The sequence below is a fragment of the Acinetobacter sp. GQ146 genome (assembly GCF_059758585.1).
In genome coordinates, this window is sequence record NZ_JCAXDV010000004.1 from 1 (window position 1) to 57,671 (window position 57,671).

General features: G+C 42.1%; 52 protein-coding genes, 4 tRNA genes and 1 riboswitch (1 of these 57 running past the window's edge). Of the genes, 21 read left to right on the forward strand and 35 right to left on the reverse strand.

Features of this window, described 5'->3' with window-relative positions; all coding sequences use genetic code 11:
* Positions 1-125: 125 nt before the first annotated feature.
* The 8 genes from AC6CHI_RS07995 to secA form a co-directional block, all read right to left on the reverse strand.
* A tRNA-Pro gene (locus AC6CHI_RS07995) sits at positions 126-202 on the reverse strand.
* 4 nt (positions 203-206) lie between these two features.
* Positions 207-282 (reverse strand) — tRNA-His (locus AC6CHI_RS08000).
* Positions 283-315: 33 nt separating this feature from the next.
* Positions 316-392 (reverse strand) — tRNA-Arg (locus AC6CHI_RS08005).
* A gap of 46 nt (positions 393-438) precedes the next feature.
* Positions 439-515, reverse strand: a tRNA-Pro gene (locus AC6CHI_RS08010).
* 154 nt (positions 516-669) lie between these two features.
* Positions 670-1,737, reverse strand: a complete 1,068-nt coding sequence (nadA, locus tag AC6CHI_RS08015; RefSeq protein WP_498120565.1) for a quinolinate synthase NadA — start codon at positions 1,735-1,737, stop codon at positions 670-672.
* Positions 1,738-1,886: 149 nt separating this feature from the next.
* Complete coding sequence (gene argJ, locus AC6CHI_RS08020; protein WP_498120567.1) at positions 1,887-3,107, reverse strand: bifunctional glutamate N-acetyltransferase/amino-acid acetyltransferase ArgJ; 1,221 nt, start codon at positions 3,105-3,107, stop codon at positions 1,887-1,889.
* A 220-nt stretch (positions 3,108-3,327) separates the two neighbouring features.
* The gene (locus AC6CHI_RS08025) at positions 3,328-3,684 is read right to left on the reverse strand and encodes a hypothetical protein (protein WP_498120569.1); all 357 of its coding nucleotides are present in this window, start codon (positions 3,682-3,684) and stop codon (positions 3,328-3,330) included.
* A 176-nt stretch (positions 3,685-3,860) separates the two neighbouring features.
* Positions 3,861-6,593, reverse strand: coding sequence for a preprotein translocase subunit SecA (gene secA / locus AC6CHI_RS08030; protein WP_498120571.1), 2,733 nt, complete (start codon positions 6,591-6,593; stop codon positions 3,861-3,863).
* A gap of 335 nt (positions 6,594-6,928) precedes the next feature.
* Here secA and AC6CHI_RS08035 point away from each other — a divergent pair, with 335 nt between their 5' ends.
* From AC6CHI_RS08035 to AC6CHI_RS08045, 3 genes are all read left to right on the forward strand, one after another.
* The gene (locus AC6CHI_RS08035) at positions 6,929-7,570 is read left to right on the forward strand and encodes a peroxiredoxin (RefSeq protein ID WP_498120573.1); all 642 of its coding nucleotides are present in this window, start codon (positions 6,929-6,931) and stop codon (positions 7,568-7,570) included.
* Between the two features lie 140 nt (positions 7,571-7,710).
* The gene (locus AC6CHI_RS08040) at positions 7,711-8,529 is read left to right on the forward strand and encodes an MBL fold metallo-hydrolase (protein ID WP_498120575.1); all 819 of its coding nucleotides are present in this window, start codon (positions 7,711-7,713) and stop codon (positions 8,527-8,529) included.
* Positions 8,526-9,110 (forward strand): dual specificity protein phosphatase family protein, encoded by a 585-nt coding sequence (locus AC6CHI_RS08045; RefSeq protein WP_498120577.1) that lies wholly within the window; start codon positions 8,526-8,528, stop codon positions 9,108-9,110. Before AC6CHI_RS08040 ends, AC6CHI_RS08045 begins: the two co-directional genes overlap by 4 nt.
* Before the next feature lie 20 nt (positions 9,111-9,130).
* Here AC6CHI_RS08045 and AC6CHI_RS08050 read toward each other — a convergent pair whose 3' ends face one another.
* From AC6CHI_RS08050 to trpA, 4 genes are read right to left on the reverse strand one after another with little or no spacing between them, the layout of a single operon-like run.
* Complete coding sequence (locus AC6CHI_RS08050) at positions 9,131-10,159, reverse strand: SPOR domain-containing protein (RefSeq protein WP_498120579.1); 1,029 nt, start codon at positions 10,157-10,159, stop codon at positions 9,131-9,133.
* Positions 10,150-11,436 (reverse strand): bifunctional tetrahydrofolate synthase/dihydrofolate synthase, encoded by a 1,287-nt coding sequence (gene folC, locus AC6CHI_RS08055; protein ID WP_498120581.1) that lies wholly within the window; start codon positions 11,434-11,436, stop codon positions 10,150-10,152. Before folC ends, AC6CHI_RS08050 begins: the two co-directional genes overlap by 10 nt.
* Positions 11,433-12,329 carry an acetyl-CoA carboxylase, carboxyltransferase subunit beta gene (gene accD / locus AC6CHI_RS08060; protein ID WP_458893445.1) on the reverse strand — a complete coding sequence of 299 codons (897 nt, stop codon included), beginning with the start codon at positions 12,327-12,329 and terminating at the stop codon, positions 11,433-11,435. The genes folC and accD overlap by 4 nt, the downstream gene beginning before the upstream one ends.
* Positions 12,326-13,129 carry a tryptophan synthase subunit alpha gene (gene trpA, locus AC6CHI_RS08065; protein ID WP_498120582.1) on the reverse strand — a complete coding sequence of 268 codons (804 nt, stop codon included), beginning with the start codon at positions 13,127-13,129 and terminating at the stop codon, positions 12,326-12,328. The genes accD and trpA overlap by 4 nt, the downstream gene beginning before the upstream one ends.
* Before the next feature lie 362 nt (positions 13,130-13,491).
* On the opposite strand from trpA, the gene AC6CHI_RS08070 reads away from it, so the two are divergent.
* Entirely contained in the window at positions 13,492-14,829 is a 1,338-nt protein-coding gene (locus AC6CHI_RS08070) for a Na+/H+ antiporter NhaC family protein (RefSeq protein ID WP_498120583.1), read from the forward strand.
* A gap of 45 nt (positions 14,830-14,874) precedes the next feature.
* On the opposite strand, the gene AC6CHI_RS08075 is transcribed toward AC6CHI_RS08070, so the two are convergent.
* A complete protein-coding gene (locus AC6CHI_RS08075) occupies positions 14,875-15,909 on the reverse strand; it encodes an AraC family transcriptional regulator ligand-binding domain-containing protein (RefSeq protein ID WP_498120585.1) in 1,035 nt (344 codons plus the stop codon).
* A 137-nt stretch (positions 15,910-16,046) separates the two neighbouring features.
* Between AC6CHI_RS08075 and AC6CHI_RS08080 the strand changes: the two genes are divergently transcribed.
* On the forward strand, positions 16,047-16,931 hold the full coding sequence (locus tag AC6CHI_RS08080) for a metal-dependent hydrolase (protein WP_498120587.1): 885 nt from the start codon (positions 16,047-16,049) through the stop codon (positions 16,929-16,931).
* A 67-nt stretch (positions 16,932-16,998) separates the two neighbouring features.
* On the opposite strand, the gene AC6CHI_RS08085 is transcribed toward AC6CHI_RS08080, so the two are convergent.
* The 4 genes from AC6CHI_RS08085 to AC6CHI_RS08100 form a co-directional block, all read right to left on the reverse strand.
* Positions 16,999-17,991, reverse strand: coding sequence for a DUF2804 domain-containing protein (locus tag AC6CHI_RS08085; RefSeq protein WP_498120589.1), 993 nt, complete (start codon positions 17,989-17,991; stop codon positions 16,999-17,001).
* Between the two features lie 157 nt (positions 17,992-18,148).
* Positions 18,149-18,664, reverse strand: coding sequence for a DUF1543 domain-containing protein (locus AC6CHI_RS08090; protein WP_498120590.1), 516 nt, complete (start codon positions 18,662-18,664; stop codon positions 18,149-18,151).
* Positions 18,665-18,919: 255 nt separating this feature from the next.
* Positions 18,920-20,149: a tryptophan synthase subunit beta gene (gene trpB, locus AC6CHI_RS08095; protein ID WP_498120592.1), complete on the reverse strand. Its 1,230-nt coding sequence runs from the start codon at positions 20,147-20,149 to the stop codon at positions 18,920-18,922.
* The gene (locus tag AC6CHI_RS08100; RefSeq protein WP_498120594.1) at positions 20,133-20,774 is read right to left on the reverse strand and encodes a phosphoribosylanthranilate isomerase; all 642 of its coding nucleotides are present in this window, start codon (positions 20,772-20,774) and stop codon (positions 20,133-20,135) included. Before AC6CHI_RS08100 ends, trpB begins: the two co-directional genes overlap by 17 nt.
* Before the next feature lie 144 nt (positions 20,775-20,918).
* A riboswitch (cobalamin riboswitch) is annotated at positions 20,919-21,123 on the forward strand.
* 34 nt (positions 21,124-21,157) lie between these two features.
* Here AC6CHI_RS08100 and AC6CHI_RS08105 point away from each other — a divergent pair.
* The 5 genes from AC6CHI_RS08105 to AC6CHI_RS08125 all read left to right on the forward strand — a co-directional run bounded on the left by AC6CHI_RS08105 (position 21,158) and on the right by AC6CHI_RS08125 (position 27,614).
* Positions 21,158-22,999 carry a TonB-dependent receptor plug domain-containing protein gene (locus AC6CHI_RS08105; protein ID WP_498120596.1) on the forward strand — a complete coding sequence of 614 codons (1,842 nt, stop codon included), beginning with the start codon at positions 21,158-21,160 and terminating at the stop codon, positions 22,997-22,999.
* A 95-nt stretch (positions 23,000-23,094) separates the two neighbouring features.
* On the forward strand, positions 23,095-23,673 hold the full coding sequence (locus AC6CHI_RS08110) for a cob(I)yrinic acid a,c-diamide adenosyltransferase (RefSeq protein WP_498120598.1): 579 nt from the start codon (positions 23,095-23,097) through the stop codon (positions 23,671-23,673).
* Positions 23,674-23,888: 215 nt separating this feature from the next.
* Positions 23,889-24,608, forward strand: a complete 720-nt coding sequence (locus AC6CHI_RS08115) for a glycerophosphodiester phosphodiesterase (RefSeq protein WP_498120600.1) — start codon at positions 23,889-23,891, stop codon at positions 24,606-24,608.
* Positions 24,609-24,900: 292 nt separating this feature from the next.
* Positions 24,901-26,067, forward strand: coding sequence for an acyl-CoA desaturase (locus tag AC6CHI_RS08120; protein WP_498120602.1), 1,167 nt, complete (start codon positions 24,901-24,903; stop codon positions 26,065-26,067).
* A gap of 101 nt (positions 26,068-26,168) precedes the next feature.
* The gene (locus AC6CHI_RS08125) at positions 26,169-27,614 is read left to right on the forward strand and encodes a protein adenylyltransferase SelO (protein WP_498120604.1); all 1,446 of its coding nucleotides are present in this window, start codon (positions 26,169-26,171) and stop codon (positions 27,612-27,614) included.
* 88 nt (positions 27,615-27,702) lie between these two features.
* Here AC6CHI_RS08125 and AC6CHI_RS08130 read toward each other — a convergent pair whose 3' ends face one another.
* Together AC6CHI_RS08130 and baeS are read right to left on the reverse strand one after the other, a co-directional pair.
* On the reverse strand, positions 27,703-28,389 hold the full coding sequence (locus AC6CHI_RS08130; RefSeq protein WP_458893428.1) for a response regulator: 687 nt from the start codon (positions 28,387-28,389) through the stop codon (positions 27,703-27,705).
* 11 nt (positions 28,390-28,400) lie between these two features.
* Entirely contained in the window at positions 28,401-30,056 is a 1,656-nt protein-coding gene (gene baeS, locus AC6CHI_RS08135) for a sensor histidine kinase efflux regulator BaeS (protein ID WP_498120921.1), read from the reverse strand.
* 134 nt (positions 30,057-30,190) lie between these two features.
* On the opposite strand from baeS, the gene AC6CHI_RS08140 reads away from it, so the two are divergent.
* The 3 genes from AC6CHI_RS08140 to AC6CHI_RS08150 all read left to right on the forward strand — a co-directional run bounded on the left by AC6CHI_RS08140 (position 30,191) and on the right by AC6CHI_RS08150 (position 34,868).
* Positions 30,191-30,799: a hypothetical protein gene (locus AC6CHI_RS08140; protein WP_498120606.1), complete on the forward strand. Its 609-nt coding sequence runs from the start codon at positions 30,191-30,193 to the stop codon at positions 30,797-30,799.
* Between the two features lie 308 nt (positions 30,800-31,107).
* Positions 31,108-32,910: an acyl-CoA dehydrogenase C-terminal domain-containing protein gene (locus AC6CHI_RS08145; RefSeq protein WP_498120608.1), complete on the forward strand. Its 1,803-nt coding sequence runs from the start codon at positions 31,108-31,110 to the stop codon at positions 32,908-32,910.
* A gap of 176 nt (positions 32,911-33,086) precedes the next feature.
* Positions 33,087-34,868 carry an acyl-CoA dehydrogenase C-terminal domain-containing protein gene (locus tag AC6CHI_RS08150; protein ID WP_498120610.1) on the forward strand — a complete coding sequence of 594 codons (1,782 nt, stop codon included), beginning with the start codon at positions 33,087-33,089 and terminating at the stop codon, positions 34,866-34,868.
* A gap of 58 nt (positions 34,869-34,926) precedes the next feature.
* On the opposite strand, the gene AC6CHI_RS08155 is transcribed toward AC6CHI_RS08150, so the two are convergent.
* The 5 genes from AC6CHI_RS08155 to AC6CHI_RS08175 all read right to left on the reverse strand — a co-directional run bounded on the left by AC6CHI_RS08155 (position 34,927) and on the right by AC6CHI_RS08175 (position 38,562).
* Positions 34,927-35,979: a pilus assembly PilX family protein gene (locus tag AC6CHI_RS08155; RefSeq protein ID WP_498120612.1), complete on the reverse strand. Its 1,053-nt coding sequence runs from the start codon at positions 35,977-35,979 to the stop codon at positions 34,927-34,929.
* A gap of 118 nt (positions 35,980-36,097) precedes the next feature.
* Positions 36,098-37,174, reverse strand: coding sequence for a PilW family protein (locus AC6CHI_RS08160; protein WP_498120614.1), 1,077 nt, complete (start codon positions 37,172-37,174; stop codon positions 36,098-36,100).
* An 18-nt stretch (positions 37,175-37,192) separates the two neighbouring features.
* Positions 37,193-37,693 carry a type IV pilus modification PilV family protein gene (locus tag AC6CHI_RS08165; protein WP_498120616.1) on the reverse strand — a complete coding sequence of 167 codons (501 nt, stop codon included), beginning with the start codon at positions 37,691-37,693 and terminating at the stop codon, positions 37,193-37,195.
* A gap of 3 nt (positions 37,694-37,696) precedes the next feature.
* Positions 37,697-38,170, reverse strand: coding sequence for a GspH/FimT family pseudopilin (locus AC6CHI_RS08170; protein WP_498120618.1), 474 nt, complete (start codon positions 38,168-38,170; stop codon positions 37,697-37,699).
* Positions 38,167-38,562: a type IV pilin protein gene (locus tag AC6CHI_RS08175; protein ID WP_498120620.1), complete on the reverse strand. Its 396-nt coding sequence runs from the start codon at positions 38,560-38,562 to the stop codon at positions 38,167-38,169. The genes AC6CHI_RS08170 and AC6CHI_RS08175 overlap by 4 nt, the downstream gene beginning before the upstream one ends.
* Before the next feature lie 398 nt (positions 38,563-38,960).
* Here AC6CHI_RS08175 and AC6CHI_RS08180 point away from each other — a divergent pair, with 398 nt between their 5' ends.
* Positions 38,961-39,458, forward strand: coding sequence for a phosphate-starvation-inducible protein PsiE (locus AC6CHI_RS08180; protein WP_498120622.1), 498 nt, complete (start codon positions 38,961-38,963; stop codon positions 39,456-39,458).
* Positions 39,459-39,505: 47 nt separating this feature from the next.
* On the opposite strand, the gene AC6CHI_RS08185 is transcribed toward AC6CHI_RS08180, so the two are convergent.
* The gene (locus AC6CHI_RS08185; protein WP_458893418.1) at positions 39,506-39,946 is read right to left on the reverse strand and encodes an RcnB family protein; all 441 of its coding nucleotides are present in this window, start codon (positions 39,944-39,946) and stop codon (positions 39,506-39,508) included.
* A gap of 143 nt (positions 39,947-40,089) precedes the next feature.
* On the opposite strand from AC6CHI_RS08185, the gene AC6CHI_RS08190 reads away from it, so the two are divergent.
* On the forward strand, positions 40,090-40,542 hold the full coding sequence (locus AC6CHI_RS08190; protein WP_498120624.1) for an SAM domain-containing protein: 453 nt from the start codon (positions 40,090-40,092) through the stop codon (positions 40,540-40,542).
* A gap of 82 nt (positions 40,543-40,624) precedes the next feature.
* Here the strand turns inward: AC6CHI_RS08190 and AC6CHI_RS08195 are convergent, their stop codons facing one another.
* The gene (locus tag AC6CHI_RS08195; RefSeq protein WP_498120626.1) at positions 40,625-42,088 is read right to left on the reverse strand and encodes a phospholipase D family protein; all 1,464 of its coding nucleotides are present in this window, start codon (positions 42,086-42,088) and stop codon (positions 40,625-40,627) included.
* A 105-nt stretch (positions 42,089-42,193) separates the two neighbouring features.
* Complete coding sequence (gene znuD / locus AC6CHI_RS08200) at positions 42,194-44,272, reverse strand: zinc piracy TonB-dependent receptor ZnuD (RefSeq protein WP_498120628.1); 2,079 nt, start codon at positions 44,270-44,272, stop codon at positions 42,194-42,196.
* Between the two features lie 157 nt (positions 44,273-44,429).
* On the opposite strand from znuD, the gene AC6CHI_RS08205 reads away from it, so the two are divergent.
* From AC6CHI_RS08205 to AC6CHI_RS08230, 6 genes are all read left to right on the forward strand, one after another.
* Positions 44,430-45,206, forward strand: coding sequence for a DUF4184 family protein (locus tag AC6CHI_RS08205; protein ID WP_498120923.1), 777 nt, complete (start codon positions 44,430-44,432; stop codon positions 45,204-45,206).
* 148 nt (positions 45,207-45,354) lie between these two features.
* A complete protein-coding gene (gene aspS, locus AC6CHI_RS08210) occupies positions 45,355-47,142 on the forward strand; it encodes an aspartate--tRNA ligase (RefSeq protein WP_458893414.1) in 1,788 nt (595 codons plus the stop codon).
* Positions 47,143-47,451: 309 nt separating this feature from the next.
* The gene (locus AC6CHI_RS08215) at positions 47,452-48,336 is read left to right on the forward strand and encodes a lysophospholipid acyltransferase family protein (protein ID WP_498120630.1); all 885 of its coding nucleotides are present in this window, start codon (positions 47,452-47,454) and stop codon (positions 48,334-48,336) included.
* Between the two features lie 150 nt (positions 48,337-48,486).
* Positions 48,487-48,702 carry a hypothetical protein gene (locus tag AC6CHI_RS08220; RefSeq protein ID WP_100240612.1) on the forward strand — a complete coding sequence of 72 codons (216 nt, stop codon included), beginning with the start codon at positions 48,487-48,489 and terminating at the stop codon, positions 48,700-48,702.
* Between the two features lie 2 nt (positions 48,703-48,704).
* Positions 48,705-49,640: a CgeB family protein gene (locus AC6CHI_RS08225; RefSeq protein ID WP_498120632.1), complete on the forward strand. Its 936-nt coding sequence runs from the start codon at positions 48,705-48,707 to the stop codon at positions 49,638-49,640.
* Between the two features lie 38 nt (positions 49,641-49,678).
* On the forward strand, positions 49,679-50,698 hold the full coding sequence (locus AC6CHI_RS08230) for a glycosyltransferase (protein ID WP_498120634.1): 1,020 nt from the start codon (positions 49,679-49,681) through the stop codon (positions 50,696-50,698).
* 26 nt (positions 50,699-50,724) lie between these two features.
* On the opposite strand, the gene rfbC is transcribed toward AC6CHI_RS08230, so the two are convergent.
* The 8 genes from rfbC to AC6CHI_RS08270 all read right to left on the reverse strand — a co-directional run.
* Complete coding sequence (gene rfbC, locus AC6CHI_RS08235; protein WP_498120636.1) at positions 50,725-51,273, reverse strand: dTDP-4-dehydrorhamnose 3,5-epimerase; 549 nt, start codon at positions 51,271-51,273, stop codon at positions 50,725-50,727.
* Positions 51,263-52,153, reverse strand: coding sequence for a glucose-1-phosphate thymidylyltransferase RfbA (gene rfbA / locus AC6CHI_RS08240; RefSeq protein WP_498120638.1), 891 nt, complete (start codon positions 52,151-52,153; stop codon positions 51,263-51,265). The genes rfbC and rfbA overlap by 11 nt, the downstream gene beginning before the upstream one ends.
* Positions 52,150-53,043, reverse strand: a complete 894-nt coding sequence (gene rfbD, locus AC6CHI_RS08245) for a dTDP-4-dehydrorhamnose reductase (RefSeq protein WP_498120640.1) — start codon at positions 53,041-53,043, stop codon at positions 52,150-52,152. Before rfbD ends, rfbA begins: the two co-directional genes overlap by 4 nt.
* Before the next feature lie 3 nt (positions 53,044-53,046).
* A complete protein-coding gene (rfbB, locus tag AC6CHI_RS08250; RefSeq protein WP_498120642.1) occupies positions 53,047-54,114 on the reverse strand; it encodes a dTDP-glucose 4,6-dehydratase in 1,068 nt (355 codons plus the stop codon).
* Between the two features lie 119 nt (positions 54,115-54,233).
* Positions 54,234-55,280, reverse strand: a complete 1,047-nt coding sequence (locus tag AC6CHI_RS08255; RefSeq protein ID WP_498120644.1) for an ELM1/GtrOC1 family putative glycosyltransferase — start codon at positions 55,278-55,280, stop codon at positions 54,234-54,236.
* Positions 55,270-56,244 carry a glycosyltransferase gene (locus tag AC6CHI_RS08260; RefSeq protein WP_498120646.1) on the reverse strand — a complete coding sequence of 325 codons (975 nt, stop codon included), beginning with the start codon at positions 56,242-56,244 and terminating at the stop codon, positions 55,270-55,272. Before AC6CHI_RS08260 ends, AC6CHI_RS08255 begins: the two co-directional genes overlap by 11 nt.
* Before the next feature lie 33 nt (positions 56,245-56,277).
* Positions 56,278-57,087, reverse strand: a complete 810-nt coding sequence (locus tag AC6CHI_RS08265; RefSeq protein ID WP_498120648.1) for a polysaccharide deacetylase family protein — start codon at positions 57,085-57,087, stop codon at positions 56,278-56,280.
* Between the two features lie 13 nt (positions 57,088-57,100).
* Positions 57,101-57,671, reverse strand: partial view of a mitochondrial fission ELM1 family protein gene (locus AC6CHI_RS08270; protein ID WP_498120650.1) — the 3' portion only. It continues 320 nt past the right edge of the window; the window shows 571 of its 891 coding nt (coding positions 321-891); its start codon lies beyond the right edge, outside the window; the stop codon is at positions 57,101-57,103.

Sequence of the window (57,671 nt, forward strand, 5' to 3'; positions counted from 1 at the left end):
GAAAAATGAAAAATGAAAAATGAAAAATGAAAAATGAAAAATGAAAAATGCTGAAGAACAGAGTATTAAATTTCAGGCATAAAAAAACCGCTATAAAGCGGATTATTTATTTCATCTTTAGAAGATGGTCGGAGCAGTAGGATTCGAACCTACGACCCCCTGGTCCCAAACCAGGTGCACTACCAGGCTGTGCTATGCTCCGAAATTGGGGTGAATGACGGGATTCGAACCCGCGACAACTGGAATCACAATCCAGGGCTCTACCAACTGAGCTACATCCACCACTATAAAGTTCTACAGTACCAAGCTACCAAATGGCGCGCCTGACAGGATTCGAACCTGTGACCATCCGCTTAGAAGGCGGATGCTCTATCCAACTGAGCTACAGGCGCATGACCGATGATACTTGGTATCATGCGATACTTTGCCTTGAAGAATTGGTCGGAGCAGTAGGATTCGAACCTACGACCCCCTGGTCCCAAACCAGGTGCACTACCAGGCTGTGCTATGCTCCGATTCATCTCAGCTTTTTTCGTATCGCACATCGTGCGGTACGGTGTGCATTCTAGGCGTGACGCCCGAGAACGTCAACACCTATATTTAAAAAAAGTTAAAAAAATGCTTCAAACGTATAAATATCAAGCATTTCAGACATTTTTTATACAATATTTATCGTTTTAAACTCGCGCTGAAACTTAGCATGCGATCTAGCGGTAGTTTTGCACGCTCGGCAAGGGCTGGATCAACATGAATTTCCTGATCGCCTTCCTGTAAGACCTGCAAAATACCATCGAGTTCATTCATCGCCATCCACGGACAATGTGCACAAGAACGACAGGTCGCGCCTTCACCAGCTGTTGGTGCTTCCACCAGAATTTTATTCGGCACAGCTTGTTGCATCTTGTAGAAGATACCGCGATCTGTCGCCACAATTAAACGTTCATGCGGCAAAGTCTGAGCCGCTTTAATCAGTTGTGAAGTACTCCCCACAGCATCCGCAATATCCACGACCGATTCAGGAGATTCTGGATGCACCAATACAGCAGCATCTGGGTATAAGGCTTTCATGTTGGCAATCCCGCGTGCACGGAACTCTTCATGTACAATACAAGCCCCATCCCACAGCAACATATCCGCACCCGTTTTTTTCTGGATATAGCGGCCTAAATGCTGATCGGGTGCCCAAATAATTTTTTCACCCAAGCTATCTAGGTGCTCAATAATTTCTACCGCGCAACTTGAAGTCACCACCCAGTCTGCACGTGCTTTAACCGCAGCAGAGGTGTTGGCATAGACCACTACGGTATGATCAGGGTGCTGATCACAGAATGCAGTGAACTCATCCACTGGACAGCCCAAATCGAGTGAACAGGTTGCTTCCAAGGTCGGCATGAGCACGGTTTTTTCAGGGGATAGAATTTTTGCAGTTTCCCCCATGAACTTCACTCCTGCTACAACCAAAGTTGAAGCAGCATGGTCACGACCAAAGCGTGCCATTTCTAAAGAATCAGAAACACAGCCACCGGTTAACTCTGCTAATTCCTGTACTTCAGGATCGCAGTAATAATGCGCGACTAGAACAGCATCACGTTTTTTCAATTCCGCTTTGATTTGTTCAAATTTTTCCTGTTTGGCTTGCTCAGTTAAATGATTGTCCTTTGGCTCGCCTAAACGGTCTAAATGCGCCTGCACAATCGATTTTGCGTCATTGGCAATTAAATTGGTCGCATCATTCATAAAAACGTCTTCTCTATCCCAGCTGCTTGTTTACAAGCGGTGCATCCATAACACGGTCAAACTCTTGCATAAGCCGTTGACCAGTCATTCAAAAAACCTTAATTGATAAAAAAGCCTCACATCGGAGGCTTTTCTTCACTCAAATTCCATTAAGAACGGTAATCCGCATTAATTTTGACATAGTCATAAGATAAATCACAGGTATAGACCGTGTCCTTCGCTTGTCCACGTCCCAAATCGACCCGAATGGTAATCTCTGGCTGTGCCATTACGCGTGCGCCTTCTGCTTCAGTATAATCAGCTGCTGCGCCACCATCCTTACAGATTTGTACATCATCTAACCAAACCTGAATTTTTTCAACCTCTAAATTTTTCACGCCTGCATAACCAATGGCCGCCAAAATACGTCCCCAGTTTGGATCAGATGCAAAAAATGCCGTTTTGACTAAGGGTGAATGCGCAATGCTATAGGCGATATCACAACATTCCTGGGTATCGGCACCACCTTCAACCGCTACGGTCATAAACTTAGTTGCACCCTCTCCATCACGGACGATGAGCTGCGCTAAACGCTTCATTACACGGTTTAACACGTCAAGCACAACAGCATAACGAGCATCTTCAACAGAGGTAATTTCAGCACCGCCCGCTTGACCTGTCGCGACAAAAATACAGGAATCATTGGTTGAGGTATCACCATCGATGGTAATACGGTTAAACGATTGGTTCACGCTAATATGTAACAGTTGTTGTACTAATTCACGCGAAATTGGGGCATCCGTTGCTACATAACTCAACATCGTCGCCATATTCGGACGAATCATACCAGCGCCTTTAGAAATCCCTGTCATGGTGTAGCGAACACCATCCAGTTCAAACTGTTCAGAAGCCCCTTTCGGCGTGGTATCTGTAGTCATGATGCCAAAGGCAGCATCGGTCCAGGCATCTTCCTGCACGCTGTCTAAGGCAGGTTGAAGTCCTGCAACTAACCGTGGCATTGGTAATTGCTCACCAATCACCCCAGTTGAAAAAGGTAAAACCTGTTCTGGGCTTACGCCAGCCAGTTGAGCCAATTGCACACAGGCTTCTTGGGCATTTTGCATACCTAATGGACCTGTCCCTGCGTTGGCATTGCCTGTATTAATAATTAAATAACGTGGATTACCGACAGCTAAATGTGCTTTAGATACGTGTACAGGTGCTGCACAAAAGGCATTTTGTGTAAAAACACCCGCGACATTTGAGCCTTCAGCCAATTCAAAAATGACCAGATCACGTCGGTTCTGATAGCGAATATATGCTTCAGCCGAACCGATTTTTACCCCTTTAACCACATGCATCTGTGGCATAGTAACGTCACCCACTGCCATTTTGAAATGTCCACTTTGTTGTTCAAGTTAGTGTCACAGCTTAGTAGAAATACGGCTAAAAATCGAGGTGTTTCAGGCAATTTCCTTCACGATTACAACGCTTGATGGAAACTCATGGTTAAGCACTCTAAAAATTAGGATAACGAGACAACAATCCCCCGCTTGGCTCAATAAAAACCATAAAAAAAACAGCCCGAAGGCTGCATTTTATAAATCAGATTTAGTTCGCAGCTAACTGCGGAGAATTTCCAGCAAGAGTCTGCTTGGCTTGCTCCTGACTTTCTACTGAAAGCGCTGGATTGGCTGCCACAATACGAGTTGCAGTTATTGGAGTCGCGGCGCTGACCGCAGCCGTTTTTAATACAATTGGGCGTTGCTGAGGATTTGGAAAGGTATATTTAATCCCTGTACGCGGACTCATAACGGTAACATTGGTATCTTGCACCGTTGCTGGCGCGGTAGTTGCCCCTTGTGCGGCTGTCACCTTTGCCATGGTCGTAGTTGCAGGAGTATTCGCCATCGCCAAAGTCGGGATTGCCAAAGCGGCAATAACCAAAGGTTGTAATAATTTTTTCATTGTCTTTCGCTTTTCAGTTTCCGATGAGCAACTTAATAACACTTAATGTTTAGCACTGCAAACCTTATTCACATCTTGCAAATATTTCACTACATTGCGTGCCGCAATAAAAAACCCTTGCCAGACATGAAGCATTTATCAGATCGGGCAAGGGCTAATTTAATCAATTGATAAAATTAAATTTTACCGTGACATTGCTTGTATTTTAGACCTGAACCACAAGGACAAGGCGAGTTACGGCTTGCAGGCGGTTCTATGTCTTGTGCAGAGGCTGGACTAAAGCCTGCATGTTGTTCGGGTTGAGCTTGCGAAGTCACTTCACCCGTTAAACCATCTACTTCATCATGCGATAAATTCAACTGCATGGCTTGGGCTTGGGCTTGCTTTTGTGCTTCCATGGCAGCCAACTCTTCAGGCGTTGGAACATGAACACGCGACAAATCAGTTACCACGTCAGTTTTGATTACCGCCAACATGTTCACGAAGAGATTGAACGCTTCTTTCTTATATTCTTGCTCAGGATTCTTTTGTGCATAACCACGTAAATGAATACCTTGACGCAAATAATCCATCGCTGCCAAATGATCTTTCCAATGGCGATCTAAAGCACTAAGCACAAAGTGACGTTCCAGCATTGCTGCTGATTCTGGCCCCATTTGCTCACGACGTGAACGGTAACGCGTCACGATTTCATCAGTAATACGATCCACCAAAGCTTCTTCGTCCAAACGACGTTCGCTTTCCAACCAATGGTTAATCGGTAAATCGACCGCGAACTCTTCACGTAAAGCACGCTCAAGTCCTTCAATATCCCATTGATCATGAATCGACTCAGGTGGAATGTAGTTGGCAATGACGGCTTTCATCACCTCATGATGCATTTCTTCAATATAATCTTGCAGGGTGTTTTCAGCTAAGACATCATCACGTTGCGAATAAATAATCTTACGCTGTTCGTTATTTACATCGTCATATTTCAACAAGTTCTTACGAATATCGAAGTTACGCGCTTCAACTTTACGTTGGGCATTTTCAATGGAGCGTGACACCATTTTGTGCTCAATCGCTTCATCTTCCTGCAAGCCCATGGCACGCATCATAGCCACTACACGGTCACCCGCAAAGATACGCATCAAGTCATCTTCAAGCGACAAGTAGAAACGTGAAACCCCCGGATCCCCTTGACGTCCTGCACGACCACGTAACTGGTTGTCAATACGACGCGATTCATGACGCTCAGAACCGATAATATGCAAACCACCTGAAGCCAAGACCATTTCGTGGTTTTGCTCCCACTCTTCTTTTAAACGCACTTCATCTTCAGGTGTATGATTTTCAATTTTGGCCAGTTTGGCTTTCCAGTTACCACCCAAAATAATGTCTGTACCACGACCGGCCATGTTGGTGGCAATGGTCACGGCACGTGGTGAACCAGCTTGAGCAATAATGTCTGCTTCACGTTCATGCTGCTTGGCATTCAAGACTTCGTGCTGAATGCCTGCTTCTTTCAGTTTTTCCGAGAGAATTTCAGAAGCTTCAATCGTGGCCGTACCAATCAGAATTGGGGCAACACCAGCCTCATGCACACGTTGAATTTCTTGAATAATCGCGTTGTATTTACCATTACGGTTTAAATAGATTAAATCGTTTTGATCCTGACGAATCATTGGACGGTGTGTCGGAATAATTACTACATCCAAACCATAAATTTCTTTCATTTCCGCAGCTTCAGTATCTGCAGTACCCGTCATACCAGACAGTTTTTTGTATAGACGGAAATAGTTCTGGAATGTCGTGGTTGCCAAAGTCTGGTTTTCAGGCTGGATTTCTAAGCCTTCTTTAGCTTCAACCGCTTGGTGTAAACCTTCTGACCAACGACGCCCCGGCATGGTACGTCCGGTGTTCTCATCGACAATAATCACTTCACCTTCGTGAATGATGTAATGCACGTTACGTTGATACAGGAAATGGGCACGAATCGCAGCGGTCACATGATGTACCAAGTTAAGATTCGATGCTGAATACAGGCTCTCACCTTCAGCCAAGAGTCCCATTTCGATTAATTCATTTTCAACAGTTTCAAAACCCACTTCGGTCATTTCTACCGAACGCTGTTTTTCATCAATCCAGAAATGACCACCATCGGCAACTTTTTCTTCTTTCTGCGCATGTAGTTTCGGTGGAATCGTATTGATTGCTGCATAAAGCTGAGAAGAGTCATCACTTTGACCCGAGATAATCAACGGTGTACGTGCTTCATCAATTAAAATTGAGTCCACTTCATCGATAATGGCATACACCAATCCGCGCTGCTTTTTCTCTGCAAGCGCAAATACCATGTTGTCACGCAGGTAGTCAAAACCAAATTCATTGTTGGTACCGTAAGTAATGTCGGCACGGTAAGCATCTGCTTTTTCCATCGGGTTTTGCATGGAATAGATAATGCCAATGCTTAGACCCAAGAATTCAAACAATGGACGGTTTAACTCGGCATCACGCTGGGCCAAGTAGTCATTGACAGTAATGACATGCACACCCTGACCACTAATTGCGTTGAGATAACAAGCGAGAGTCCCCATGAGGGTTTTACCTTCACCAGTACGCATCTCAGCAATTTTACCTTCATGTAGGGTAATACCACCAATCAACTGCACATCATAGTGTCGCATTCCCATGACACGTTTTGCGGCTTCACGACAAACGGCAAATGCTTCTGGCAATAATTTATCGAGGCTTTCACCTTTGTTATAACGTTGTTTGAATTCTTCGGTTTTTGCAGATAAGTCTGCATCGCTTAAGGCAGATATCGTCGGCTCGAGCGCATTAATCTTGTCTACGATTTTACGCATGCGTTTGAGTTCGCGCTCATTTTTGGTACCGAAGATTCCTCCGATCAGACTTGCCAACATGAATAGACTCTCTAAATCTTGCTTGTCAATGAATAAATTTTTTCTCAGACGTTATTATGGTGCTAGAAATTTGAAGTACAAGGGTTTTGCACAAAACCAATAAAAAAATTCTGATCACTGGTTCTAGCCCCTGACCTAAGGCGAAATAATGTAACAAATTTCAGCCAAGCGATATAGAGCGTTGATCTTGAATCCCTGCTTATTTTCTCAACAAGACGGATTTTACTTATTCTATTGCTGTATAACCAAATGCAAAAAAGCTATTTTTCTTAGTAAAAGAATTGCGCAATAGTCTTAGCTATAGCAAATACACAACAGCATTGAGGGAATTTAAAATGTCATTACGTCTAGGTGATATCGCACCCAATTTTGAACAAGACTCCAGTACAGGTCGAATTAATTTTTATGATTATTTAGGAGAGAGTTGGGGCATCCTGTTTTCACATCCCGCAGACTATACGCCAGTCTGTACCACAGAACTCGGTTATACCGCCAAACTACAAGACGAGTTTGCCAAGCGAGGAGTCAAAGCCATTGCCCTATCTGTCGATGATGTTGAATCCCATCAGGGTTGGATTCAGGATATTAATGAAACTCAGAATACCACTGTTAATTTCCCAATTCTTGCTGATCATGATCGAAAGGTCTCCACCCTGTATGGTTTTATTCATCCCAATGCCAGTGAAACTTTGACGGTGCGTTCTTTGGTAATTATTGACCCGAATAAGAAAGTCCGCCTCATCATTACCTATCCCGCCTCTACAGGACGAAATTTTCATGAAATTTTACGCGTAATTGACTCTTTGCAACTCACTGACCAGCATAAAGTGGCCACACCGGCCAACTGGACACAAGGGGACGACGTGGTGATTATTCCATCCTTACAAGATGAAACTGAACTGCAACAACGCTTTCCGCAAGGTTATACCGCGGTAAAACCCTATTTGCGTCTAACGCCACAACCGAATCTAAAATAAAGCATCCCAAATTCAATCATTCTTTTAAACCTGTTTACGGACAGGTTTTTCGTCTGCTTAATGCCTAGATACCAAGTTGTATTTGGTATTTAGGCGACAGTCAGTTATAAATACTGCAGCACATTTTAAGAATAATTCCTGTGATTCATAAAATTCATCATTTACATTGTGGCAGCATGTGCCCCATTTGTGGTCCCTTATTTGGACAAAAGGGACTGCATGCCCATGTTATTTGTCATTGCTTATTGTTAGAAACAGACCGAGGCTTGGTTCTGATTGATACTGGCTTGGGTGTTCAAGATCTGCTGCATACCAAAGCCCGCCTAGGTAGCATGATCGCGCGTTTCGGTAACATTGAAAATAATTTAGAGCTGACCGCTATCGCGCAAATCCAGAAACTCGGTTTTCATCCGAAAGATGTCCAGCATATTTTTATCTCGCATTTAGACTTTGACCATGCGGGAGGAATTTCAGACTTCCCTCATGCAACCGTGCATGTCCTGTCATCAGAATACAATGCCACACAAAACCTCAATCACTACAAGCGAAAAGCACGCTATAAAGTCAAACAGTTTCAACAACACCGTTACTGGAACTTTATTGAACCCATTGCTGAAGAAAACTGGTTTAATCTAAAACAGATTCGTAATTTTGATTTGTTTGAAAATGACCTCTTAATGGTTCCTTTATTGGGGCATACCGCAGGACATAGTGGCATTGCTGTGCGTAATCAGGAGAATTGGCTACTCTTCTGTGGTGATGCCTACTACTCACATTTACAGCTTGACGGTCAGCATCCGTTAAGAGCCTTGAACCAACTCGAGCAATTTTTTGCAGAAGATAACCAAGCACGTGTAGACAATCTGAAACGGCTGCAGACACTTTCTCAAACACATCCTGAAGTGCAACTCATCTGCGCTCACGATCCTGTTGAATTAGCACGATACCCATCAAGATGAAATCTAAACTCCTCCTCTGCGGTCTAATCATTTCTACCCTGAATCTAACCGCTTGCATGACCACACCCGCACTTCCAGCCGACAGCCGTCCTCAGCATTGGGGAAGCGTACTGGATCGGGCCAATAATTTTTATCAAGTCAGTGCCGATGTGTTCCGTAGCGAACAACCCAATGCTGCAATGATCAAACAACTGCAAGCCAATGATATTGATGTGGTGATTAATCTAAGGTCACGTGACCACGACCCAAAACAGCTCAATGCCGATCAATTCAATCTGGTTCATATCCCGATTCATACTTGGGCCATGAGCCGTGAAGATTTGCTGGCGGTGATGCGTCAAATTCAACTCGCAAAAGCACAACAACAAAAAGTACTGATTCACTGCTATCACGGCTCTGACCGCACTGGTGCCAGTATTGCCATGTATCGAATTATTTTTGAAAAATGGGATATTGAAGATGCGCTACAAGAAATGAAATATGGTGGCTATGGTTTTCATCCGATTTGGCAAAACATTGAAAATTTATTCAGCCCTGAAAATGTAAAATGGATTCAAGAACAACTCTCGAATCCATCTTAAATAGGTCATCTAAGCCGCGATTAACGACGATCGAGCGGTACCCAGTCAATTACCCACGCCGATTTCATATTGAGACTGGCATCAGTTGTAATTTTTTTACGGGTGACATCTGCGATATCTCGGCTTTTGGCTGGGCCGACCATAATGCGGATTCCCTTAGACGTCGGGCTTTGTACCACTTTATAGCCCTTAGCTTTTAACTTAGAAATCAGTGCATCGGCATTGGCTGCATTGGCAGCAAGCGCCACTTGCACCATCCACTGCTTATCACCATTTTCCAGCAACTCACGGGCTTTTTCAGCTTCGGCCTTTTTCTTGGCATCTTCTTTACGTTTCGCTTCAGCTTCACGCAGTTTCTTTTCTTCTGCTGCTTTCGCCGTTGCTTGACGTTCTTGATCAGCTTTACGCTGTGCTTCAAGTTTACGTTGAGCTTCTACTTCACGCTGTTTTTTCTCTTCAGCAGCTTTGGCTTGGGCTTTACGCTCTTCCTCGGCCTTACGCTGAGCGTCTGCTTTACGACGTTCTTCACTTTGTTGTTTATCAGCATCAGCCTGTTGTTTTGCTTTCTGCTGATCTAACTTCTTTTGTGCAGCAAGTTTTTCCTCAGCTAAACGTTTTTGTTTAGCTTTTTCATCCTCAACCAATTCTGGTGGAATATTATCTGAACTTTGCTGTGCCCCCGTACGAGCCGCATTTAAAGCAGCATACTCTTCGGCAGCTTTACGTGCCGCATCCGCTTCAGCCTGTTGTTGCATCGCTAGAAATTCAGCAGCGCGTGCTTCCTGTTCTGCAACCGCTTTCTCACGGGCACGACGTTGTTCTTCCAGTAGACGTTTTTCAGTTTCCACATCTACAGTGAGCCCCTGAAGCTGAACTGAACCAGCATCGGGCTTAACATTGTTGGACTGAACTTGTTCAATCGGTTCAGCCTGTTTCACATTATTTTGATGAATTTCTTCTTGACCTTTCAGAAGCAAGGCTGCCAATAAAACACCGCCACCCAGTAAAACAACGCCACCCATCCAGCGTTGTTTGTTATTCATTGACATTCTTCCAAATACTCCCAGACTGCTTCCAAGGTATGAAATGAACCACATACCAAAATCAGCTGATTATTTTTAGATTCATCGAGCGCTGATTGGAAAGCGAATTGTACATTCGTAAATTGTTGTACTGCCTGATGTTGCAATGCTTCATCTAGCTGCGCGATTTCCGCAGCCCGCGGCACAGTTAAGGGTGCAATTTTCCACATTGAAACATCGCTTTTCAATGCCTCCACCACAGATTTAATATCTTTATCTGCCAGCATGGAAAAGACTGCAACCACTTCCGTGTATTGTTTATTGTATTTTAAGAAATTTCGCAATTGCTTTAACAAAAATTCTACGCCATGTGGATTGTGTCCAGCATCAAAAATCACGGTTTTATCGGCAATCTGGCGAATTTCAAAGCGCCCTGCCAGTTGTGCCTGTTGAATACCTTGCGCAATCGCTGCTTGATTGACTGCTAAACCACTCACCAAAATTGCGGCAACGGCGGTTGAAATATTTTCGAGTGCCAAACTTCCCAGTGGGAGTTTTAACGTCGTGCCCGAAGAGGCAAACATCCAGTACTGACCATCTTCACTCGGCTGATAGAAATAATCGCGTTCAGCAACAAAAAGTGGTGCATTACAGTCCCGTGCTTTTGTCGCAATAGCATCAGGTAAAGTTTGTTGCCCCCCAAAAACTACAGGAATATTCGGTCGAATAATCCCTGCCTTTTCATAGGCAATTTTCTCAATGGTATCGCCCAACCAGTCAATATGATCTAGACCGATATTGGTAATGACCGCAATGTCTGGATCAATCACATTGACCACATCCAAACGACCACCGAGTCCGACTTCAAGTACCCAAACATCGCAAGCTTGCTGTTTAAAAATCAAAAAAGCAGCCAAAGTGGTTGCTTCAAAGAAGGATAAACTGAGTCCACACGCACGACGTGCTTGATCAACCTGCACAAAAGCATCAATCAGGCTTTGGTCATCAACTTCCTGACCTGCCAGCTTAACGCGTTCATTAAAACGATAGATATGCGGAGACTGATACAGTCCAACCTTGTAACCTTGCGCATTTAAAATGGCCGCTAAAGTTGTAGTGGTTGAGCCTTTGCCATTGGTGCCGGCAACCGTGATGACTTTCGCCTCAGGTTGCGTTACACCAAGCATTTCAGCGACGGGAATGACGCGTTCTAAACCTAAATCAATCCCCGTAACGTGAACATGGCCCCAATACGAGAGCCATGTGTCTAAATTATCTTGTGCAAGTGGTGCAGTGTTGTTCAAGGTAAATTCATCAATTTGGTCACAATACGATATACAGTATCACGTAATGCATGACGATGAACGATTTGATCGACTACACCATGATCAAGCAGGTATTCAGCGCGTTGGAACGGTTCTTCCAATTTTTCACGCACAGTTTGCTCAATAACACGTTTACCCGCAAAACCAATCATGGCTTTTGGCTCAGCAATATGCACATCGCCTAACATGGCTAAAGATGCAGTTACACCACCATAGACTGGGTGAGTCAGAACCACGATATAAGGTAAGCCCGCTTCTTTAACGCGTTGAATTGCAGCAGAGGTACGTGCCATTTGCATCAAAGACAACATGCCTTCTTGCATACGCGCGCCACCAGAAGCAGCAAAACAGATAAACGGTTGTTTTTTCTCAATCGCACTTTCTGCCGCTTGAACAAAACGATCGCCCACGACTGTGCCCATTGAACCGCCCATAAAGTCGAATTCAAAAGCACACGCCGTCATTGCAACGTCTTTAACCAGCCCCTGCATCACGATCAACGCTTCAGTTTCACCCGTTTTCTTTTGTGCTTCAGCCATACGCTCAGGATAAGGCTTGCTATCGACAAATTTAAGCGGGTCTTTAGCCACAAATTCTTGACCCAATTCAGTTTTTACTTGATCGAAGAACCAAGTTAAACGATCACGGGCTTTCATACGTAAATGTTCATCACATTGCGGACAAACATAAGCATTAAACGTCATCGCTGTGCGTGTTACCAATGCATGACATTCAGGGCATTCAACTGTGGGTTCTGTAAATGTTGCTTTTAGTGCTTGTTGCTCATCTGGAACTTCAATGCCTGGAACGCCACGTTCAGTCCACGGTGTCGATGGGCTAAGAATTTTCCCTGATTTCACTTCTTGATTCATACTAACTCATCGAGCGCTGCTCGAAGCTCCTTGACTTTATTAACCGTTTCAATCACGGCTTGTTCTGGCGCCAAGCTTGCAAATTGTTTTACAAATGCACTGCCGACAATCACAGCATCGGCTACACTGCCCATCGCTTTCGCGGAAGCAGCATCGCTAATACCAAAACCTACACCTACAGGAATATCTGTTTCTGCTTTAATTTTTTGGATACGTGCTGCAGCTTCAGACATGTCTAAAGTTGCTGCGCCCGTTACCCCTTTCAAAGAAACATAATAGATAAAACCACTTGCTTGCTTGACCACATGACGAATACGTTCATCCGTAGAGGTTGGAGCCAGTAAGAAAATTTGATCCATGTTGTACTTTGCGAGGACGTCATCCAGAGCCAGTGCTTCTTCTGGCGGTAAATCGACCAGCAAGATGCCATCTACACCACATTCATTGGCATAGGCTACAAATTTTTCATAGCCAATCACTTCAACAGGATTGAGATATCCCATTAATACCACTGGTGTTTCCTGATCCTTCTGACGGAACTCTTTCACCATATTCAAAGCATCTAGGGTATTGGTTCCACCAGCCAAAGCACGCTCTGCGGCCAAGGCAATGACAGGACCATCCGCCATAGGGTCTGAAAATGGCAGTCCAAGTTCAATAACATCTACGCCCGCCTCAACCATTTGATGTAACAAAGGTACTGTTACTTGTGGATGAGGATCTCCAGCCATCACATAGGAAACCAGCGCTTTACGCTGTTGAGATTTAAGTTGTCCAAAACGAGTGGCTAAACGTGACATAGGGTTGTACATTCCTTGAATTATTTAAAACTGAGGAGTTGGTTTTGTAGAAATACAAGACAACGCATTGTAACGCTATTTTTTACACATTGAATAGAGTTCATGCACTTCCTTTGAATTTCATACGACATCACATGATTCAGAACAACCCGAAAGCTACATTTACTAATATTTGAAGAGTTTTCTCAATGATCAAAGATGCCTAATTTTCGGGTTTATGTAAGCTTGCAGAATGGGGCAAATCTTTGCCCTGAAGCAAGGAAGCCCATTTGCCAGCCTCAGGGCATTTTACATTTTAAGTTTTCAGAAATTGTATCGGCTACATTATACTAAGCCGACTTATTCGCTGTTTCCTTAATTTTATGACCTCCGACCCTCAGAGCAAGGTGCAAGCCCGAGCGCTTGCACTACTCCCCCTTATTGTTTTTTTGGCTATCTTTTTGGGTAGCGGAATTTATCATTCGCTGATTGGGACTGAATTTGCCTTTTATCAAATTAAGGCTCCTGTTGCAGCATTACCCGCAGTGATCTTGGCAGTTTTAATTTATCGCGGGAAGTTAAATCAAGCAATTGACACCTTCCTCAAAGGGGCGAGCCACCCGAACCTTATTTTAATGTTCATGGTGTTTATGCTGGCTGGAGCATTTGCCAGTACCAGTAGCGCGATTGGCAGTGTCGATGCAACCGTACAGCTGGGATTATCACTGATTCCTCCTGCTTTTGTGCTACCTATGCTGTTTATTATCTCGGCATTTATTGCGACTGCAATGGGCACCTCAATGGGCACGATTGCTGCTTGTGCACCGATTGCTTTTGGCTTTGCCCAAGTGACGGATATTGAGACGGTGATGGCAATTGGTGCTGTGGTAAGTGGTGCAATGTTTGGTGATAACCTGTCTATGATTTCAGACACCACCATCGCTGCCACCAGTAGCCAAAAAGTACAATTGCGAGATAAATTTCGGGTCAACATCTGGATTGCAGGTCCCGCAGCGATGATTACCATTTTAGTTTATATTTTGATGAGCAAAGATGCTCAAAGTATTCAATATAAAGACTTTGACCTATGGCTCATTCTGCCTTATGTCGCAGTATTCTTTTTGGCTTTTAGCCGATTACACGTATTGGCGGTGCTCAGCATTGGCATACTCATTTCAGCCATGATTGGCTTAATGCAACATGCTGAATTTACCCTGCTAAAGCTTAACAGTGCCATTTATGACGGCTTTGTCGGCATGTTTGAAGTGGCATTATTGTCGATGTTACTCGGTGGACTCTCGGCCATTATGCAACGTGAGGGTGGTTTAGAATGGCTGATTCAGCGAATTTATAGCCTGACCCGACTGTTAAAAGTTGGACAACAGCGTGCAGGAGAGTTTGGGGTCAGTTTCTTGGTGATTTTCTCCAACCTATTTGTGGCCAATAATACCGTTGCAATAATTTTGTCGGGGGATATGGCGCGTGAAGTTGCTCAAGAATACGGTTTAGATCCCAAACGTGTGGCAGCCTTACTGGATATTTTTTCCTGCGTCGTACAAGGTTTGATTCCTTATGGTGCTCAACTGTTATTGGCATGTTCGATTGCCAAACTCTCTCCTGTTGAGCTAATTGGTCACATTTATTATTGCTGGGTATTGGCGATTTTTGCCATCTTAGCCATTACCTTGCGCTATCCACGCCTTGCAGCCAAAACCGACTAAACATTATTAGTGAAGAATAATTCAGTGAATCATCACAGCACTGAATTATTCTGGCAGTTTTAATTGCTGTCTACGCATCAACAAGGTCTGCCCTGTAGCCGTTTTAAACGCACGTGCCAATGCAGATTGGTCCGAATAGCCCAACTCCACAGCGATTTCACTCAAACTTAAATGCTGTTGCAACAACAGCTCACAGCGTTTCATTCGTTCGGTTTCAATAATTTTCTTATAGGAACAATCAAACTGTCCTAGCTGACGCTGTAAAGTTCGTACCGAAAGATGCAGCTCTTGTGCAATCCACTCCAATTTCGGCACATCCTGATGAAAAATCAAATACTCAGCGACAAGGGTCTGCAAATGTGTCATTAAATTAATACGCTCGGATTTGGCCGCAATCACCTCTTCGGCATGTTTAAGCAGTAAATGATTCAGCGATGGATCTGGTTGTTGTGATTTTAAGAACAAACTTTCACGATTCAAGGCGAGCGCATAATGACTTTGATTGAAGCAGACCTCACAACCATAAAAACGCTGATAATGATACACGGCGCATTGCGGCGGATGAGCGAAATACAAAGTCTGAAAAGCAAACGCTTCGGCAGAAAAAATCTGGCGTGCCAGTTGCACCATCGCAGCTACCAGCATTTCATTAATCAGCACTAACGCTGGATGCGAAAAAGCCCAATAAAGATGAATAGCCGTTTCGGACTGCGACATATGCATGGGTAAGGATTCACGACCATCAATCACCAAGCGATTAAAACGCAACACGAATTGTAAGGCTTCCGCCACACTACTGCTTTTAGATGCAAGATAACCCAATATGCCAAAATGCTCAGGTTGAACATATTGCACCATATCGAAAATCAGATGTGGGCAGTTGAGTTGGAGTCTGGTTTGTTGTATTAAATTGATAAACAAAACGTAGGATGATTGTGCATCTATCGGCTGTGATAAAATAAAACTTAGCTGTTGTTTTTGCGTGGTCGTGAATGGCAAAGCAAAAGCATCAATATCACGTGATTTTAGATAACTATGCCATAAGTGAAAAAAGCCATTGGGGATTTGTAATGTATACATGGCTCCACCCGTCTGTTTGACATTTTTTTATTTTCAATATGGCGTAAAATGTATAAAAATTGGCAAGTAGTGTCAAAACTTATCCGACCAATATCGACATACTGCTCTTATCAAAGGTTCTATTAGTCAAAACAAAGATGAATACAATAGTCCGCACCCAGCTCCATCCTGTTGTTCGTACCGAATTCAATTTTAAATTGGATGAGGCGCCTCGCTATTGGATGAACAATGACCCCTTTCTCACTCGTGTTTTTGATGCACTCAGTCTGACCTTTCCAGACGGGGAACGCTATTTCATCCAATCGGTCCGATTGTTTAAAGACAAAATTAAAGATCCTGAATTACAACAACGTGTGGCCGATTTTATCCGCCAAGAAGCCCAACATGGTATTGCCCATGAAAAAATGAACCATGTCTTGCGTGCTCAAGGTATGCCGGTCGACCAATTTATTCAACGCATTAATAAAGTCTTTAAATTCGAGCTTGAAGAACGCTCCCCCCAGTACAATATTGCCATGACGGCAGCGGCCGAACATTTAACCGCGTTAATGGCAGAAACCTTTTATGGCAAGAAAGAAACTTTAGCCCATGCCCACCCTTATGTGCGGGCACTTTTGGCTTGGCATGCTATTGAGGAAATGGAGCATCGTGATGTCGCATTTGATGTCATGCAACAAGTCGGTGAAGTTTCTGAACTGATGCGACGTTGGGCATTAATTCTCACCACCCTGATGATGATTGGCTTTACCCTCTATCGTGCCAATATCATGCTTACACATGATGGTTTTGGTCGTTGGCAACGCCTGAATATGATTATTAAGGGCTTACCTTGGTTTTTTGGACGCAAAGGTACGCTAACCAGTATTCGTAAACAATATATTGATTGGTTTAAAAAAGACTTCCACCCCTCGCAGCAACCAATTATTCGTCAATACGATGTCTGGGTGAACACCTTGGCTGAAACCAATGATCCGATCCAAGCTGGTGAAGCATTCTGGCAAGCGGCACAGAGTCAAACTTAAATATTTTTTGCATGTTTAGCTCAGCTCAAAACAGATCCCGACCTGAGCTAAACATCAGTCCAAGCCACTACCATTTCGCATAATGTTGTTCTAAAAGACCATACTCATCCAGCAGTACAATTTCCTGATCATTTTGGACAATCGTGCCACTAATACGCGCTTGCCACTGGCTAAATTGACTTCCAACCAGTCTCAAATTTAGGTTTTCATAACGGCGCCAGCTGGTGGTGACATTCAAATTTAAACGCTGATCTAAAGACCGAATGGTCCAACGGCCTTCTTCCTGCTGTTGAAATAAAATGTCGGTTAATGGAAAGAGTTCACCATTAATCCATAAACAGTTTTCGTTGCCAAAACTTTCATTCACACCTGAAGCCAAATTCAGCCCAATGCGCTGATTGTTAACATCCCAGAAATTACAAGATAACCAGAACCATGCCGTCTCAGGACGCAAAAAACCACAGGTGTCGTCTAAGGAGGCAAATGTTTTTTCGTGAAATTGCACCACTTGACCCTGCTTATTTACAAAGTAGCCTTCACAACCCAATGTGGTCAGCTTTTGGGTATAGGTCCAGCCATTAATCCCTGTCGGGCTACACATACTTAAAGCATTCGTTCCCGCACAAAAAATACGGGCATTCAGCTTGATTTCACCATACTTGGTGACACGTATATAACGCACCCCATTGGCATGCTGCATTTCGATTTGAAATGGAGATTTGTGAAAAAAACTTTGATTATATAAAGGCTGTTCATCCAAAACGGTATTACGCGCTAAAAAATTAATCGCATTCCATTCCATAACTTCTTGCGAAAGATGGTTATAGACATAAAAGAAACCATGCCCTGCCCATGCAATATCCGCAATTGCAACGCCAAGGGTGTAATGCTCATGTTGTATAGAACAGAATTTGAATTTTTTGTATTTTAATCGCTTACGCCAGCCATTGAGCACCTCGCCATAAGGCGTTTTATATTGGTATTTTTGAACGTCAATATTCCGAGGTAATGTATCGAACCGCCCATAGTGCGGCTGACCATTCGACTGAATTAAATCCATTTATTCAATTCCCTAGCTAAGTCTATGCTGATTTTTCGTCGTATAACCACCCAATTTTTACAACCACTTATACTTCACGACGAAGGATCATTTTGATGTCTGCCATCTTAGCACAAAAAAACAGCACTACTGTACACTCAGCACAAAATGTTGAATATTAATCATTTAATAGCAGATATGTGTTTTTCCAATCATTTTTCTGTGGCGTCGCTAATTCTAAATGAATATGTTGATTTTCAACCTGAGCCAACGCAATGCAGTCATCCACATCAAGGACTCGATCTGTATGCGGCTTTTGCCACTGCTGCGCAAAATGCAGCTTCGCTCGTTGTTTTGCCTGCTGTGCATTATTAGCGACGATCAAAACATAACGGTGTAATTCGCCAAATTCCTGCGCATCATAACCACCCAAATTAATCAAAAATAATTTTGCCACATCTGGCTCTGGAGCCGTGTTACTTAGCCGAATTTGATAATACTGACCTTCAGATTCCACCGTATTGATTTTCATCCAAGCATCAATATGTAAGCCCTTTTGTTCAGCAAACCATGCTTGTCTTAATTGCGGAAAGGTCGCTTCCAAGCTATCCCCCCAAACCGCCACAACATCATGCACTTCGGTATTGGCTCGTTGATGGCGTCCACCCAACATCACAACAAATAAATGGGACATGGCATAGCTCCTCAGTAAAAGTATCTGGTTCTTTCTACACTCAAAACTTCAGTATGAGTTTGAGTTGGGTTTTATTGTGATGACATGATGGAATATCTTTTGAATAATGATCATGTTGAAGAAATGCAAAGTATAAGACAAATCACGGCTTGTACATTCCTTGTTTTATTTAAATGGACCAAACGATCAATAAACTAAAATTTTAAGCATAAAAAAGCACGAGTCTAGCCCGTGCTTTTGAAACTTATATTGAAATTACATCTCAACCATTTCCACGCCATCAATGCGTGCCACGGTCATCAAGTCTTTATCACCACGTCCAGAAACCGTGGCAATAATGATTTGATCCTTGTCCATGGTTGGCGCCAACTTAGTGACATACGCCATGGCATGCGAGCTTTCCAATGCTGGAATAATCCCTTCAATCTTGGTTAAATCACGGAAACCTTGTAAAGCTTCATTGTCATTGATTGGCACATATTCAACACGATGCATATCTTTTAGGAAACTATGCTCAGGGCCTACACCTGGATAATCCAAACCTGCCGAAATTGAATGTGTTTCAATAATTTGACCTTGCTCATCCGACATCAAATAAGTCCGGTTACCATGCAAGACACCGACATGCCCCGCATTTAACGGTGCGGAGTGCTTACCAGTTTCAATGCCATAACCGGCCGCTTCAACACCATACATTTTCACTTCAGCATCATTCAAGAATGGGTAGAACAAGCCCATTGCATTTGAACCACCACCGACACATGCTACAAGCGCATCAGGTAAGCGCCCTGCTTGCTCTTGAATTTGACGGCGTGCTTCACGACCAATAATCGACTGGAAGTCACGTACCAATTGTGGATATGGATGTGGACCTGCCACCGTACCAATCACATAATAAGTAGAATCGACATTGGTGACCCAGTCACGCATCGCTTCGTTCATGGCATCTTTCAGAGTTTTTGAACCACTTTCTACAGGTACAACAGTTGCACCCAATAGACGCATACGATACACATTCATGGCCTGACGTTTAACGTCTTCTGCACCCATAAAGACCACGCATTCTAAGCCTAGGCGCGCTGCAATCGTGGCGGTTGCCACACCATGTTGACCTGCACCTGTTTCGGCAATAATGCGTTTTTTACCTGAAAGCTTAGCCAAGAGCGCCTGACCAATCGTATTATTAATTTTATGCGAACCGGTATGATTCAGGTCTTCACGTTTTAAATAGATTTGCGCACCACCCAACTCTTTCGACCATCGTTCAGCATAATATAAAGGACTAGGACGACCTACATAGTAGGCGAGATCACGGTCGAATTCTGCCAGAAATTGCTCATCGTTTTTCATACGGAAATAGAGCTTTTCTAAGTCCTCTAATGCCGCCATTAGAGTTTCTGACACAAAACGTCCGCCATGGATACCGAAATGCCCTTTTGCATCAGGGTATTGGGTATAGTCAATCACATTATTTTGCTGATCCACGTTGGACTCCTTGCATAAATCGTTGTATGAGTTGTTGGTCTTTAATACCTTTTGCGGACTCTACACCGCCACTAACATCTACAGCAAAAGGCTGGGTAGTGTGTATTGCATCTTCAATATTGTCAGGATTTAAACCACCTGCCAAAATCAAAGGAATATCGAGTTGTGGAAACTGAGTCCAGTCAAAACTGTGCCCTGTCCCACCTTTTAGTTCAGGATGCCAAGCATCCAATAATACTGCGCTTGCACCTGCTTGTTGATATTTTTCAATCGTTGCAATCACATCCAAATCGGGTTTGACCTGAATGGCCTTATACCAACGTCGCGCCATTTGCTCTGCAATGGCCTGACATTGTTCGGGACTTTCATCGCCATGAAACTGCAACATATCTAAAGGCACTTTCTTTAAAATATCGGCAATTTCTTCCACCGTCGCATTCACAAACAAACCCACAACCTGCACATAGGCAGGAATGTGTTGAACCAAGATTTGCGCTTGCCCCATACTGACATTCCGCGGACTGGGCGGATAAAAAACCAAACCAATTGCATCAGCCCCTGACTGTACTACAGACTGAACATCCTCAATACGGGTAATTCCACAAATTTTGGCACGGGTTCGCATACAGTTTCAGCTCTTACTAGATGAAGTTCATAGCCTGTCTATGAATATCGGGGCGAATCATTGTAATGCAATTCTTTTCTCTTGAGTAAAGTTCATCCTGAATATTCTTTACATAGATTGTTTAATTCGCATACAAACCTTATACTGCGCGCAAATGCAATAAGTCATAGCAATATGCTTTAGGGAAGTTGGTGTAAATCCAACACTGCCCCCGCAACGGTAAAACGAAACGTATACCTTTATAAGTTTGCACTTACATCACTGCACTCGTGTGGGAAGATGGGTATACCAATATTGTTCGCAATATTTATATTTGAGTCCGGAGACCTGCTTATTGTCCGTTTAACTCAATCATTCACGGGGGGTGAATGTATGGAGCAAGCATGTCAAATTTATTTCAGCCTACTGCTTTAGTGGGCGCAATCGCTATTGCGATGGGTTTCTCTACGTCTGTATCTGCACAAGACAATTCCAATGTTGTTAATGCTTCTTTAGACACTTTAGTAGTCACAGCTACACGTTCTGAAGAAAAGATTGAAAATGTGCCTGCGCGTATTTCAATTATTGAACCGCAAATTTTAGAGCAATCTCCAATTGCTTCTTTACCAGATCTGTTAATGACTGATGCAGCCATCAATATGGTACAAAGCGGTGGATATGGTCAAATTTCTTCAATTTTTCTACGTGGTACCAACTCAAATCAAACATTGATTTTACGCGATGGTGTTCGACTAAACTCAGCAACTACGGGAACAGCGTCGCTACCATTTATTGACACTACAGATATTCAACAAATTGAAGTGCTCAAAGGCCCAGCCTCTGTACTCTACGGTACCGATGCAATTGGCGGTGTCGTTCAACTCGTCTCAAAAACGCCAGAAAAAAATAGTGCATTTGTAACAGGCGAGATTGGTGAAAATTCGACTTACAAAACATTGGTTGGTGCTGATCTCGCAGAAAATGGATTCTATGCACAAATTCGTGGTCAACATTTGGAAACCGATGGTACACCTGTTAAAGACAGTAAAAATGCACCTAATGCGGCTTTTGATCAAACTGGATATTCGGCAAAATTTGGCGTAGAAAAAGAAAAATATGCACTTTCACTCGATTATAGTGAGAACGAAGGTAATTCCCAATACGACAATTATGGTGCGGTCGCTAATCAAGATTTCAAAAATGAAATTGTGAACCTCAAAGGTCGTGTAAATCTTACCCCAAATGTTGAATTAAATGCCCGTTTATCACAATTCAAAGATGATATTGATCAAAATGATCTAAATTATCTTGGGACTTATGATTTCGTTCATAGCACTACACAAGAAGCTGAACTTTATAGTAAATGGCATTTCACACCTTCACAAAATATTTTGTTGGGTACAACTTTTCAAAACATTGATGGCGACGTAGTTTCCTACGGTAGCCCATATGCCGCTGATGTAGACTCACAAGGTTATTATGTGCAACATCAATACAATGCCAATGGCTTAAATACACAAGTTGGTATTCGTGTAGAAGACAATGAGAAGTATGGCACGCACACCATTGGACAAATTGCTACACGCTATCAAGTTTTACCTTTAACTAGCATTTATACCAATATTGGTACAGCCTTTCGTTCACCAACTTTGAATGAACTTTATAGTGCTTATGGGAATCCAGATTTAAAGCCGGAAGAAAGCACATCTTATGAAATTGGCTTAGATCAAAATCTCAACCACGGTTTTACCACAGGTATTTCTTTGTACCGCACTGAAGTTGAAAACTTGATTGATGCAACCAGTGTTACTGGCTATATCTTCCAAAATATTGACCAAGCTACATTTGAAGGCAGCGAAATTTATCTGAAATGGCAAGGTGAAAATCTGTATGTTAATGCAGGTTATAACTATGTTCGTGCTAAAAACGATAAAACTGATGAAGACTTAAGCCGTCGCCCTCGACAAAATGCGACGCTTACCACAGGATGGCAAGACAGTAAATTTGGCTTCTCAACCACTTTGATGGCAAGTAGTTCGTATGATAATAGTGCCTACGATAATGTTACTGTTCCTGGTCACTTAAGAATTGATATGAATGGTTATTACAATCTAAACACTGCTGTCAAATTATTTGCCAATATCCAAAATGTAGGGGATAGCAACTACCGTACAGCTTATGGTAGTGGTAGCTACTACATCAATGGCGGTCGCCTTGCCTCTGCTGGGGTAACTTTCCGTTACTAATCCTCAGCTTCAAAAAAATATATAAAATAGCGCAGTTTATGGATAATGTTTTGACCGGCATTATCCTTTTTTTCATTTCAACCTTAGGAAAAATTATGGGTCATCGTTTAAGTAAAATTTATACCCGCACGGGCGATTCTGGCACGACTGGACTGGGGGATGGTTCACGTGTCGCCAAAGATGATTTACGTATTAATGCACTAGGCGATGTTGATGAACTAAACGCTTGTATCGGTATTTTACGTGCTCAAATCAATCAAAGTGATCTAGCTGAACAAGCTACTTGGGATAAAAGCCTGAGCCTGATTCAACACTGGTTATTCGACTTAGGTGGCGAAGTTTGTATTCCTAACTATCATTTAGTTCAACCCCTTTCAGTTGAATTTCTAGAACAAGACATCGACCGTATGAATGAAGCTTTACCGATGTTGAAAGATTTTATTCTGCCATCAGGTACACTGGCATGTAGCTTTGCCCATCAAGCACGTGCCGTTTGCCGTCGTGCTGAACGTAGCCTGATGTCCGTCCATCATCGCGATCAAAACATTCAACCAAGCTCTTTACAGTTGTTAAACCGACTCTCTGACTGGCTCTTTGTGGCTTCGCGTACATTACAACGTGCTGAAGGCGGTAGTGAAGTGTTATGGCAAAAAAATATTAACGAGACTATTTAAGACCCGTTGAATGATCGAGGCTAAATCATAGAGATTGAGTCTCGATTGATTCTCTGAACTAACTGATGACCGCTCTTCTACATGCCTATTCAGATGTACTATTCAATCCTTAAAAAATGTATAACGAAAAAATATTCAAACTCCAAAATCAAAGATTGAGGAAAGCTCCTTAACTCCGTAATAATCAAAACTGAAAAATAAAGGCAGATCAGCACATGCAAATTATTGGACATCGCGGCGCACGCGGTGAAGCACCTGAAAATACCCTAGGTGGATTTCAATATTTACACGAATTAGGTGTTCGAGCAGTTGAGTTTGATGTCCGTCAACTCCACGATGACAGCTTAGTGGTCATGCATGATGATAACTTTTTACGCACCACGTCCATCAATTATGATTTGTATGCGTGCAGCGTTCATGATTTGTCTCGCTTCAATCAAGCCTCTATCTGGACAAACTGGCAACATGAAGTAACCCCCACTTTGGAACAGAGCTTGCAGATTCTACGTGACTTTTCCCATCTTGAAGTTGAAATTAAAGCCGTAAAAGATATGGCAGCGGCGGAAAAGCTGGTTCAGCACTTAAAATTAGCCTTAACTGGATTTGAACACAATGCCGTGATCACCAGTTTTGACCTGAAAATTCATCAAGCTTTACAGCAGTCCAACTCCCGATTTAGACGTGGGCTTCTCATCGAAGATGACATCAAAGAACTCGCCATCGAACAAGCCTTGGCTCTTGGCTGTAGCCGTATTGGCTGGATGAATCAATTGGCGACAGATGTCATGATTCAAGCGACTCAAGCTGCGGGCTTAAAGGTCAGTGTCTGGACCGTCAACGATGTTGAACGCGCCAAGCATTTACAAACCTGTGGCATTGATGGCTTGATTACGGATTTTCCTAAAATGATGCTACAACAGCTTGAGCTAGGCTAAATCTTCATGTGTACACTTAAGATAAGTTGATTCAACTGAAGATCCGTCATCCAGTTGACTCAAACTACAATGAAAATTTATCGAGCAACCAATAAAAATAGCCGATTGTTTACGATAAATTCAATCACGGCATAGTCTTATTCTGTTACTGTTTAGTACAATACAACTGTACAATAATGCTAGAGTACAATTGTTGCTCATGCTAATATGCCAGAATCTTAATCCATACAAATTGTATTGAATTAAGTTCTCAATTTTAACCTGTCTCAGGTTTCTAGGAGTGCTGTTGGAGATGAATCCTCCCCTACCTCAAGCCCCAATCAACTGGGTTGCAATTTTTGCCCTAGTTTTTTTACCTATTGTTGCGGTTATCGCTCTTCCCCTCTATGCCATCAATCATGATTTTAGCTTAAGTGCTTGGGTCAGTATGATTGTGTTACTGGGGGTAAGCAGTTTAGGTATTACTGCGGGTTATCATCGCTTATGGGCGCATCGTGCGTATGAAGCGACTCTTCCCTTAAAAATCATTCTGATGATTATGGGAACTTTTGCCGTTCAGAACAGTATCTTGTTCTGGGCTTCAGGTCACCGTACCCATCACCGCCATGTAGATGATGTTGAAAAAGACCCCTACTCAATTAATAAAGGCTTTTGGTTTGCCCATATCGGGTGGATGTTACGTGATTATCCAGCAGCAGAGCCAAATTATAAAAATGCGCCGGACCTGTTAAATGACAAACTGGTCATGTTCCAACACAAATATTATGTCCCTTTGGTTATCTTGGTTCATGCCGGTATTTTAATGCCGATTGGTTGGGCCGTAGGCGATATGTGGGGTGTATTGTTACTGGGTGGATTGGTTCGTTTAATCCTCAGTCACCATGTGACCTTCTTTATTAACTCGCTTTGCCATATGTGGGGTAAACGTCCATATACCGATGAAAATACCGCACGTGACAACTTCCTCCTTGCGATTGCAACTTGGGGCGAGGGTTATCACAACTATCATCACATCTTCCAATACGATTATCGTAATGGTGTGAAATGGTGGCAGTATGACCCAACCAAATGGTTGATCTGGTCATGTTCAAAAGTCGGTTTAGCAAAAAATCTACGTCGTATTCCAAGCTTTAATATTAAGAAAGCTGAGCTTGCGATGAAGTTTAAATATGCAGAACAAGATTTGGCGGTTTACGGGCACAATGTCAACGAAGATATGGCGAATGTCAAACAACGTATTTCACAAGAATACGAAGCATTCACCCACACCTTGAATGACTGGGCAAAACTGAAAGAACAAGAAATTCAGGCCAAGAAAGCATCTGTGGCTGAAAAAATTCACCAAATGGACCATAAACTCAAAATGGATTTCCAATTGGTTGAGCAACGTTTAGGACATCATCGTCAAACGCTCAAAGTCCTGATGCGTAATATTAAGAAAAATGCAGTGTCTGAATAAGTCCTTATTCAACTCACGAAAAGCTCCCTCTAGGGAGCTTTTTTCATTTTAGCCCTGAGATTTGTTATAGTGAGCGGAGTCCCATCGTCCGATTCCATTTCATGCTATTCAATTCACGCTACCCTACGCTCGATTCAAAACTTTTCCATCAACAAATGCCTGTGCCTCTTGTTGGAGCAAAAGCAGGGCATTTTAATCAGGCCTTGGCTGAAGAGTTGCAATGGAGTGAAGCAGATCAAGCGGATTGGGTCGAGATTTGTAGCGGACAGAAAACCTTTGCTGAATTTCCACCACTGGCCATGGTGTATGCGGGACATCAATTTGGGCAATGGGCTGGACAGCTCGGAGATGGTCGCGGTTTATTGATTGCGCAAATTTTGGATCAAAACCAACACACCATTGATCTGCATTTAAAAGGTGCTGGTCAGACCCCTTATTCACGCATGGGAGATGGACGTGCAGTATTGCGTTCCGTGATTCGTGAATATCTGGCAGGACATGCCTTAAATGCGCTTGGTGTCCCTTCCAGTAATGCAGTCGGATTCACATCTTCTACCCAAGGCGTACAGCGCGAAAAACTCGAACTGGGTGCGATGCTGTTAAGAACCTCAGATTGCCATATTCGGCTCGGGCACTTTGAGTGGATCAATCAATATCAGCCGACCCTACTCAGCAGCTTCACACAGAAATGTCTGGAATGGCATTATCCTGAATGTTTAGACGCTGAACAGCCTATTTTGGCCTTTGCCACACAAGTGATACAGCGTACTGCAATCATGATTGCCAAGTGGCAACTGGTCGGTTTCGCCCATGGAGTCATGAATACCGATAATTTGAATATTACAGGCTCAACCCTCGATTTTGGTCCCTATGGCTTTATGGAACGCTTCCGCCCCAATTGGATTAACAATCACTCCGACTATCAGGCGCGTTACACCTACCAACAGCAACCCAGTATTGGACATTGGAACCTGTGGATCTGGCTCAACAACTTAATTCCTTTGTGCCCAGAAGGCTATGAAAAAGAACAATGGAAAGAAGATCTCGCGGCCTGTTTAAACCACTATGAACCTACTTTTCTGGAACATTACCGTTTAGGCTTGTGTCAGAAGATGGGGCTCCCTGATTTTCATAAAGACAGCTTTGACTGTGGCATGTTGTTCCTACGTATTCTGCAATCTGAACAACTGGATTACACCCAGAGCTTTATGCGTCTGCAAAATCAGCAATATCAACAGATCCTGGATGACTGCTTAGACCGACGTCAATTTGAACAGTTCTTAGATCAATATCAATCGATTCGAGAACATCAAGATCTACAACTTTTAGATCAGGCCATGTCTGAGGTTAACCCCCATTACATCTTGCGCAATCACATGGCACAACGCGCAATTGAACTGGCGGAGCGTAATGACTTTACCGAGGTGGATCGACTCTTCAAGCTGCTGAGCCAGCCCTTTACCCAACAACCAGATTTAGAACACGCTGAAGATTTAGCCCCATTACCGAATGATGTACCTGAGGTCATGGTCAGTTGTTCATCTTAAAATTGTCGATTTAGTCAACGTGGTTATCCACATTTTCTGTGGATAACATTGTGATTATCCACAGGAAAACTCGGTTCATCCTCAACTATCAGTCTTCAGGGTACTCAAAACGGTAACCTACGCCATACACCGCCTGAATCCATTCATGGCGATTTCCTGTCTCTGCAGCATCGGAAATCTTACGACGCAAGTTCTTGATATGACTATCAATAACACGGTCAGCCACATCAAAACTATCAGGATTAATATGATCCAACAATTGAACACGAGAATACACCTGCCCCACATGTTCCAAGAACAACTCCAATAAACGGAACTCAGTTGGGGTTAAGTTGAGGGTCTTTTGTTGATACCAGATGCGTTGTTGTGCTTTATCCATACGGAATAGGCTATTTTCTTCAGGTTCAGCCTTGCGATCTAAACGACGAAGCACCGCTTGTACCCGGGCAACCAATTCTTTCGGACTGAAGGGTTTACAGACATAATCATCAGCGCCCATATTTAGTCCCAACACGCGATCAATTTCTTCCGTACGTGCAGTGACCATAATAATTGGTAAATCCGACTGTTCTCTCACTTTACGGCAAATGGTCAGACCATCCATTCTAGGTACCATCAAGTCCAAAATCATCAAACTTGGTTTACGTTGCATAAAGCTGTCATATGCTTCCTGTCCATCATGGAACAGGCTAACTTCAAAACCCGCAGCTTCTAAATAGTCACGGACCAATTGAGCCAGTTCAACTTCATCTTCAACCAGCATAATATGCTTCATGAATATTTCCTTTATGATTTCATTTGTTTCGGGAAAGTAAGTTTGCAACGCAAACCACCCAATGGGGAATGTTCAAAACTCAAACGTCCTCCAAGTGCTTGCGCAATCTTACAAGAAAGTGCCAACCCAAGTCCTGTGCCGCCTGTACTTCGAGTGCGCGAGTCATCGACACGGTAAAAACGTTCGCCTAAATGTTGCAACTGTTCATCCGTTAAACCATAAGGACTGTCATCAACATAGAGCGACCACTCATGTGCAGTTTCTTCAGTATGTATTTGAATCGCTCCACCTTGCTCGGTATAGCGAATGCTATTGCTGAGTAAGTTGACCACAATTTGTTTAAACCGGTCTGTATCTAATTGTAAGAATGGACTATCGCCCTGCACAGCGACTTGTAGTTGTGCTTGTTCAAACTTTGGTTTGAAGTTTTCGACTTCTTGTAACACCACTTCCCACGGGTTAACGGAAGTGAAATAACATTTCAATTGCTGTGCATCTGCCTGTGCCAGATCAGCCAAATCCTGCGTTAATTTTTTCAAACTACTGACCTGACGCATCATCGCCTCTAAATGTTCAGGCGTTGCTTTGCGAATACCATCTTGCATCGCTTCAATTTGAGCCTGCAACACCGCCAACGGGGTTTTCAGTTCATGCGAGGTATCAGCCACCCACTGACGACGTGAAGTTTCGTGTTGATTCAGAATTTCTGCCAACTGATTCAGCTCATTGGATAAGTCACCCAATTCATCATTGCGGTTAATTTTAACCTGATGCTGGTAATTGCCTTGGGTTAATTCACGAGTGGCATTCAGTAAGCGTTGTATCGGCTTTTTGAAATAGGTCGCCAAGAGTAAGGCTGCGATCAAACTTGCCAAAATGGTCAAGCCATAGACCAGAAACAAATAACGTTTTTGATTACTAAAGAAGTTGATACTTAAGGCATCATCCTGATCAAGAACAGGTTTTAAGCCCAAATACCCCACCACTTTGTCATCCACAAGAATGGGCCGATAAGAAATCTGATCTGAAGAAGGCTCACCCACCACAAACTGCCGTTTTGCATCATATAAAGATAAGCGCGAACTCAAGCCCAAACGGTCAGGCATAGAAATGAACTGTTTCTTCTGATTATTCTCTTTTAATTTATTCTGCCCTTCTTTACGATCGGGCGGACGGAAGGCATTTTCATTCGAGCGCAATGGGAATTTCAAGCCTTCAAAAGGTTGATATTCTGAAGGCAAGTTTAACTCTAACCACCGTAATTCTTCTTGATCAAGCATAGGCTTGCCCTGATCAGCCTTCGCCAAAGTAGGCGGTATATTCACAAAAGTATGTTCTTGAAAATAGCGCTGTTGTAAGGCAATGTCATATTGTCGTCTGAGCCACCAACGAGAAAGACGATCATAATCATCAGGGTCAGCCTGCCCCTCGATTTGCAAAATCTGAGCCTGAATGGCATTGCCCCAGTCATGATAGACCGAATATACCCCCGCCAAATTGGAAATCAGATGATCGAGTTTTTGCATCTCGACATCTGCAACATATTTGGTAAAGTTTTTTTGCATGGTCCAATGCAAGACTCCCAGACTCATGGTAATAATCACCAAAGTGGTGAGCAGTACGGTCAAAAAAAGGCGGAGTGCAATCGGGACACGTCGGGTATTCAACAAGGGCGGCTCAGTGGTTGCTTGCTTGAACTTATTGTAACCAACCTATTTTCAAAAAACCCTCCATTGTTTCTTCATCTTTATTATTTAATCTTTAAGAACAAATTTAATAATCGCGGCTGGGGTAACTTGTAATGAACTTGACGAAAAAAATACTATTAGCAACCTGTGGTGTTTTAAGTGTGGGGGCTTTAACTGCTTGCCAATCACACCCAGAACCACAAGAGCAACCGCATCGCATGATGGATGGTCGTCATGCAGATCGTATGACGCCTGAACAACGTGCCGAACATGAACAAATGCGCGCTGAACACAAAGCAATGTTCAAACAGATGAAACAAGCTTGTGAGGGAAAAACTGCTGGACAAACGGTTCAGGTTACCGCTGGTACACAAACAATTGATGGTCAGTGTCAGGTGGTGTTCCAGCCTGATCAAAAGCATGGTCGCGGTATGCATTTTGGACACCATTCTATGCAAGATGACGCAGGCATGATGCATCCTCAACGCGGTGAAAAACTAACCGATGCACAACGTCAGCAAATGGTGCAGCAATACGATCAACGTCTGAAAGAAAAACAAGCTTTCCAACAAGCAGTCGAAACTGCATGTAAAGGTCAAGCCGATGGTAAAGCGGTGCAAATTAAAGCGGGTGAACAAACCTTATCGGGTAAATGTGCGGTACGTTTCTTCCCGAATCAGCCGCAACCGAATGCCATGCCTATAGCAAAACCAGCAGCATAAGCAGATGAACAACAAAAAAGACGCCGCAAGCGTCTTTTTTTATGCCTAAATAGCAACATAACTTTTTACGTTTTTTGACTATTTGTATCATTAAAAAAAACATAAAAACGTTTACACTCAATGTACTTATAAAATTCAAGCCACCTTTTTTTGACTTTACAGTCACTAAGAAATGGGGGGCAAGTGCTTGTACCTTATAACAAGATGTTGCACGATTAACTTGTACTTAAAAACGTGTCATTGAAGGCACGTCACCATGTTTATTAGGATTATAACGCTGGTTGAAACCAGTATTGAGGAAAACCGACATGCCACAATACAAAGCGCCCTTACGTGATATGCAGTTCGTTTTGCATGAATTACTAAATGCTGAACAACATTATGCAAAACTCCCTGCGTTCCAAGAAACCGTAAGCCGTGAATTGGTTGACCAATATTTAGAAGCTGCGGCAGATTTCTGTGAAAATGAATTGTCTCCGATCAACCAAAGCGGTGACCAAGAAGGTTGTACTTGGAATGATGGCGTGGTGACTACGCCGACTGGTTTTAAAGAAGCATATCAAAAATATATCGAATTAGGCTTCCCTTCTCTTTCTGCGGAAGAGCAATATGGTGGCCAAGGCTTACCAGTTTCTTTAGGTAACGTGATTTCTGAAATGGTCGGTACTGCGAACTGGGCATGGGGCATGTACCCAGGTCTTTCTCACGGTGCAGTGCGTACCCTAGAACACCACGGTTCACCTGAACAAAAAGATGCATACTTACCGAATCTGGTATCTGGTGTTTGGACAGGTACCATGTGCTTAACCGAATCTCATGCAGGTTCTGACCTCGGTATTATCCGTACTAAAGCTGAACCAAATGCTGATGGCAGCTATGCAATTACGGGTGAGAAAATCTTTATTTCTGCCGGTGAACATGACATGGCAGAGAACATTATTCACATTGTTCTTGCTCGTCTTCCTGGCGCGCCTAAAGGCACCAAAGGTATTTCTCTGTTCATCGTGCCAAAATTCAACTTGAATGCTGATGGTACTGTGGGTGAGCGTAATGCCGTACGTTGTGGTTCGATTGAACACAAAATGGGGATCCATGGTAACGCGACTTGCGTCATCAACTTTGACAATGCAAAAGGCTACTTGATTGGACCTGAAAACCGTGGTCTAAACTGTATGTTTACCTTCATGAACACGGCACGTATTGGTACAGCAATTCAAGGTCTTGCGGCATCTGAAGGTTCATTCCAAGGTGCCTTGGCTTATGCTAAAGATCGTTTAGCAATGCGTTCACTTTCTGGTCCGAAAGCACCTGAAAAAGAAGCCGATCCAATTATTGTGCACCCAGCTGTACGCAACATGCTATTAACGCAAAAATCTTTTGCTGAAGCAGGTCGTGCATTGGTTTACTTGTTGTCTTTCCATGCAGATATCGTAGAGAAAGGTGCAACTGAAGAAGAGCGTAAATACTCTGACAACATCCTGTCATTGTTGACTCCAATCGCAAAAGCATTCTTAACTGAAACAGGTTCTGAATCTGCGAAACACGGCGTACAAGTGTTCGGTGGTCATGGCTTCATTTCAGAACATGGTATGGAACAAATCGTTCGTGATACTCGTATCTCATGCTTATATGAAGGTACCACTGAAATTCAAGCGTTGGACTTGTTAGGCCGTAAAGTTTTGGGTACTCAAGGTGCAATGTTAAAAGACTTCACCAAGATTATTCACAAATTCTGCGAAGCAAACAAAGACAATGCTGCGATGAAAGAATTTGTAGAGCCGCTTGCTGCATTGAACAAAGAATGGGGCGACCTCACCATGCAAATTGGTATGCGTGCGATGCAAAACCCAGATGAAGTCGGTGCTGCTGCTGTAGATTACTTGTACTTCGCTGGCTACGTAACACTTGCATACCTCTGGGCGCAAATGGCATTGGTAGCTCAGCAAACGCTTGCTGCTGGCACGACAGATGTTGACTTCTACAATGCCAAAGTGACTACTGCTCGCTTCTACTTCAAGAAAATCTTGCCACGTGTACGTTCACACGTTGACGTGATTGCTGGTGGTGTAGAGCCATTAATGTCTCTTGATGCAGAACACTTTGAGTTCTAATCACACTTTAATGTTGCTTGCAATGTTAAATTAAGAAAAAAGGACTGGTCGGTTTTGACGGTCCTTTTTTTATGGAATCAATGCTAAATTTAATAAAGTCGAATCGGTAATACATCACATTGCGTGTTATTCCCAATTCGAAACACGCATATGTATACAACAAAGGTGAACTAACTATGCCAATTTATAATGCACCGCTTGCAGATATGAAATTCATCTTAAATGATGTTTTTAACGCAGAACAATTCTGGCAGTCTAACGAAAATCTAGCTCATTTAGATGCAGCAACTGCAGAAGCTATTTTAGAAGAAATGGCAAAATTTGCGCAAAATGTAACGCTTCCGCTGAACCGTACTGGTGATGAAGAAGGTGCAACTTATAACAATGGCGCAGTGACGACACCGGCCGGCTTCAAAGAGGCTTTCCAACAATATGCCCAAGGTGGCTGGATTGGTTTAGGCGCAGAAGAAGAATGGGGCGGTCAAGGCATGCCTAAAATGCTGACTGTACTTTCTGATGAAATGCTGTTTGCAACCAACCCTTCTTTCATGCTTTACCCATTACTTTCTGTGGGTGCGGGTATGGCGTTAAACAGCTATGCATCTCAAGAGCAAAAAGAAACCTATTTACCTAAAATCTACTCAGGCGAATGGTCAGGCACCATGTGCTTAACTGAACCGCACTCGGGTACAGATTTAGGCATTATTAAAACTAAAGCTGAACGTAACGAAGATGGTACTTATAACATTACCGGCACAAAAATCTTCATTACTGGCGGTGACCACGACTTAGCTGAAAACATCATTCACTTGGTTTTGGCTAAAACTCCAGATGCACCCGCGGGTTCACGTGGTATTTCATTGTTCATCGTGCCTAAATTCTTAGTCAATGAAGATGGTTCTGTAGGTGAGCGTAATGCCGCAGGTCCGGGTTCTATCGAGCATAAAATGGGCATCAAAGCCTCTGCAACTTGCGTCATGAACTTTGACGGCGCTAAAGGTTACCTCGTAGGTAAAGAAAACGAAGGTCTGGCAGCAATGTTCGTCATGATGAACTACGAACGTTTATCGATGGGTATTCAAGGTCTTGGTGCTTCTGAGTTTGCTTACCAAAATGCAGCACAATACGCGACTGACCGTCTACAAGGTCGTAGTGCTTCTGGTGTTAAATCGCCAAACAAACCAGCGGATAGCATTTTAGTGCATGGTGACGTTCGTCGTATGTTGTTAAACGTCCGTGCCAACAACGAAGCTTCTCGTGCATTTGCCGTTTATGTCGGTCAACAGTTAGACATCACTAAATTCTCTACTGATGCTGAAGCAGTGAAAAAAGCCAATGACCGCGTTGCACTTTTAACACCAATTGCGAAAGCATACTTAACTGACACGGCTTTCCAAGCAACTTTAGATGCACAAATGTGCTTCGGTGGTCATGGTTATATCCGTGAATGGGGTATGGAGCAATGTGTCCGTGACTTACGTATTGCGCAAATCTATGAAGGCACGAATGGCGTTCAATCTCAAGACTTAATCGGTCGTAAAACCATTAAGTGTAACGGTGCGTACATTGCAGAATACATCGAAGAAATTCGTGATTTTGCTAACAGTTTAGATGCTGATTTGAACTTCATTAAAGATGCGACTTTAGATGCAGCAACCGAAGTAGCTGACCTGACTCAATTTGTACTGGCGCAAGCCGCGGAAAATATTGAATTCCCAAATGCAGCGGCAGTTGATTATTTACATGCTGTCGGCTTACTCAGCTTCGCCTACATGTTTGCTCGTATTGCCAATGCCGCAAAAGATAAAGATGGTGAGTTCTTCCAGAACAAATTGGCACTGGCTCAATACTTCGCACAACGTATTCTTCCTGAATTAGACATGCGTATTGCGAAAGTCAAAGCGGGTTCTGACTTGATCATGAACTTCAGTGAAGACTACTTCACTAGCCAAGCTTAATCACGACATATAAAAAAACGCCTGCATTGTCAGGCGTTTTTTATGGAAGACATTAATCTTAGAGAACGTCGATCCAAGACAAAACTGAAGTGCGAGATGAATAACTCGGATTTACATCATCATCCATTAAACTCGAGTCATATGTAATTGTCATATTCCCCCCACCAGAAAATTGAGTCGGACTGCTTGAGAATTGGTAACCACCACTTCCGTTTGAACTAATATTCGCGACATATAAAGCACCAACATAATCCCCACCATTGCCTCGCACATCATAATTTCCGCCTAGGACGAGGAGAATACCTTTAAAAGAACATTGATTCCCGTTTGTACGTAGACTTCCAGTAATAATGACAATACCTGAACAGGCCGGTAGATTCGTGGCATTCCCCTCAACATAAGTCACACCTGGCGCATTTTTGATAGAGTTCACCAGCTCCATTACTTGATTGGCATCCCCCCACAGACCGAGATCCGTATTCTTTACACAAGCACCTGAAGATGGACACCCACTACCACCAGGATAATGGGCTGCATCGTTACGATTGTTTGGAATACCATTTTTAACAGTATTATTTGAGTTGACATCATCCGTAGCAATTGCGAGTTTATGCCCCCCATCAATCCTAAAGACATTACTATTTGCACCAGAAAATGAATTAACGTCACCAGCCAATGTCAGCGCTGCAGGTAATTCTGGTAATCGCACTGCTTGCGGTGCAGCAAATTTAACTTGATAAACGCTTTCACCTAAAATCTTCGTATCGCTGCCCGTACCCTTAATCAGATTTCCTGTAATTTGTACAGTCACCTGCTGATGAGTATCGTCCCAACATGGATTGGTATTGGCAACTGAGCAACCTGCAATATTGGCATCTGTTTTAATCCAATAATAACGCCCATTCTGGATATTCGATGTACTCACACCATTTATAGGGTTTGTATAAGGAATCAAATCAGCTGTTAAACTGCCTTTCCATGAGTTCTTATCAGAGCTACTTGTTGGCCAGCCTGATGTTTTAAATCGATTATCCGCCCAGTTTAAAAATTGAGTAGCCCCATCTTCTGCGGCATTACTGGTCGCCACTTTATTATTTATATTAGCGGTCATCTTATCCTGCATGATTGTGCCACGCATTGCATATAGACTAATCATGGTCGCGGCAAAAAGCACAACTACAGTAATAATGAGGACGGAACCTTGTTGATTATTGTTCATAATTATGCCCTCATTTTGTACTTACAAAATCTAACGAGCCTTTTAGCTCGCCATTACATTTCAAACTTAAACTCATAGACCTATTATGTGGATTTGGCATACTAAAACTATTAACCAACTTTAAAGGCGTGAAAATATTGTCTGCCGCAATTTCCCAATTCGTTAGATCCATACTATTGTTCACATTTACAATGACTGAGGATTTTTTAACCGCATAAATCGTATTACTAACATCTCGCCAGGTATATGTATCCCCATCTACAGTTATAGTTACATTACTTAACATCTCATTCGAACAACTCTTTGTTGATGGTGTTTCATTATCGTTATTGTCTTCTTCGGAACCATCTCCATTATCATTTCCATTAGAAGTATCTCCCCCCTCCTGACCACTCCCTGTAGAGGAATCCCCTGAATTATTGTTATTTGAAGGGTTGGCGTGACTTGTACCGCCACTGGATGCCAGTTTGGTTAATGCCAATAGATGTGATGTTGAAATAAAATCAATGGTGGGTTGCTTACCATTGCCCTCAGTAACAGTCATCTGAGTTAAAACACTGGTTACCGTGTTCCACGCATTTACAACCGCAGTATTTTCTGTGTTGCTATTACCACTATATCTTGGTTGATAAACTAAAGAGTTAGCACCAACACCATTCTGAATACCATATGAAAATTTAATTTCAGAAATGTCCTTAGCAAGCACATAACTTAAATTTTCATCATTATTTAAAATGCAAAGCAATTCATTATTTGCATTCACTTTAAATGTATTGACCCATGAATTATTCAGTTGCCCCAAACAGTCTCTTTGAGTTCGGTCAAATGTCACAATCAATTCATTATTATTTACAGGAATACCCAGTTCATTTGCTTGTCGAACCAACCGAGTAATTGTCATTGAGGCAAAACGAAAATTCTCTTGTGAGCGATCCATGACATCTTTTTCCAGAATAAGCTTCTGGTTTGAAAATAAAATGGTTAAAGCCCCTGCCGTAATAATCATACCAATGGTTAAACCCACCATCAGCTCAATGAGAGAAACGCCAGCTTGTGAAAATCGATTACTCACTATTTTTCTTTTCATACTATTTTCCTCTATCTACTAAATTTCACACTTCGGCACTGAAAAATAATAGATAAATTCTTCCTTATCCCCTGGATTTGTTGCATACCACTTGGCTTTCTTATTTTCCCATTGAATCGTAATTTTATACCGTCGCTTCGTCGCACTCTCGATTTCCAGATTCCCCGACCAGCCATTCATACGGCTATGTAAAGCTTTTTGATTATTCGTTAGTCCTTGCACAAAACTGCTGCTATTTCCCGTAACCTTCCAACGATTTTGCCATTGCACTTTAAGTGCATTGATTTGCCCTGTGGAAACCTGACCCGAGCTATCATCTAAAGAGCAAACACTGGCCCACATCCGATCAATCAAATCATTGGCTTGAATGGTCGCAATGGTACGTTGGGTGGTTAAGGCACTTTGCTGCATAGACTTCAAATGCAGGATCCCTAACCCCAATAACACCCCTGCGGTAATAAACATTGCGATAAGCGCTTCAAAGAGCACAAACCCTTGTTGAGCATTTATTTTATTCATGATTTAGCACCCTGTTTTACTTTTGAATGCTCTGCCAATGACTTCGACACAGATTGAATAAGTATCAGCACCAGAAATTGCGACCGTAATTTCATGTTCAGCTGTAGTTGATCCCACTGGATTGAAAGTGATGGTTTCCGGTGCGGTAATCATGAGTTTGGAATTTTCAAAAGTTAACTTCTGAATCGGTGTAGCGGAAGCCGAAGATTTGGCGATTAATCCCGTTGACCAATTGGTTTTATTGGCACTTAAACAAGTCGTGCCATCTGAACTCCCACAAATTGTGACAGTTTTCCCCAGTCTCACCGCTTCGGTTCGGGCTTGTTGAAGAAAATTAAAAATATCCCCTGTACTGGTTTTCACTTTGGAGTTATTTAATACGCTACTGAGGTTGGGAGCGGCTAAAGTAGCCAAAATTGCCAAAACGGCTATCGTCACCATTAACTCAACGAGGGTAAAAGCTCTTACTGTTTTCATTTCCAGCACCCAGATGTCGTTGGTGTTTTAGCCCCATCTTCCTTTAGCGTTAAAGTTCCACATACGCTGTCAGATTGTGCACTGGTTGGTGTTGCGGTAATCGTATAGGTCTGAGATGAATTGGCGACATTAATTGAAAAGGTGTAATACGTGCTGACATTTGCAGGCGATTTTAATGCTGCAGGAATATCCGCCACCGCTGGATAACTAAATGAAGCATTGTATTTGCTCTCTAGAAATTGAGCTAAATTTAACATGGCCGCTTGTGCTTCTGTTCTATGACTCGCCACGATATATTTTGAATAGCTCGGTATAGCAATTGCTGCAAAAATTGCAATTATTGCGACAACAATCATTAACTCAATTAAAGTAAACCCCGATAAAGATTTCATTTGTCACCCTAGCTTAAAGCTTAAGCATTTATAAATATTTCTTAATAAAATTTTGCTTTGCAATAATATAATCAATCCAACTATTTATCAAAAATAAAAAATTGTGTGACACACAGCGTCATTTATTTATTTTTATTGTTAAAAAACTGCTTAATTTTGACTTCAAAAAAGGCCAGAAAAATACAACAGATTGATTGAGAGCAAAAAATAGACACAAATACATTTGCTCTAAAAAGTACACTTCACCGTGATTTAGCTTTCCCACTCACAAAAACGGAGCATAATGATTTGATTTTAAAAAACGTCTGCACTGTCAGGTGTTTTTATGCCTTCAGCTTCATGTGCATGAAATTTGCTTATGTTTGAATAGCGAATAAATTCATCATCAGGAGGTAAAAATGTCTACACACGATCCGAAAGTGACTCAACTTGAACGCCTCCTCGACCGTTTAGGCAATATGGCGGTAGAAAGTTTCCACTATATTGCCCTCTTCATTATTGGCTGTATGGTGGCGTGGTCTGCTGTACATACTGTGATTGAAATTTTAACGGTGAAACAATATGCCAGCATTGATGACATTCTTTTATTGTTCATTTATTTAGAATTAGGTGCCATGGTGGGAATATATTTTAAAACCAACCATATGCCCGTTCGTTTTTTGATTTATGTGGCAATTACCGCTCTGACTCGACTGCTTATTTCCGATATTCAGCATGACCATAAAGCCGATATGGATTTGCTAATTATTACAGGCTCAATTTTAATTCTCGCCTTTGCCATTCTGGTGGTGCGATTTGCCTCTTGGAACTACCCATCCGTTATGCGGGACAAGCATCAAGATAAAGCTTTAGCAGTAGGAAAAACCCCTCGTCCAGAAGATGATGAATTGGCTTAACTGCATCTACTTTCGATCATGATTGCTCGAAAGTAGGCCGCATCGTCCTATCTTGGGACTAAAACATAGCGCCCATTTTCAAAAATCCAGTACATGTTCTGTGGCGGTTCTGGCAAACCCAAGCGTTGCCAGTCATTGATGATCCGATATTGAGAACTTTCAATTTTTGAGTTCGCATCACCAAAGACATAGCTGGTGCTTTGATGGTTATACTCGGTATAAGTCGGAGCTTGTAAATTAATACTAACATTCGCCTGTGGTCGATCCCAATGGGGCGGACGATGATCATGTGGCGGATAAGGTCGGTTCGGATATGGCGGGTGTGGTGGGTAAGGTCGATCATGCGGACGCTTAGTACTGGTGCCCTGATAATTTGACCATCCATTGGCATCCGCGGATGCATAGCTTGAACTCAACATAAGGATCGCCATACCCCATGCGAAGTAGAACTTGGCTGTCATCTGCTTCTCCCAATTGTCTTTATTCATATTTTAACCGATCTTTTCGTCTAAGCATGTATAAAATAGAATGCGCTACAAAGATTTTTGCTGGACGGATCTACCCTGATTCTCAATTTTGCTTTTCATGCTTTATGCTAATATAAGCCTTTTCATGGATTAGGCTGAATATTGTGGCGGAATTAAGCTTTGAACGACTGCATCAATTTTTCTGTAAAGTCCCGAGTGTACAGAAAGAATTTATTGATTCTTATGGAACAGATGGTCAACATGCTTGGTGGTTTAAATTTCAGATTAATATCGATCACCCACTGGCTTGGCAAACGGTACAAGAACTTGGGCATGTTTTAAATTACATTTCGACCAACGAACGCTTACCCACCCAATTTCTCCCTGTGTCTCCCCCCCCTTATATGAATGGGGAAGCCAAACAATTCCTATCTTGGGTCATTCAATGTAATCACCCTGACTTTCCACCTGATGTGGTCTGTGACTGGCTTGAAGCACGTCTACCGAACCCAGTGGACAATCTTGAACAATGGAAAATTAAAACTGACATCCGCGAATTGGATAACATGACGGATAAAGATTTGGATCAAATCATTCCACCGAATCCTGAGATATAAACAATATTCCCCCCTCTCAATTCCTGATATGACTCAGGTATTTCCTCCCTTTATTCAAAGGGAGGCGAGGAGGGATTAAAAATTAAAACGTCGACAAACCACTCCATTCCATGAAGCGATATAAGCCATATTTCAACTTCGACTCATCCGCATATTGTGCATAATCCACACTCATCTGCTTACCCTCTAAATTCGACCATGCCGTATTAAAATACTGCGCTGCGTCACGGAAAACCGCAGCTTGAGTTGGACCGACTACACGCAAATCTGTTTCCAAATTATAGTTTTTCACATTCCGTGCAGTAAAATTGGCAGAACCCAAAATCAGTTCACTGTCTTTGCCACTGCGTTTAACAATCATCTTACTGTGACATTGTTCACCTTGCGTATTGCACCAACGCACCGGGATCCCTGCTGCGTGCAGCTCAGAGGCCACTTGACGGTTAGGAATGCCATTTTTCTGACGTCCAAAAGCATCTTTATTGGGATCAAGTAAAACGCGCAGTTGTACGCCACGCTCTTGCGCAGCCAGCATGGCATTAATAATTTGGCGTTCCGATAAATAGAACATGGCTAAATCAATCTGGTCTTGCTTCTGTGCCGATTCAATTAACTTTAAGGTTGCGTCAAGAATGGCCTGTTCGGTCAAAACTTGAACCTGAGGCTCAGTTTTTTCCGCCTCAAATTCACCTAAAATCACCACAGGAATATCTCCTCCCGACATCCGCCCCACAGCTTGCTCAGTCTTAAGGATGTCAATTGCAGTATTGCCTGTTACCACCAAAGCCACATTGGAATGACGCGAACTGCCATCATGCGGGTTCATAGACGTCACTAAAGCTTTCCAACCTTCCGCCGTATCTACCACCAAGGTTTTACGATGATTGGCTTTAAAATTAAATAGATTAAAATAACTGCGCAAGGTAATCGGCGCTTTCCCAAATGGATTTGGCAACCAGCCTTTTTCAGGGTTATTGCCTATATCTTGACAACATAAATACCAAAAACCCGACCAAGCTGGATTGGAAGCCCGCAATGGTCGTAAATCGGTTTCAATCACATCAATACCCGCCTGACGTAGTTGGCGATAATGTTCGGGAGCCAGACCGGCATATACTGAATTAATCGGATCGGTAATGAATTTCACTTCAAGGCCTGGATACTGACGGCGCTTTGAAATCAGAGCATCCGTTAACTGCTGGGTTAAAGCTTGTTGTTGTGCTTTCGACTCTCCCACTTCTTTGTTGAATAAAAACATATCCAAGACAATGGTGGTTTTAGCCTCATCAATCATCTTCAGCATTTCATTAAAAATGACATGCTGTTGCTGCTGTTGACCATTGGCAGTCAAATAGGTCTGATCGGCCAGGAATTTCACTTGGGCATGGCGTAACTTACCTGTGTAATTTAGCCCTTCAGGTAAAGGTTTTACACTGTGATAAATGCCTGAAGCCAAATAGCCCAGTGCCAACAGCCCCACAAAAACCGCCATATAGCGTCGTGGAGACCAATTTAATTTATGTTGAACTTTTCGGAGAATACGCATAACAAAAAACCTAACCCAATAGCATCAGGCTAGGTTTTCTGCGCTGTATTTTCAAGTGGCTTTCTGTGACAAGGTCTTGATTCAATTCCAAAAGCCTAATCATGCTTAGAAAGCAAATTCGAGACCTACAGTAAAATTGCGCCCCATTTGCGGGATATTGGCCAAGAAGGAAGCATGTTGATAGACCTGCTCATCCAATAGATTATTGGCTTTAAAATACACACGATAGTTGGTATCTGCGAATGCTGGCGCCGCATAAGCCACACCAAGATTGACCATGTTATAGCTGTCCGTTTCCTGCTCATAGGCGGTAATTTTGTCCTGTTTAAAGACATGATAGTACTCGGCTAAACCAGACCAGCCATCGGCAAAATCGACATCGACTTTACTGCCTAAACGACCAGCGGGTACGAGGGGTGCATTGGCATTGTCAATTTTGCCACGGACATAGTCCCCAAAGACACTGAGCTTATACAGGTCATTCAGGGCATAAGACGCTTGCGCTTCAGTCCCGTAAAACTTGGCTTTGTCTTGGGTGTAATCGACTAAGCGGAAGTTTTCGAACTGGTCTGCGGTTTGCGCATAAATATAAGAATCAAACCAGTTATGGTAGACATGCACATGATAATCAAAACGATCGGTTTCGTAGTGCAAGCCCAGCTCAAGATTATTCGACTTTTCGACATCCAGATTTTGATTGCCACGTTCATAGGTATTGGTGGCTAAGTGTTTGCCATCGGCATACAGCTCTTGCGCTAAAGGCAAACGCTCTTGATGCGATGCCACCAATGACAATTTATAGTCCGGTGCAAAGGCCCAGTTGGCTGCACCTGAAACAGAATAAGCATTGCCATCGTAGTCTTTTTTATCCGAATCAATCTCAATATTTTGATGATCGAAACGCGCTCCTAACTCGATATGCACATCCCCAAACTGCCTATGCTCAAGCGCAAAAAGACTCCATTTTTGCGTTTTGGTTGGATCAAGTAAGGATTCTTCACCGCTAATGTTCAGTTTCTGCTGATTATACTGGGTGCCCAATACCCCTTCCCAATCCGCAATCGGATTGTGTACCAATTCTAAGCGAGCATCATAACCCTGACTTTTAAATGTAGTTGCAGCCACGCCATTTTCAATCTCGTCATGCTTGTAATCGGTATAACTGGCATGCGCGCGAAGTTTTTCAAAACCGTTAAATGGATGATTCAGCTCCGTACGGAAATCATAACGTTCGGATTTTAGGTCGACCCATGGGCCTGCTTCATGTTCGTCATGCGCATGCTCATGGCCTGAGTGATCATGTTCATCCGTATGGCCATGGTTATCACCTCCATCGCAGTGCAAATGATCATCATGCGGATGGCAGCTTTCATATTCATGACTATGCCCTGGTAAACCATACTGATCCTGACGGTTGCTGTAGGAAATTCCAGTAAAACCACGATCGTGAATCCAAGATAATCCAAGATTGACCGTTTGGCCTTCGGCAAAGGTATTGTCTACACGACGTTGTTTTTCCCACTCTCCCTCATGTTCATGCCCATAGTCTGTGGCAATATAACTATTGGCTTTACGCTTCAGCCCCTCAACGCGCACGGCAACCTGATCAGAAAGCGCCACTGTTGCCCCTGCACTCGCCAGCTTTTCATCATTGCCCGAGTTATAACGAAGTCCAACTTGTCCTGTATAGCCTTTTTCGGGCATTTCGGTTGGAATCTTATTGTCTGTCACATTGACTAAACCACCCACGGTACCTGCACCATACAGCAGGGTTGAGGGTCCCCGAATAAGTTCAACTTGCTTGGCTAAAATCGGATCGACAGTCACGGCATGATCGGGCGAGAGCGTGGATACATCTGCCGTTTCAGAAGCGTGCTCTAGGACTTTGACCCGTGGTCCCTCTTGACCACGTATCACAGGACGACTCGATCCCGCACCAAACTGGTTGGAATACACCCCTAATTCACCTTCCAACGCATCGCCAATGGTTGCGCCACGCTCTGCCAATTGTTTATGCTCGACCACATGATCTGCTACAGCAAAATCTGCGGCACTTTGCACCAAAGGATGAGCTTGTAACTGAATGGTCGATAATTTTTGTGTAGATTCATCTTCCTGAGCAAATGCGGCAGGTGCGATAACTGCAAGAATTGCAAGAGAAAGTAAGTTCTTATGAAATAACATGAGTCAAACAGGATCTGGTGGAATTTATTAAATGTTATAATATAACATTACAATAATTTTGCAATAAAAAACATGCATTGTCTTGTGTCTGCTTGAAACTTGCTGTAGCTATAGATAGATCTTGACCTCAAGCAACGCACTCGCTCAATTAAAATCAATGCCATTTACTCTTTCACATGCAGTCCTTGCCCCACCATTAGCCAAGTTAAGTCGGGGACATTTACCGATTGCGGCTCTCGCCATTGGCTCAATGACCCCCGATTTAATCCGTTTGTTCACACAACACGATGGGGGAAAAACTCATTTATGGCAGGCATTGATTAATCCCAATTTATTCATTGCGCTCGGTTTTTGTCTGTTGTGGTACGCCCTATATCGTCCCGTACTGTTTCGTTTTTTCGGATTGCAGGATAGGTTGCAGTTGAACAACCTCCAGAGCCTCATCGGCTTTGTTCTTGGGATGATTCTGGCAATTTTATTGGGGATCAGCACTCATCTGATTTGGGATGGGCTGACGCATCTCGACTTTCGCACTTTTGCTTTTCATGATTTTCTGGGTCAAACCGTAACACTCTTCGGGCTAAACTTTCCCATGCATCAAGTACTTCAGATTGGTACTTCGACTGCTGCCTTACCCTTATTATTTTGGATGTGTGCACACTATTATCAACAAGTTAGACAAGTCCGAAGGGTATCCCCAAGCATTAAAGTCTATGCGTGGAGTTTGCTGGGCCTAACCCTGCTTATGGGCAGTTATTCGGCATGGGATTATGCGCGTTATTTCTCTCAAGAGCTGTGGATGTCCAACCTGTATTATTTTACAGCGCGAAGTATCAATGAATTTACCCAAGCGGCTCTCCCCTGTTTTAGTTTGGGCTGTATCTTGTTTTTATTCTTGGATTACCGAGATTATTTCCGCGCCATCCCAGACTGAAAATTTGCATCCAAATGACCTGAAATACTGAGGAATTTTGATCTAGTCCTTGTGACAAAATCCTCAACGAGGCATAATCCTCCCTTTACAGGCGGTACGCTGTTTACGTATACGCTTCCTTAACCCATATAGTTGGATTTTACACGCTATGATGCGAACTCATTACTGCGGTTCTTTAACCGAAGCTCAAATTGATGAAACCGTTACCCTCTGCGGTTGGGTACACCGTCGCCGTGACCACGGTGGTGTCATTTTCCTTGATATGCGTGACCGTGATGGTCTTGTGCAAGTGGTTATTGACCCAGATACTCCTGAAGCTTTCGCAACAGCAGATAAGGCTCGTTCTGAATTCGTATTAAAAATTACAGGCCGTGTACGCCGTCGTTATGAAGGCACTGAAAATGCCAATATGGTCAGTGGTCAAATTGAAGTGTTGGGCAAAGAAATTGAAGTTCTTGCCGCTTCTGAAACTCCACCATTCCCATTGAATGATGACAATACCAATATTTCTGAAGAAATTCGTTTGAAATACCGTTTCTTGGACATCCGTCGTCCGGAAATGCTTGATCGTTTACGTTTCCGTTCTAAGCTTACCAACTTAATTCGTAACTATTTCGAAGACAATGGTTTCCTAGACGTTGAAACCCCAATTTTAACGCGTGCGACTCCTGAAGGCGCGCGTGACTATTTAGTACCAAGCCGTGTTTCAAATGGTAGCTTCTATGCCCTTCCACAGTCACCACAGTTGTTCAAACAATTGTTGATGGTGGGTGGTATTGACCGTTACTACCAAATTGCAAAATGTTTCCGTGATGAAGACTTGCGCGCAGACCGTCAGCCTGAATTCACCCAAATCGACGTTGAAACATCGTTCATGAGTGACGATGACATCATGGATTTAATGGAAACGTTGACGGTTAAGATGTTCAAAGAACTTCTAAACGTGAACTTCGATAAATTCCCACGCATGACTTATGCAGATGCCATGCGTGACTATGCATCGGACAAACCAGACTTACGTATTCCTTTGAAATTGGTTGACGTTGCTGACCTTATGCAAGACGTTGAGTTCAAAGTATTTGCAGGTCCAGCGAAAGATCCGAAAGGCCGTATTGTTGCTTTACGTGTGCCAGGCGCAGGTTCTTTACCACGTAGCCAAATTGACGAATACACCAAATTTGTTGGCATCTATGGTGCAAAAGGTTTGGCTTACATCAAAGTCAACGAGCTTGAAAAAGGCATCGAAGGTTTACAATCTCCAATCGTGAAGTTTATCGAGCCAATCGTACTTGATCTCTTGCAACGTGTTGGTGCTGAAAATGGCGACATCGTGTTCTTTGGTGCAGACAAAGCCAAAGTTGTGAACGATGCCATGGGCGCTTTGCGTATTAAAGTCGGTCATGACTTGAAGATGTCAACGTGCGAATGGGCGCCACTTTGGGTGGTTGACTTCCCAATGTTTGAAGAAACCGATGATGGCAAATGGACTTCTGTTCACCACCCATTCACGCTACCGAAATCTAGCGTTGAAGACGTGAAGAACAACCCAGGTGCTGCACTTTCTGTCGCATATGACATGGTGTTAAACGGGACTGAAATTGGTGGTGGTTCACTGCGTATTCATAACCTAGAAATGCAAAAAGCAATCTTTGAAGCTTTAGGCATTGGTGAAGAAGAAGCTGAAGAAAAATTCAGTTTCTTACTCAATGCATTACGTTACGGTGCTCCTCCACACGGTGGTTTAGCATTTGGTCTTGACCGTTTAGTTATGCTCATGACAGGTGGTGCATCAATTCGTGATGTGATTGCATTCCCGAAAACCAAGACTGCTGAATGTCCATTAACGCAAGCACCAGCACCCGTTGAAGCGAACCAATTGCGTGATTTAGGTATTCGCCTACGTGAAAAACCTAAAGCTGAAGCCAAAGAAGCTTAAGCCTTAATTTTCAAATAAACCCTGTCTCGTGCAGGGTTTATTTATTTTTGAATCAAGAATTTTTTCTGAACATTGTATTTTTACAGATCATTGCCATTTTTCTTTTGAACTTTTTCTCAATCACGCTTAGAGTAAAGCCCAATAGTCGATATGCTGCTGCGACGGTTCTTGCCCTAATTCCACTATTCAAAACTTTATTTTGTTCTTAAGACGCTCATCTTTTTTTGATTATATCGATCGTAGATTTATCAGTTTCTTTACAAAATTTTCTCCCACCCTTTCTTGTAAAAAAGATTCTTGAGTCAAAATATGGCTATCTATTTCCTGCTTAAATGTATTGCGATTTTACCGTTATCCTTTTTACAAAAAATTGCGAGTTGGGCGGCTTTTTTTCTATTTCATACGCATTCAAATATTAAGCGAATCACATCCATCAATCTTCAATTGGCCTATCCAGAATTAGATGAAATAGCACTGCAACAACGGATTCGTCTCAGCATTCGAAGTCAATGTCTCACCTATATCGAGTTTGTAAAATGTTGGGGAATGCCGCCTCAATACAGCCTAGATTTACTCAAAAATATTCATGGTGCAGAGCGGTTAGAAGATGCCTTAGCAAACCAAAAAGGTGTGATTGTGGTGATCCCCCATTTTGGCTGTTGGGAGTTACTCAATGCATGGTTGAATGTCTATACCCAACCCATGATCATGTATAAACCAGACAAAATAAAAGGGGTGAATCGCTATATTTTAAATGCCCGCCAGAAATTTAATGCCACCTTGGTTCCAACAGATGAAACTGGAATACGTCAAATTTTTAGACATTTAAAGCAAGGCGGTCTGACAGTGGTTTTGCCAGATCATTTACCTAAAGCTTCTGGCGGAATTTATTCGCATTTTTTCCAACAAAATACCCTATCAACAACATTGGTTTCGAAAATGGCGGCCAAGACCCAATGCAATGTCATTGGTTTAAGCTGTATCCGTAATCCTGAATTATCAAGTTTTGATGTACATTGCATCGATTTACCCACAAGCATTCAGTCTAGTGACTTGCAGCAATCTGTAGACAGCTTAAATCTGGCAATGCAAGAAATGATCCATCTCGCACCAGAGCAGTATATCTGGTCATATAAACGCTTCAGAAATTGTTATGGCAATGTGAATGTTTACTGCAAACACCCGAGCAGCTGACTTTTTGTAAGAATGTGCGGATTATCAAAATAAAAGCCCCAATTTATGTAAATTTGTACGGCATTGAGCTGATTGCTTTTATTCATTTGAGATCAATTCTGAGCAGTGGCATAATAGCCGCTGTTTTTATGATGATAGATGATCAAGCTTATGGCTATGCGTCCTGAAGTCCGCCGTCGTGGTCTAGTGGTAATTGTGTTTGCAATCGTCCAGTGGTTATTCATGCGCTATATTCTTGCCAACGGATTATTTAATTTAGACACTTCTGACCGCATCCTCTATTTCTGTGTGAGTAGTTTGGGCGGTGCCTTTGCGATTTTTGTCGGCTTGATTTATATGGTATTGAAGGGTAATCCGGATCGTTAATCATGTCTGATCATAAAATCCTTGTAATTGGAAAACGTGGTGGTATTCTGCAATGGTATGAGAATCTTTTGGCCATTAAAAATTCTAATACATCTTTACAAATCCAAGGATTTGCACTTAATCATAATAACTCTACAGAACGTTTTTTAAAGAAAATTCTGCCCAATAAAGAGCATTATACTGCCAATCTATTACGCAAAAAAATTCAAGAATTTCAGCCCGATCTGATTTTAATCGCTGATTTATTTTACTTTAATGACTCTTTATTACAGGTTTTTTCTGAATATTCTGGCAAAATCGCACACTGGATCGGTGATTTTTTTGACCAAAGACTCATCAAATCCCAAAATCTTATTGATCTATACTGCTTTACTGACTCAAGTTTCCTTGAGGATGCGGAAAAATTAGGACTTACAAAAACAACCTATCTGCCGCTCGCATTTAATCCTGACATTTTCTTTAATGATGAGACTGAACAGAATAATCGATTATTATTTGTAGGTGCTTGGTCTCCAGATCGTCAACAATTACTTGAGCAAATTCCATTACCCATGACAATATATGGTAAAGGTTGGGATAAGCTGAGTAAGCCGGACAGTGCCATTTACCCACATAATATTAGTTTAGCTAAAGTTGCTGATTTATATCGACAACATCGATATGTACTAAATGTCATTAATAAAACCAATATCCGCCAAGGTATGAATATGCGTTGCTTTGAAGCTCCAGCATGCGGATCTATTCTTGTCAGTGAGTATGTTAAAGACCTTGAGTTCGTGTTTGATATTCAAACTGAGATTATTTGTTTTACAAAACCCTCAGATTTACAATTCAAACTTAATGACACTTTAATGAATCCAATAAGTGCTATGTGTAAGGTTCAACAAGGTCATACTTATAAAAATCGCTTAGAAACGATAATTGATCTCTTACTCTAGTAATTCATTCCACTTTAAAATATAAGGTTTATCCCTCCGTGTTTGTGAGCGTTATTGTCCCAAGTTATAATCATGCACAATATTTAGAAGAAAGAATTGAAAGTATTCTGAATCAAACGTATGCAGATTTTGAGCTGATCCTTTTAGATGATGTATCTCCCGACAATAGTGCTGAAATATTGCATAAATATAAAAATCATCCAAAAGTTTCGCATTGCATTATTAATGAAGAAAATTCTGGTTCAACCTTTTATCAGTGGAATAAAGGCATGAGTCTTGCCAAAGGCGAATTAATTTGGATTGCAGAATCTGATGATGTCGCTGATGCTACTTTTTTAGAAAAACTGGTTTCTCATTTCATTCACAACCCAGAACTGGTGTTGGCCTATAGCCAATCACATCGCATGAATTCAGAAGGTAAAGTTACTGGTTCTTGGAAGGATTTTACCGATGCGACTGACCCAGTCTTATTTGCTCAAGATTTTGAAATGTCTGGTCTTGAATATATTGAGCGCTTTTTAAATACACAAAATACCGTACCGAATGCTAGTGGTGTAATATTCAGAAAAAAAACCTATCTCGATGTTGGCGGTGCAAACCCAAGTTTAAGGTTTATTGGTGATTGGGAAATCTGGGCTAAAATTATCTCTCAAGGAGATATTTTCTACACTGCTGAGTGTTTAAACTATTTCCGCTATCATGATACCAGTGTGATTGCACAAGCTAAAAAGAAAAAGGATCACTTTGAAGTACGTCGGCAAGTCATTCTCTTCAGGGAGAGTATGAATACTTTTTTAGATAATTATAGAAAGACACAGCCCTTAGCCAATACAGTCTATTTGAAAAATAAAAAGGCATTATCCAAAGAGTTACGTAAGAATGCTTCTTTAGCGATACGACGTCGCTATTATGATCGGATTATTCCAACAACGCTAAATGCGATTCGTACACTCCATTTTTATGTTTTACCCTTTTATCTTCTAAAGTTATTTATACAATTAATTTTATCTGTATTTCTAGTTGCACCCTACAAAAGTATATTTAATAAGCCTAACTAAAAGAGGAGCATTAGCTCCTCTTTTTTTTATTTAAATGGACTGGCCTGAATATCCTTATCACTGACTAAAACCTCTTCAATTTCATGTAAAGGCCATTCAATTGCAAGCGTCGGGTCATTCCAAATAATTGCACCTTCACTTTCTTTATGATAATAATTGGTGGTTTTATAAAGAAACTGGGTATTGTCTTCCAAAGCTAAAAAGCCATGAGCAAAACCTTCCGGAATCCAGAATATTGTTTTATTTTCAGCGCTTAATTCCACACCGACCCATTGACCATAAGTATCCGATTCAGGACGTATATCGACTGCAACATCCCAAGCCCGTCCTTGTACTACACGAACTAATTTACCTTGCCCATAAGGGGCATTCTGATAATGTAAGCCACGTAACACGCCTTTTTGGGATAGAGAATGATTATCTTGCACAAATACAGGCACAGGCTGCTTCAATTGCTCTAGTGCTTGTGCAAATCGTTGCTGATTAAAACTTTCCATAAACCAGCCACGGTCATCACCAAAAACATTCGGCTGAAGAATGAGTAAACCTTCAATTTTCGTGGTTTCAACCTGCATTTGCTTCTTCCCAAATCTTTTTCAAATATTGACCATATTCAGTTTTTTGTAATGCTGTTGCGCTCTCCAAGAGTTGTTCAGCACTAATCCAGCCTTGATGAAAACCAATTTCTTCTAAGCATGCAACCTTTAATGATTGGCGCTTTTCAATAGTATAAATAAAGTGACCTGCTTCGAGTAAAGACTCGTGCGTACCCGTATCTAACCAAGCAAAACCACGCCCTAAAAGTTCAACATTCAACGAACCATCTTTGAGGTAAGCATTATTAATATCTGTAATTTCTAGCTCACCACGTGCCGAAGGTTTTACTTGCTTGGCAAACTCAACCACTCTGTTGTCATAGAAATACAACCCCGTTACAGCATACGGTGATTTGGGTTTCAATGGCTTTTCTTCAATACTTAAAACCTTACCTGTAGTATCAAACTCAACCACACCAAATCGCTCAGGATCTGTTACATGGTAACCAAACACAGTTGCACCCTGCTCTCGTGCACTTGCTGCTTCTAATTGCTTACCAAAACTTTGACCATAATAAATATTATCGCCCAAGATTAAGCAAACATTGTCTTGACCAATAAATTCTTCACCAATCAGAAATGCCTGAGCAAGACCATCCGGAGATGGTTGAACCTTATAGCTCAACTCAATACCAAATTGAGAACCATCCCCAAGTAATTTTTGATATTGAGGTAAATCTTCTGGAGTCGAAATCAATAAAATTTCACGGATGCCTGCCAGCATTAAAACCGAAAGTGGATAATAAACCATTGGTTTATCATAAATCGGTAAAAGTTGCTTAGACACCCCTTTAGTAATTGGATGCAAACGGGTACCTGAACCACCCGCCAGAATAATACCTTTACGTTTTAAGCTCATTTATTGATTAGCTCCGCTAATGTTCGTTCTACACCTTCTTGCCACTGTGGAAGGATAAGTTCGAAAGTGGTTTGTAATTTTGCATTATGCAATCGAGAATTATGAGGGCGAGCAGCTGGTGTCGGATATGCTGATGTAGCAATCGGATTGACTTTTTCAACTTGCAAAGATTGCCCTAATATACGTGCTTGTTTGAAAATAAAACTCGCATAATCAAACCAAGTGGTCTCACCACTTGCAACCAAATGATAGATGCCTGCTTTTTGCTGATTTGCTAAGACTTGAGGTATGGCATGTGCGGTAATATCTGCAATTAATTCAGCAGAAGTTGGTGCCCCAATCTGATCATTAATAATGGAAAGCTCTTCTCTTTGCTGCGCCAAATTGAGCATCGTTTTCAAAAAGTTTTTACCTTTTGCAGCATACACCCAAGATGTCCTAAAAATTAGATGAGCACAGCCACTATCAATAATTGCTTGTTCGCCCAAGGCCTTGGTTTTACCATAAATATTTAATGGCGAAACCTGATCAGCTTCTAAAAAAGGCTGATCACCTTGACCTGAAAACACATAATCTGTCGAATAATGCACCAATAAAATTTGCTGTTTTTGGCAAACTTCAGCAAGAACTTTTACGGCTTGATGATTAATTAAATCTGCTAATTCTGGCTCTGATTCTGCTAAATCGACAGCAGTATAAGCGCTAGCATTTACCACGACATCAGGCTTGATTTTTAAAATCGTGGCATGAATTGCTTCTGGTTGAGACATATCTCCAGAATAATCTTCAATCCCTGCTCGATCTAATGCAATGACTTCCGCCAAGGGAGCTAATGCACGTTGCAACTCCCAGCCAACTTGACCATTTTTTCCAAGTAATAATATCTTCATCACTTATCCTTGGTATTGCGTGCTTAGCCAAGATTGATATTCACCACTTTGAACATGACTCACCCAATCGGTATGAGTCAAATACCATTCAACCGTTTTTCTCAAACCTGTTTCAAATGACTCTTGGGGCACCCAACCAAGATCGGCTTTAATTTTCGAAGCATCAATTGCATAACGAACATCATGACCTGGGCGATCTTTTACATAGGTGATTAAGTCTTGATAATGCTGAATTCCTTCAGGTTTATTAGGTGCTAATTCTTCGAGTAATTGACAGATTGTATGGACAACTTCAATATTGGCTTTTTCATTATGACCACCAATATTATAAGTTTCTCCAACTTTACCCTGCGTGGCCACGATATATAATGCGCGTGCATGATCTTCTACAAAGAGCCAATCACGGATTTGCTGACCATTGCCATAAACAGGTAATGCTTTACCTTGCAAGGCATTCAAAATCATTAAAGGAATGAGTTTTTCTGGAAAATGGAAAGGTCCATAATTGTTAGAACAGTTTGTTACAACAACAGGCAAACCATAAGTACGATTCCAAGCACGAACGAGATGATCAGAGCTGGCTTTACTTGCTGAATAAGGTGAACTTGGTGAATATGAAGTCGTTTCTGTAAATAAATCAGTCGTGCCTTCTAAGTCACCATAAACTTCATCTGTCGAGATATGATGAAAACGGAATGCCGCTTGTTGATCAGCAGTGAGTGTATTCCAATAATAGCGGCTCGCTTCCAATAATTGATATGTACCAATTATATTGGTTTCAATAAATGCATAAGGCCCTGAAATTGAACGGTCTACATGTGATTCTGCAGCCAAATGCATGACCACATCAGGTTGGAATTCTATGAATAATTGATCTAATGCCGCTCGATTACAAATATCAGTTTGGGAAAAGTGATATCGCGCATTTTCAGCAACAGAAATTAACGACTCTAAATTACCCGCATAAGTTAATTTATCTACATTTAAAACTTCATGTTGAGTGTTTTGAATAATATGACGAATAACCGCCGAACCAATAAAACCAGCACCGCCAGTAACTAAGAATTTCATAATGAATTATTTGACTCCACATTCTTAGTGGGAAATTTTATCATTTATTTAAGGCTAAATTTAATGATTCAATTGTGAATTGGGGGAATATCTTTAGCAAATTAAAAAAAGAACTAGATTCATAGACATCTTTGCAAATTTTGTTCCATTTTTTTGGCAAGTGCCTGAGAATGATTTTTAGGTGTCAACATTGGCATTATATTTTGCAAATTTACTGCATCAGATATTTGATATAAATACAGCCATCGCTGTTGTGCTAGAAAGTGCAACTGATGCTGAATCTGAACATCATTCATGCCACTTTCATTACAAAGTATAACTAAAGGCCGACCAGACATAACCACTTCCGCGACCATTGAGGTCGAGTCTGCACTCGATAAGACCCAATCTGCTGCAACAATATAATCTTTAATGTCACACTGTTGACCTTGAGCAACCCAAGTGATCTGATCTGTATTTTTGAACAGATGCTTTTGTTCACAATATTCTGTCAGCGCTTGTTCAAACTCGATTGGTGTTCTACGTGAAGTTGTTACAAGTAATCGAGCATCTGGATATTCACTACGAATTTTATGTAAAGTGGTGCCCCATGCGTGCGCAGAACCTATGCTAACTGTTTTGGTATCTGCTCCAATCAATACGGCGATAACTTGATCCGAAGAATTCAAACCCAAATTACTTCGCGCCTGCAGTTGAGTTAAAGGCAGAGCACACATCTTATTCGGTGCAATTGGATAATACAGATAATGCTCAAGCGCTGCCTGAGCTGCATGAATGGTAAATACAACATCAAAATAAGTGGCTTTAATGCCTCGTAAGGAACTGGCAACAATATTTTTGACATCGCCATGTTTGAGCAACTCTTTTTTTAGTAAGGCATTCGCCAATAAGGTATTACCACCTGCAGAGACAATATAAGCCACCTTGTATTGTCTGATTTTCTCTAGTTGATGTTGATCAACAAAATAAGATAAGCTGCGACTTGTTAACAGTGGCAGGAACCATTTAAGTAAGCGATATTGCCATTTATTAGGTATTGTGAGATGAATCCACTCGACTTGATATGCCTGCTGCTGATTTAACAACTGTACAATGCCTTGGGTCTGGGTTTCATGACCAGCCTTGCTATCAGTTAAGGCTAAAATCACAGGCTTATTACTTTGCATCTAAGACCTCTTGATAGATCTTTTCTATATTTTTAAGCATGCCATCAAGCACCAATTCCTGTTCAGCAAACTTAAACACTGCTTGGAAATCTTGCTGTAAATGTACTAGATTATCTAATGAATACCTTATCAATTGATTCAAGGCCATAGGGTCATTGGCAGGACATAAATATTGTTTGGGTAGAACCATAGTCATAGCACCTACTGCAGTTGATACCATCGGTATTTTGCACAACAAGGCTTCGATCATCGTATAAGGGCATCCTTCATAATGTGAGGACATGACATATAAAGATGCTTGTTGCATGAGCTCAGGAATATCCAATCTAAAACCTAACAATTTCACAGATTGTTCCAAATTCGATTCTCGAATTAAATGCTGTAATTTTTCTTGTTCAAAGCCATCACCGACAATCCAAAGCTCAGCATTTTTTATACCTTTCCAAGCTTCAATTAAGACATCAAAGCCCTTCACTGGAACAAGTCGCCCCACTGCAAGAACAACAGGTGGATCATTTTTTGTTATTTGTGGATTTAAGATAGGTGGTTCAATCCCATTTAACACCACATGCTTATGTGGATGCTCCAATACTTCTGCCGCGTTTGGACTCACAGCAATGACTGCATCAAAACGTTTAAACATTTTGGTATTTTTTTTACGACTATGAAGCGTTGCAACACTTTTGAGCTTTAAGAAAGGTAAAAGTAGCCCCACCATGGCCGCAGCTTTATTGCCATGTATATGAATAAGTTCCGGATTGATATTTTTTAATACCCTATAAAGTTGGTAAAGCACAGCAATATTCCTGCGACTTTTACTCAAATCGACTGCGACAAAATTGACCTTTAAGCGCTCCCGATATTTTTCATGGGCTACCACCGTTACATCATGACCACGATGCTGAAGACCATGTGCCAACTCAACCACATGCTTTTCTAAACCGCCTTCTTCATCACCTGCCATGACCATACAAATGTGCATTATCTTTTCTCTCTTTTATAGCCCACGCTGACCCAATTTAAGTCTTAACTTCACTGCAAATAGTGAATCCTTGCCACTAATTTTAATACGTTGTAACTGCATAAAATCTGGTTGTACAGTATCAATCCCTTCTATGGTCGTGACTGCATTTTCATAGCCTGCCTGCTTGGCAAGTTCAACATCACGCGCTGAATAAATACCAAAGGGATAAGCAAAACTGGTGACAGGTTGCTGAATTAGCTGCTCAAGCTGCTGCTTAGATGCAGTTAATTCCTCTAGGCATTGTGCAGCATCCAGTTTATCTAAATTGGCATGGGTCATGGTATGCGAACCAATTTCCACTAAACCGCTGTTCGCTAAGAATTGCACCTGTTCATCATTTAACTTCGGCTCACGAGCTAATTCACCACTATTATGATGCGCCTTTTTATAAGTTGACCAATCGCGATCATGGCGATCAACGACCACATAAATCGTGGCTTTGGCTTGATACTTTTGCAAAATTGGATAAGCATTTTCAAGATTATCCAAATAGCCATCATCAAAGGTAATTGCAACGGTCTTTTCAGGATGATGCCCCCAGTTGGCTTGTAATTCCTGCATGGTGACAAAATGAAAACCTTGAGCTTTCATCCAAGCTACCTGTTGCTCGAATTGAGCAGGTGTAACTCGCAGTTTATTGAATTTTGCCCCGTCAATATGTTCACGCACCATGTGATACATGAGGACACGTGGTCGTTTCCAGTCTACTGCAGGTTTCCACCAGGCAAACTTAGAACTCAACACTACAACAATCACAAATATGGCAAGAACAAAATAAATCACAGGCAATTTCTGCTTAATGGGCCAACAGATATGTTGCCACACGCTCTGCTTCTTTAAAAGTATTCGGTTGTGGCAACTGTAGGATGTGATCACTTTCTGCGATCACAGCATTTCTCAAAAGCTGATCTATCGAAGTCGTGATACGATCCTGCTGGATTCGATCCATACTAACCACCCCGACTCGACAGCCAGCCGTCAGTGCCTCATAAATCATCGAAACACTGTCTTCAGTGACCCAAACGGCTTCCGCTTTCTGCATTTCTTCAAAAATCCAGCCTTGCGGGGTATGCTCTACAGGGAAAAAATGTACATTCGGTAAAAAAGGATGAGCATTAAGTCGGGCTACAAATGCTTCAGGAGTTCTTCGTGAAGTGGTAATCACAATTTCACTATCCAAATGTTGCGCGACGATCTGTTGAATTGCAGAAAAAACTTTTTCTTCATTCCACTGATGACGTTTGGATGAACCGCCCAACGCAATTAAAATTCGTCCGGTTTGATGTCGCTGCTCATTCACAATCGGATTCAATGCACCCTGCGTTACAATCACGCGATCCGAAGCCTGCACGCCATCATGTTCGGGA

Coding starts and splice junctions, on each gene's coding strand:
- nadA (WP_498120565.1), bottom strand. CDS start 1,737: ATGAATGATGCGACCAATTTAATTGCCAATGACGCAAAATCGATTGTG.
- argJ (WP_498120567.1), bottom strand. CDS start 3,107: ATGGCAGTGGGTGACGTTACTATGCCACAGATGCATGTGGTTAAAGGG.
- AC6CHI_RS08025 (WP_498120569.1), bottom strand. CDS start 3,684: ATGAAAAAATTATTACAACCTTTGGTTATTGCCGCTTTGGCAATCCCG.
- secA (WP_498120571.1), bottom strand. CDS start 6,593: ATGTTGGCAAGTCTGATCGGAGGAATCTTCGGTACCAAAAATGAGCGC.
- AC6CHI_RS08035 (WP_498120573.1), top strand. CDS start 6,929: ATGTCATTACGTCTAGGTGATATCGCACCCAATTTTGAACAAGACTCC.
- AC6CHI_RS08045 (WP_498120577.1), top strand. CDS start 8,526: ATGAAATCTAAACTCCTCCTCTGCGGTCTAATCATTTCTACCCTGAAT.
- AC6CHI_RS08050 (WP_498120579.1), bottom strand. CDS start 10,159: ATGTCAATGAATAACAAACAACGCTGGATGGGTGGCGTTGTTTTACTG.
- accD (WP_458893445.1), bottom strand. CDS start 12,329: ATGAATCAAGAAGTGAAATCAGGGAAAATTCTTAGCCCATCGACACCG.
- trpA (WP_498120582.1), bottom strand. CDS start 13,129: ATGTCACGTTTAGCCACTCGTTTTGGACAACTTAAATCTCAACAGCGT.
- AC6CHI_RS08070 (WP_498120583.1), top strand. CDS start 13,492: ATGACCTCCGACCCTCAGAGCAAGGTGCAAGCCCGAGCGCTTGCACTA.
- AC6CHI_RS08075 (WP_498120585.1), bottom strand. CDS start 15,909: ATGTATACATTACAAATCCCCAATGGCTTTTTTCACTTATGGCATAGT.
- AC6CHI_RS08080 (WP_498120587.1), top strand. CDS start 16,047: ATGAATACAATAGTCCGCACCCAGCTCCATCCTGTTGTTCGTACCGAA.
- AC6CHI_RS08085 (WP_498120589.1), bottom strand. CDS start 17,991: ATGGATTTAATTCAGTCGAATGGTCAGCCGCACTATGGGCGGTTCGAT.
- AC6CHI_RS08090 (WP_498120590.1), bottom strand. CDS start 18,664: ATGTCCCATTTATTTGTTGTGATGTTGGGTGGACGCCATCAACGAGCC.
- AC6CHI_RS08100 (WP_498120594.1), bottom strand. CDS start 20,774: ATGCGAACCCGTGCCAAAATTTGTGGAATTACCCGTATTGAGGATGTT.
- AC6CHI_RS08105 (WP_498120596.1), top strand. CDS start 21,158: ATGTCAAATTTATTTCAGCCTACTGCTTTAGTGGGCGCAATCGCTATT.
- AC6CHI_RS08110 (WP_498120598.1), top strand. CDS start 23,095: ATGGGTCATCGTTTAAGTAAAATTTATACCCGCACGGGCGATTCTGGC.
- AC6CHI_RS08115 (WP_498120600.1), top strand. CDS start 23,889: ATGCAAATTATTGGACATCGCGGCGCACGCGGTGAAGCACCTGAAAAT.
- AC6CHI_RS08120 (WP_498120602.1), top strand. CDS start 24,901: ATGAATCCTCCCCTACCTCAAGCCCCAATCAACTGGGTTGCAATTTTT.
- AC6CHI_RS08125 (WP_498120604.1), top strand. CDS start 26,169: ATGCTATTCAATTCACGCTACCCTACGCTCGATTCAAAACTTTTCCAT.
- AC6CHI_RS08130 (WP_458893428.1), bottom strand. CDS start 28,389: ATGAAGCATATTATGCTGGTTGAAGATGAAGTTGAACTGGCTCAATTG.
- AC6CHI_RS08140 (WP_498120606.1), top strand. CDS start 30,191: ATGAACTTGACGAAAAAAATACTATTAGCAACCTGTGGTGTTTTAAGT.
- AC6CHI_RS08145 (WP_498120608.1), top strand. CDS start 31,108: ATGCCACAATACAAAGCGCCCTTACGTGATATGCAGTTCGTTTTGCAT.
- AC6CHI_RS08150 (WP_498120610.1), top strand. CDS start 33,087: ATGCCAATTTATAATGCACCGCTTGCAGATATGAAATTCATCTTAAAT.
- AC6CHI_RS08155 (WP_498120612.1), bottom strand. CDS start 35,979: ATGACCGCTAATATAAATAATAAAGTGGCGACCAGTAATGCCGCAGAA.
- AC6CHI_RS08160 (WP_498120614.1), bottom strand. CDS start 37,174: ATGAAAAGAAAAATAGTGAGTAATCGATTTTCACAAGCTGGCGTTTCT.
- AC6CHI_RS08165 (WP_498120616.1), bottom strand. CDS start 37,693: ATGAATAAAATAAATGCTCAACAAGGGTTTGTGCTCTTTGAAGCGCTT.
- AC6CHI_RS08170 (WP_498120618.1), bottom strand. CDS start 38,170: ATGAAAACAGTAAGAGCTTTTACCCTCGTTGAGTTAATGGTGACGATA.
- AC6CHI_RS08175 (WP_498120620.1), bottom strand. CDS start 38,562: ATGAAATCTTTATCGGGGTTTACTTTAATTGAGTTAATGATTGTTGTC.
- AC6CHI_RS08180 (WP_498120622.1), top strand. CDS start 38,961: ATGTCTACACACGATCCGAAAGTGACTCAACTTGAACGCCTCCTCGAC.
- AC6CHI_RS08185 (WP_458893418.1), bottom strand. CDS start 39,946: ATGAATAAAGACAATTGGGAGAAGCAGATGACAGCCAAGTTCTACTTC.
- AC6CHI_RS08195 (WP_498120626.1), bottom strand. CDS start 42,088: ATGCGTATTCTCCGAAAAGTTCAACATAAATTAAATTGGTCTCCACGA.
- znuD (WP_498120628.1), bottom strand. CDS start 44,272: ATGTTATTTCATAAGAACTTACTTTCTCTTGCAATTCTTGCAGTTATC.
- AC6CHI_RS08205 (WP_498120923.1), top strand. CDS start 44,430: ATGCCATTTACTCTTTCACATGCAGTCCTTGCCCCACCATTAGCCAAG.
- aspS (WP_458893414.1), top strand. CDS start 45,355: ATGATGCGAACTCATTACTGCGGTTCTTTAACCGAAGCTCAAATTGAT.
- AC6CHI_RS08215 (WP_498120630.1), top strand. CDS start 47,452: ATGGCTATCTATTTCCTGCTTAAATGTATTGCGATTTTACCGTTATCC.
- AC6CHI_RS08220 (WP_100240612.1), top strand. CDS start 48,487: ATGGCTATGCGTCCTGAAGTCCGCCGTCGTGGTCTAGTGGTAATTGTG.
- AC6CHI_RS08225 (WP_498120632.1), top strand. CDS start 48,705: ATGTCTGATCATAAAATCCTTGTAATTGGAAAACGTGGTGGTATTCTG.
- rfbC (WP_498120636.1), bottom strand. CDS start 51,273: ATGCAGGTTGAAACCACGAAAATTGAAGGTTTACTCATTCTTCAGCCG.
- rfbA (WP_498120638.1), bottom strand. CDS start 52,153: ATGAGCTTAAAACGTAAAGGTATTATTCTGGCGGGTGGTTCAGGTACC.
- rfbD (WP_498120640.1), bottom strand. CDS start 53,043: ATGAAGATATTATTACTTGGAAAAAATGGTCAAGTTGGCTGGGAGTTG.
- rfbB (WP_498120642.1), bottom strand. CDS start 54,114: ATGAAATTCTTAGTTACTGGCGGTGCTGGTTTTATTGGTTCGGCGGTT.
- AC6CHI_RS08255 (WP_498120644.1), bottom strand. CDS start 55,280: ATGCAAAGTAATAAGCCTGTGATTTTAGCCTTAACTGATAGCAAGGCT.
- AC6CHI_RS08260 (WP_498120646.1), bottom strand. CDS start 56,244: ATGGCAGGTGATGAAGAAGGCGGTTTAGAAAAGCATGTGGTTGAGTTG.